This is a genomic window from Micromonospora eburnea (genome assembly GCF_900090225.1).
Lineage (GTDB): Bacteria > Actinomycetota > Actinomycetes > Mycobacteriales > Micromonosporaceae > Micromonospora > Micromonospora eburnea.
Window position 1 is genome coordinate 5374598 of record NZ_FMHY01000002.1, and the last position, 56869, is coordinate 5431466.

A 56869-nucleotide genomic window follows, 5' to 3' on the forward strand; every position below is an offset into this window, starting at 1 on the left:
ACCGCGCGGGTCCGCCGGGACGCGTCGGCGACCAGCACGTCGCGGACCGGCACCCCGTCCCGGGCGGCCAGGCTCATCAACTCGCTGCGCAGCGGGCCGGCCTCCATCGGGGTGAACCGGTTGAACACCGGCTCCACCAGCACCGGCAACACGAACGACAGCAGCACCACCAGCCCGGCCGCCCCGGCCGCGCCGAACGCCCACCACCAGCGGGGCGCGATCCGGACGACCGAGTAGAAGCCGAGCAGGACCAGCGCGCCGATGACCGCGCTGACCGCGTACGACTTGAGCAGGTCGACCCCCCAGCCGCCCCAGCCCTGGGTGCTCAGCCCGTAGCGGGTGAGCACGGTGTGCCGCCACGCGGCGAAGGGCAGGGTGAACAGGTCGGCGATGAGCATCACGGCCAGTCCGCCGAGCACCGCCTGGGCGGCCCAGTGCCCGTTGAACGGGCGGCCGGCCAGCTCCACCAGTCGACTGCCGACCGGGGTGAGCCCGAACGCCAGGGCCACCACCAGCCCGACGGCGAGCGCCGCCCACCCGGCGGGGCGCAGCGCGGCGTGGAACGCCCGGCCCCGGGCCACCTGGTCGACCGGGAGGGACCGCAGCGCGGCGAGCTGGTCGGCGCGCGGGGCGGGCGGGCGGTGCCAGGGCACCAGCAGGGCAGCGGCGACGACCAGCGCGACGACGAGCCCGGCGAGCGTGAGTAGCGCCCACCCGCGCGGCGTCACCGCGCCGCCCCGGCGCGCGGCGCGCGGGTCGCGCCGCACGCGCCGCCGTCGCGTCGTACCCGCGTCATGACGTCGCTCCTCCCGTCGAGAGCGCCCATCCTATGAGGCGGACACCGCCCGGTGGCGACGTGGCGGTGTCACCCCCCTTTCGGCCCACCGGGGCCGGGCGCGCCCGCAGCCGCTTTCCGACGCGGTCCGGTTGTCACCGGGGCGTAGCACGACGGGACCGGGTGGTGCCGATCCGTCCCCGGGACGCCGACGACGGCCGGCACCCCCATGGGTGCCGGCCGCCCGGTCGCCGCGTCAGCCCGCGTTGCTGAACTCGATCGCGATCGACTCGACCGCCGTCTTGCGGTTCATCGACCGCGGCATGCCCATCGCCTCCAGCGCGTCGTTGACGCTGTCCACGTACGCCGTCAGGCTCGGCGTGGCGCCGTTGTAGGTGGCGGTCGTGGTCTGGGTGGACGCGCACGACGTGTCGGTGATCCCGCACGCCATCGTGTAGTGCGTGGCGCTGGTCCACTGGGTCGACTTGCCCCGCACGAACAGGTGGGTGTTCACCCGGCACGCCGCGAACAGGTACGGGCTGGTGACCCTGGTGGTGAACGACGCGGTGTCGGTGCCCGGCCAGTAGTACACGGTCGCCTGCGCCTCACAGCCGCCGTTGAAGGTGTTCGAGTACTTCGTGACGGTGTACATGTCCTGCGTCCCGGCCGCCGCCGGCGTGGCTCCGACGGCCACCACACCGAGGGAGGCGGCCAGCATGGTGAAGGCGGTCGCGGCCGCCCGGATGGTGCGGGCTGGTGCTGCGTTCATGGGAGCCCCTTTCGTGCCGGCCCGGTGGTCACGGCCGGTCGTCGTTCGTCGCCGATGTGACAGGCGGCGGTGACCCGGGTGAGGTTCCGGGTACCGCCGCCGTTGATTCTTCGGCCGCCCGCGAGGGCTGTCCAAGACGCGACACCGATGGGCCATAGGACGCGCCTATGAGTGGTGGTAGATCTTCTGACTGTCGATGCCCGGGGGGCCGGGCAGGGGGGATCGTCATGGTGGAACTTCGTCAACTCCGATACTTCCTCGCCGTCGCCGAGGAGCGTTCCTTCTCCCGCGCCGCCGCGCTGCTGCATGTCAGTCAGCCGACGCTGAGCCAGCAGATCCGCGCCGTGGAGCGGTCGGTGGGCGCGCCCCTGTTCCACCGGGAGCCGACCGGCGTCCGGCTCACCGAGGCCGGATTCGCGCTGCTCGAACCGGCCCAGCGGGCCATGGTCGAGGTCGCCGACGGCGTACGGGCGGCCCAGGAGACGATCGGCGTCGGCGGCACGCTCCGCGTCGGCTTCAGCGCCGGCGGGTTCGGCGACCTCATCCCGTCGATCCTGCCCGCCTGGCAGCGGGCCGCCCCCGAGGTACGGCTGATCCTGCGCGACCTGACCGTGGGCGGGCTGTACACCGCCCTGATCGAGGACCGGATCGACGTGGCGCTCACCCGGCTGCCACTGGATCCCGAACGGCACGACTGGACGGTGTTGTTCGCCGAGCCCCGCGTCCTCGGGCTGAACGTGCGGCATCCCCTGGCCGACGCCGGGGAGGCGGTGTCGCTGGCGGACGTGCTCACGCTGCCCATGCCCCGGATCGAGGACGTGCCGACGATCCGCGACTACTGGCTGCTCAACGAGCACCGCGACGGCTGCCCTCCGCAGCAGCGCGGGGTGGCCGTCACCTCGCCGGCGGAGATCGCGTACCTGATCCTCCAGGACCCGTCGCTGGTGGCCGTGGGTCCCCGCACGGTACGCGGGCTCTCGCCCCTGGCGGAGCTGCGGTTCATCGAACTGTCGGGGGTCACCCCGGTGCCCTTTGTCGCGGCGGCCCGGCGACACGACCGGCGTGCCGCCGTACTCGCCTTCCGTCAGGTCGCGGCGACGGTCGCCCGGCGCCTGCACGGGGTGTCCGCGGCAGCCGGTGGCCGGGCGGACCGGGCGACCGGCGCAGCTCGGCCACCCCGTTCAGCACCCGGGCCAGCGGGACGACGGGGGTGTAAACCCCGGTAGTCGGTGACGTCCAGGCCACCGGCCGGTCCGTCCCTGGCGCCACAGCCGACGCCATGGAGACACCACGTGACGCCAATAGAACTTGCCATGACGCCATGATGATGCCACGATGGCGTCATGGATTTGACGTCGTATGTCGACAGCCTCCGCCGGGAACTGGCCGGCGTCGCCGAACTCGGCGGCGACGAGGTCCGCGCGTTGGCCGAACGGCTCAGCGGGTCGATGGAGTCGGCCTTCCGCCTGGCACTGCTGGAGGCGCTGTCCGCGGCGGCCGGCGAGATCACCCGGGATCTCGCCCCGGGCTCGGTCGAGCTGCGGCTACGCGGCCGGGAGGCCAGCTTCGTGGTGACGCCGCCGCCGGTCGAGCCGCAGTTCCAGGCCGGCCCGGTCAGCTCCGGCGCTGAGGCCCCGACCGTCCCCGACGCCGAGGACGGCCCGGTGTCGCGGATCAGTTTCCGGCTGCCAGACCAGCTCAAGAGCCGGATCGAGGAGGCCGCGAGCCGGGAGGGGCTCTCGGTCAACGCCTGGCTCGTCCGGGCCGCCACGGCCGCCGTGCACTCCGTGCCCCCGGGCCATCCGGCGGCGCGAGCCCCGCGCGGCGGCCAGCGCTACACCGGCTGGGTCCGCTGACCGCCCGGCACCGTCGTCCCCCATCGCCCGAACCCCGGAGGAATCCCGCCATGCCCACCTTCAACACCCCGGAACAGATCCAGGCCGTCGTGGAGATCGCCGTCGGCGACATCCGCATCGCGGCCGGCGACCGTGACACCACGGTCGTCGAGATACGCCCGACCGACGCCAGCAGGGAGGCCGACGTCCAGGCCGCACAACAGACCCGTGTCGAGTACGCCGACGGCAGGCTGGTGGTCAAGGGGCCGCGGCAACGGACGCTGATGCACAAGCTGGTCGGCGACGGCGGCGTGTTCGGCAAGGTCGGGTCGATCGACGTGACGATCGACCTGCCGACCGGCTCGCGGGTCCAGGGCAACGCCTCGGTCGGCGCGTTCCGCTGCACCGGCCGCCTCGGCGAGTGCCGGCTGAAGACCTCCGCCGGCGACATCCAAGCCGACCACACCGGCCCGCTGGACCTCTCCACCGCCGCGGGCGCGGTGGAGGTGGCCTCCGTCGCCGGTCACGCCGAGGTGAGCACCGGAACCGGCCGGATCCGGTTGGGCGAGGTCGACGGCGGCGCGGTGATCAAGAACTCCAACGGCGACAGCTGGGTCGGCACGGTCGGCGGCGACCTGCGGGTGAACGCGGCCAACGGCGACATCTCCGTCGACCGTGCCAAGGCCGGCGTCACCGCCGCCACCGCCAACGGCGACATCCGGATCGGAGAGGTCCGCCAGGGGCCGGTCTCGGTGAAGACCGCGATGGGCCAGCTCGAGATCGGCATCTACGGCGGCACCGCGGCCTTCCTGGACCTGCACACCTCCTTCGGCAACGTACGCAACCAGATCGAGCCCTCCGACACCCCGTCACAGGAGGAACGGACCGTCGAGGTCCGGGCCCGCACCTCGTACGGCGACATTGTCATCCGGCGCAGCTGACCCCGCCCCGCCCAGAGGAGACACGATGACCACCTCACCCCCGCCCGCGATCGCGGCCACCGGGCTCCGCAAGTCCTACGGCGACCACGTGGTGCTCGACGGCATCGACCTGGCCGTGGCACCGGGAACGATCTTCGCCCTGCTGGGCCCGAACGGCGCCGGCAAGACCACCACCGTGCAGATCCTGTCCACGCTCATCCCGGCCGACGACGGTGTGGCCCGGGTCGCCGGGCACGACCTGACCCGGGAGCCCGACGCGGTACGCGCGGCGATCGGCGTGACCGGCCAGTTCGCCGCCGTCGACGGACTGCTCACCGGCACGGAGAACCTGCTCCTGATGGCCGACCTGCACCACCTCGACCGGGCCGAGGGCCGGCGACGCACCCGCGAGCTGCTGACGCGCTTCGACCTCGTCGAGGCGGCCGGCAGGACCGCCGCCACCTACTCGGGCGGCATGCGCCGCCGGCTCGACCTGGCGATGGGGTTGATCGGCACGCCGCGCGTGCTCTTCCTCGACGAGCCGACCACCGGCCTCGATCCGCGCAGCCGACGCGAGGTGTGGCAGATCGTCCGCGACCTCGTCGCCGACGGGATGACCGTCTTCCTCACCACCCAGTACCTGGAGGAGGCGGACCAGCTCGCGGACCGGGTGGCCGTGCTCGACCACGGCCGGCTGATCGCCGAGGGCACCCCGGACGAACTCAAGCGCCTGGTCCCGGGCGGGCACATCGCCCTGCGGTTCACCGACCCGGCGAACCGCGCCGCGGCCGAGTCCCTGCTCGGCGGCGTCCCCGGCACCGACCAGCTCACCCTGCAGGTCCCCGGCGACGGCGGGGTCGCGTCGCTGCGGGTGTTGCTCGACCGGCTCGACGACGCCTCGATCGGCGTCGAGTCGCTCGCCGTGCACACGCCCGACCTCGACGACGTCTTCCTGGCGCTGACCAACCAGCCCACCAAGGAAAAGGTTCCGCTGCGATGACCACACTCTCGTACGCCGTCCGCGACTCGGGCACGATGCTGCGCCGCAACCTGCGACACATGCTGCGCTACCCCTCGCTGACCCTGATGCTCGCCGGCATGCCCGTGCTGTTCCTGCTGCTCTTCGTCTACGTCTTCGGCGGCACGCTGGGCAACGGCCTCGGCGGGCCGTCCGGCGGGCGGGCCGCGTACCTCACCTACGTCGTGCCCGGCATCCTGCTGATGGGCGTGGCCGGCGCGGCCAACGGCACCGCGATATCGATAGCCACCGACATGACCGAGGGGATCATCGCCCGGTTCCGCACCATGGCGATCGCCCGTGGCTCGGTGCTGACCGGTCATGTGGTCGGCAGCATGATCCAGACGATGCTCAGCCTGGTCCTGGTGGTCGGTGTCGCGCTGCTGGTCGGTTTCCGGTCCGATGCCGGCCCACTCGCCTGGCTCGCCACCGCCGGGGTGCTGGCCATGGCGACCTTCGCCCTCACCTGGCTGGCCGTGGCTCTCGGCCTGGTCAGCGAGAGCGTCGAGACGGCCAGCAACCTGCCGATGCCGCTGACGATCCTGCCGTTCCTCGGCAGCGCTTTCGTGCCCACCGAGTCGATGCCGGCCGGGCTACGCCAGTTCGCCGAGTATCAGCCGTTCACCCCGATCATCGAGACCCTGCGTGGTCTGCTGACCGGCGGCCCGGTCGGGTCGAACGCCGTGGTCGCCACCGCCTGGTGCGCCGCCATCGCGCTGGTGAGCTACCTCTGGGCGAAGCGGCTCTACGCCCGCCGGACCGTGCGCTGACCGGCGCCGCCCGAACCGCGGTGGTTCACGCCGCCCGCCCCCGCCGGGTCCGGCGGGGGCGGGCGGCCGGAGCCGGCGCCAGCACCTCCACCGCGAAGCCGGCCCGGGCGAACACCTCGATCGCCCGGTGCTCGGCCGCGTCCAGCCGGGCCACCGGCGAGTCCACGTCGAGCAACGCGGTCACCAGGCAGCCGGAGCAGCCGGCGCCACGGATCCCACAGGTGTCACAGTCGATGAGCATCGTGCCTCCTGACGGAGTCTGGCGGCGGGCGCGACCTCGTCGTCACCACCCGGCCACCGTCGGTCAGGTCGGACACTAGTCACCGGGTACGACAGAAACGGACAACCGGTGATCAACAGTCAGGAGCGGGACAGCCGACGCAGCAGCGAGTCGGCGCCGAGCGGGTACGCGCCGTGTCGGCGTACCCCGTCGGCGACCTCGCGGTCGGAGGAGACCACCACCACCGGCCGGCCCGGCGGCTCGGCGCGGACCAGCCGGCGGATCAACTCGTCCGCGGTCTCCCCCTTGCGGGAGAAGAGCACCCGCACCCCGCGCGGCGAGGGCGGCAACCCGTGGATCCGCTCCGCGCCGTCGAAGACCACGGTGACCTCGTCGCCGGTCTGCGCGGCGATCCCACCCAACCCGCCGATCAGCCGTTTACGCTGCTGCTCCAGCGACATCTCACCGAAGCCGCGCTTGGTGACGTTGTAGCCGTCGACCACCAGGTGCGCCTTGGGCAGCGCGAGCAGCTGGTCCAGCCGGGCCGGATCGTCGGTGTCCCGGGCACGGGCGGCGGCACCGGCCGGGGTGGCCGCCGACTGGTCGGCGAAGGCGTCCGCGACGAAGTCCGCCGGCAGCTTCTCCACCGGATCGAGCGCCAGCTCACGGCGCAACCCCACCGCTGCCTGCCCGATGGTCTCCAGCAGCAGCCACAGTTTCGCGTCGTCGACCGAACGGGCCTCCTTGGCGACCGCCCGGGCCACCCCCGCCGCGGACTCCGCCTCGGCCAGCCGGGCCCGTACGCGGCGCAGCTCGGCGTCCGCGTCCGCCGCCGCCCGCGCGGCCCGGCCCCGCTCGGTGGCCAGCATCTCGGTGGCCTTGCGCTCCCGGCCCTGGGTCTCCCGCAGGGCCCGGGCGAGCTGGCGCGCCTCCTCGCGGAGCTGGCCCAACTCCTCCCGCACCCGGGCCAGCTCGTCGCGGAGCTTCTCCGCCTCGACCCGGGCCACGGCCCGGTCGTGCTCGGCGCGGGTGGCCCGCTGCTCGGCCTCCCGGACCAGCTCGGCCACCACCGCACTGTCCGCCTCCGCGCGCACCGCGGCGCCGCTCGCCTCGATCAGTTCGCGCCAGCCCTCGGGCCGGGCCAGATAGGCCAGGGCGGCCACCTCGACCGGGTCGGCGGCGGCCGGAGCGGTCCCCTCCACGACGGCCGCGCCCAGGTCGCCGGCATCGGCCAGCACCCGTGCGGCGATCCGCTGCCGGAACAGCGGGTCGGCGGTGAGCTGGGCGGCGATGACCGGGGCGCCCAGCCGGGCACGCCGGTTCGGGGCGAACTTGGCGACCCGGCGCAACGGGACGGGCACCTCGTCGGCGGGCAATCCGGGCAGCACGGCCGCGGTGAGCGCCACGATCCGCTGCCGGACCGGCTCGGGCAGGACCGGCTCGGGCTCGGGGTCGGCCGGCCCGCCGGGATCGGTCGACCCGCTGGCGGCGTCCGTACTCGAAGCCCGCGGGCTCTCACCGGCGTCGTGCACGGCGGCCACGGGCCCCTCCTCGGGGAGGTGGTCGTCGTACGGCTCGGTGAGGGGCATGTGGCAAGTCTCCCACCGCGGACGGGCTCACCGCCCGGTGAGTGAGCCGATCTCTCATCCTAATCCTGTGGCAACGGCTGGGACCGGTGGGACGGGAGTGTCGCACCCGGCCGCTAGCGTGCCGCCCGTGACGCGAGCCGAGTACGTCCAGGAGACGCTGGCCGGCCTGGACCGGGCGGCGGGCACCGGGGTCGACCCCGCGCTGCCGCTCTACGCGACCACCTTCGTGGTGGTCGACCTGGAGACCACCGGCGGCGCGCCGGACGGCGGCGGGATCACCGAGATCGGCGCGGTCAAGGTGCGCGGCGGCGAGGAGCTGGGGGTGCTGGCCACCCTGGTCAACCCCGGCGAGCCGATCCCGCCGTTCATCACCGTGCTGACCGGCATCACCCAGGCCATGCTGCTCCCCGCCCCGCCGATCGAGCAGGTGCTGCCGAGCTTCCTGGAGTTCATCGCCGACGCCGTGCTGGTCGCCCACAACGCCCCGTACGACGTGGGCTTCCTGAAGGCCGCCTGCGCGAAGCACGGCTACCGCTGGCCCAACCCGCGGGTGCTGGACACCGCGGCGCTGGCCCGCCGGGTGCTCACCCGCGACGAGGTGCCCAACCGCAAGCTGGGCACCCTGGCCGCCTACTTCCGCACCGCCACCCAGCCGACCCACCGGGCGTTGGACGACGCGAAGGCCACCGTCGACGTGCTGCACGGGCTGATCGGCCGGCTCGGCGGGCACCGGGTGGACACCATCGGCGAGGCGATCGAGTTCGCCAAGGCGGTCACCCCCACCCAGCGCCGCAAACGCCACCTCGCCGACGGGCTGCCGAAGGTGCCCGGGGTCTACATCTTCCGGGCCGCCGACGACCGGCCGCTCTACGTCGGCACCTCCGGCGACATCGCCACCCGGGTCCGCAGCTACTTCACCGCGGCGGAGAAACGGGCCCGGATCTCGGAGATGCTGGCCGCCGCCGAGCGGGTCGAGGCCGTCGAGTGCGCGCACTCGCTGGAGGCGGAGGTCCGCGAGCTGCGGTTGATCGCCGCGCACGCGCCGCCGTACAACCGGCGCTCGAAGTACCCGGAACGCCAGGTCTGGCTGAAGCTGACCGACGAGGCGTACCCGAGGCTGTCGATCGTGCGCGACCTCGCCCCCACCGACACCGCCTACCTCGGCCCGTTCCGCTCCAAGCAGGCCGCCGAGCTGGCCGCCGCCGGCTTCCACGACGCGGTGCCGTTGCGCCAGTGCACCCACCGGCTCTCCCGGCGTACCACCATTCCGGCCTGCGCGCTGGCCGAGCTGGGTCGCTGCCCGGCACCCTGCGAGCACCGGATCACCCCGGAGGAATACGACCACCGCGCCGCCACCCCGTTCCGTACCGCGACCACCGACGACCCGCAGGTGGTGGTGGACGCCCTGCTCGCCCGGATCGAGGTGCTCTCCCAGGCACAGCGGTACGAGGAGGCCGCGGTGGCGCGCGCCCGGCTGGCCGCGGTGCTGCGCGCGGCGGTCCGGATGCAGCGCCTGGTCGCGCTGACCCGCATCGCCGAGCTGGCGGCCGCCCGCCCGCACGCCCGGGGCGGCTGGGAGCTGGCCCTGGTCCGGCACGGCCGGCTGGCCGGCGCGGGCGTCTCCCCGCCGGGCGTCCATCCGAGACCGACGCTGAACGCGATCCGGGCGACCGCCGAGACCGTCCTGCCCGGTCACGGTCCGGTTCCGGCGGCCTCCGCCGAGGAGACCGAACGCATCCTGTCCTGGTTGGAGCGACCGGAGACCCGGCTGGTGGAGGCCTCCTCCGGCTGGGCGTCGCCGACCGTCGGCGCAGGCCGGTTCCGCGCCCTACTGGCGAAGGCCGAAAACGGAGGGTCCCACCAACTCTCGACCGAACGCTCATGACCAAGTGTCCGATCGGACTACGTCAACTCCCTTAGTCTGTTAAGAGAGTGCAGTCCTGCCCGTTTCGCGGGCCTGCTCCCGGTCGCGGCACGGCGGCCCGGGGCCGGGGTGAGGAGGTGTCCCAGGTGGACGTCGACGCCGGACACGGCGCCGCCCTGGGCGGCGCCCTCCCGACCCAGCCGGGCGAACTGCCGCTGACCCGCCGGCTGCGCTCCCTGCTCACCTGGCCCACCAACGACACCGAACCGGTCAGCGCGCTGGTCCGCGCCCACCGGGGCATCCACGCCAACGCCGAAGCGTCGGTGCTGCGGCGGGCGTACACGATCGCCGAGAACATGCACCGCGGCCAGTTCCGCAAGAGCGGCGAGCCGTACATCACCCATCCCCTCGCCGTCGCCCAGATCTGCGCCGACCTCGGCATGGACACCATCACCCTGGTCGCCGCGCTGCTGCACGACACCGTGGAGGACACCCGCTACACCCTCCAGGCCCTCCAGGAGGACTTCGGCCGCGAGGTCGCCCACCTGGTCGACGGGGTGACCAAGTTCGACAAGGCGTTCTACGGCAAGGCCGCCGAGGCGGAGACCGTCCGCAAGATGATCGTCGCGGCCGGCAAGGACGTCCGGGTGCTGATCATCAAGCTGGCCGACCGGCTGCACAACATGCGCACCCTCGGCGTACGCTCCGCCGCCTCGCGGGAGCGGATCGCGCGCAAGACCGAGGAGGTACTCGTCCCGCTCTGCGACCGGCTGGGCATCCAGAGCCTGAAACGCGAGCTGGACGACGTGGTGCTGCTGCACCTGCACCCCGAGGAGCACGCCCGGATCGCCCGGCACGTGCACGACCGGCCCGGGTGGGACGCATACCTCGCCGAGGTGGTGGCGAAGACCAGGGTGGCGCTGCGCCGCAGCCGGGTCGACGCCGAGGTCTCCCCCCGCCCCCGGCACCTCTACTCGATCTGGAAGGACACCGTGGCGGGCGGGTACGCGGTCCCGTACGACCTGCCCCGCATCGCGATCGTGGTGGACGGTCCGGCCACCGACTGCTACGCCGCCCTCGGCGCGGTGCACGGGCTGTGGCGGCCGGTGCCGGGCCGCTTCAAGGACTTCATCGCCTCCCCCAAGAACAACCTCTACCGCTCGCTGCACACCAGCGTCCGCGGCCCGCAGGACCGTACGGTGGAGGTGCTCATCCGCACCGAGGAGATGCACCGTTCCGCCGAGTACGGCATCGCCGCCCACTACCGTTTCCCGGGCGCCGCCGGGCGGGCCGCCGACCGGGCCGACGAGCTGGCCTGGCTGCGCCGGGTGCTCGACTGGGAGCAGGAGACCGTCGACCCGACCCAGTTCATGGAGTCGCTGCGCTGCGACCTGGCGGAGGCGCAGATCCAGGTGGTCGCCGACGGGCGGCAGGTCGTCCTCCCGGCCGGCGCGACCCCGGTCGACCTGGCGTACGAGCTGGGCACCGAGCGGGGCGACCACTGCCTCGCCGCCCGGATCAACGGGCGGCTGGCCCCGCTCTCCTCCGAGCTGGAGGAGGGCGACGTGGTGGAGATCTTCACCGAGAGCGACGCGGAGACCGGCTTCGAGGCCGACGCCGCGCCGCGCGGGCCGCGCCGGGAGTGGCTGCGCTTCGTCAAGTCGCCGCACGCCCAGATGCAGATCAACCGCTGGTTCGCCGAGCACACCGAGCCGGGCATCACGATCGCCGACAAGGTACGCCTCGGCCGGGCCACCATCGGCCTCGCGCTGCGCAAGCACAACCGGGGCCTGGCCAGCGACCTGCCGCTGCTACGGCTGTCCGAGGAACTGGGCTATCCGGACCTGGAAACCCTGCTGGTGGCGGTCTTCGACCGGGCGGTCGAGCCGGACACGGTGGTCCAGCAGCTGATCGACCTCGTCGACCACCGGCACTAGCCGAAAGCCGTTCATCCGGCGGAGCCCCATGGCCACTAGCCTTACAGGCATGATCCCCCGCGCGCGTGCCACCGGACGGGCCCTCGGCTATCAACTCTTCTACCGCCTTCCCGTCCCGCTGCGGCGTCGGCTGGTCCGCCTGGCCGTGCCGAAGTACGTCGTCGGCGCGGTCACCCTGGTCCGGGACGCCGAGGCCGGTGGCGCGGGGCGGCTCCTGCTGCTGCGCCAGCCGCCCGGCTACAGCTGGACCCTGCCGGCCGGGCTGCTGCAACGCGGTGAGGCGCCGGTGGTCGGCGCGGCCCGCGAGCTGCACGAGGAGTCGGGCATCCGGCTCTCCCCCGACCGGCTGCGTCCGGCCGTGCCCAATGCCGTGGTGCACGCCAAGGGTTGGGTCGACGTGGTCTTCGAGACCGAGGTGCCGGCCTCGACCGCCGAGCTGAAGGTGGACGGCGCCGAGGTGCTGGAGGCGGCCTGGCACCCGCTGGACGATCTGCCCCGGCTGAGCCGGGCCACCGCCAACCTGCTCGCCTACTACGACATCGGCCCGCGCGCCGGCGAGGTTCCGCCGGCGGCGCCTCCCACCGCGTGACCGGCCCCGCCGGCCCGCCCCGATCGGGTGGCACGGACCGCCCCGACCGGGCCGGCGGCCAGCGTACGCCGACCGGCCGGGCCGGCGCGGCGGGTCCCGGCTGGCGGGCGGCGGTGGACGTCTGCGCGGTGGTGCTCGCGGCCGGCGAGGGCACCCGGCTGCGCCCGCTGACCGAGCGGGTGCCCAAGGCGCTCTGCCCGGTCGGCAACGTGCCGCTGCTGGACCGGGCCCTCGACCGGCTGGCCGGGCTCGGCCTGACCGGCCCGGAACACGTCGCGGTGAACGCCTGTTACCTGGGCGACCTCGTGGTGGCGCACGTCGGCTCCCGGGCCCACCTGTCGGTCGAGCCGGGCGATCCGCTCGGCACCGCCGGCGGGCTGGGCAACCTGCGGGACTGGGTCGCCGGGCGGGGGGTGCTGGTCGGCAACGCCGACGCGTACCTGGCCGATCCGGTCGCCCCGCCGGGGCCGGACGTCGCCGCGCTGCTGGACGGCTGGGACGGGCGGAGCGTACGCCTGCTCGGCCAGCCGGCCGACGACCCGGCGGCTCCGGGCACCTTCGGCGGCCACCGGTTCGTCGGGTTCTCGCTGCTGCCCTGGCGGCTGGTGCGGGACCTGCCGGCGACCTTCGGCGACCTGGTACGGGCGGTGTGGCGACCGGCGGAGGCGGCCGGCGCGCTGGCGGTGGTGCCCTACCGGGGCACCTTCTACGACACCGGCACCCCGGCCGACTACCTGGCGGCCAACCTGCACGCGGCCGGCGACGGCAGCCTCGTGCACCCGAGCGCGACGGTCACCGGGTGGGTACGCCGGGCGGTGATCGGCGCGGGGGCGACCGTCCGGGGCGAGGTCGCCCGCGCCGTGGTCTGGCCCGGCGCGACGGTCGGGCCGGACGAACGGCTCACCGACGCGGTCCGCGCCCCGGGCGGACTGACCGTCCCGGCGGCCCAGATCGCCGAGCCGGGGACGGGCTGACCAGGCGAACCTCTAGCATGGGCCACGACGTCGACGAACGGAGAAATGTCCCGTGATCACCGCGATCGTGCTGATCGACTGCGCCACCGACTCCATCCCCGAGGTGGCCGAAACCCTGGCCAACCTGCCCGGCGTCAGCGAGGTCTACTCGGTGGCCGGTCACGTCGACCTGATCGCCATGGTCCGGGTCCGCGAGTTCGAGCAGATCGCCCAGGTCATCGCCGGCAGCATCTCCAAGGTGCCCGGGGTGATCAACACCGAGTCGCACATCGCGTTCCGGGCGTACTCGCAGCACGACCTGGAGGAGGCGTTCGCGATCGGGCTGGCCAACGCCGACTGACCCCAGGTACACGTGGTGGCCGGCCCATCCCCCAGGGACGGACCGGCCACCATCGGTCGTACGGGTCAGCTCTGGCTCGGCGCCGGGGTCTCCGTGGTGCCCGGAGCCGGCGTCTCGGTCGTGCCCGGAGCCGGGGACTCGGTGCCGCCCGGAGCCGGCGTGGTGGTGCCGCCCGGGCTGGGCGTGCCGCTGGGGCTGGTCTGCGGCACCGGGATGCCCAGGGTCTCAGCCAGCGACGTCAGGGCGTCGAGGTGCGCCTGGAGCACCGGCAGCGCGTCCTGGGCCAGCGTGATCACCGACTGCTCGGAACCCTGCGAGATCTGGGTCTGAGTGGCCTGGATGGCTTGGACGTGACCGTTCAGCTCGGCGGTCACCCACGCCTTGTCGAACTCAGCCCCGCTGAGGCCGTTCAGCTGGTTGAGGATGTTCTGCTGGTCCGCGGTCGGGCTGTTCGGCAACTGGACGTTCAACTGCTGCGCGGTGGACTTCACCGAGTCGTCCAGCTGGGTGTGGTCCGTAACGAACTGCTTGCCCAGATCCTTCACCTGCTCGTTCTGCCCCTTCTGCTGGGCCAGGTTGCCCGAGGCGATCTCGAAGAGGTTGACCTGGTGCAGCGCCTGCAGGTACTGGGTGTCCTGCGTCGACGGCTGTGCCGCGGCCTGCGCCGCCGCGGCGGGCGCCAACCCGACCACCACCATGGCAGCCAGGAGTCCGAGGCGTTTGATACCCAACATCTTTCCCCCCCTTTTTCGTTGGACCGCACGGATACCCGGCTGACCGGGGTTATTCCTGCGAATCCACCCGTCCGGGTCGGGGGGTGGCGGGGCAGCGGAGCGGAAGCATGGGGCACGCGGCGGGCGGGACGGGACGGACGGCGCGGAAACGGCCGTGGCGCCCGCCGGAGAGCCGGCGGGCGCCACGATCAGTGGTACTCGGTCAGAGGATCAGCGACGGCTCTCGCCGCTGCCGATCTCCTCGCGCTCCGGTCGGGGCTCGACCGGCGGGTGCCCCGGCGAAACCGGCGCCTCGACCGGCTTCTCGATCGGGTAGAAGAAGCCCCGGACCGCCGGGCCGAGGGCACCGAGCCGGTTCATCTTCTTCGGGACGACCCAGCCGACGTAGTCCAGCGCCTCGTGGCCCTCGGCCGAGCTGAGCGGCTGGTGGACCTCGACGAACCGGCCGTCCGGCATCCGCTTGATGATGCCGGTCTCCACGCCGTGGGCCAGCACCTCCCGGTCGTGCTGCTGCAGACCGAGGCAGATGCGGTGGGTGACGTAGTACGCCAGCGGCGGGAGGATCAGCAGGCCGACCCGGCCCGCCCAGGTCATCGCGTTCAGGCTGATGTGGAACTTGTCGGCGATGACGTCGTTGGCGCCGGAGAGGGTCAGCACGATGAAGAACGTCACCGCCATCGCACCCAGTCCGGTCCGGGCCGGGACGTCCCGGGGCCGCTGGAGCAGGTTGTGGTGGCGGTAGTCCTTGAGGCGGCGGGCCTCCAGGAACGGGTACATCGTCGACAGGCCCACCAGGATGCCGGGGAGCACGACCGTCGGCCAGAACAGCGGCGGGATGACGTACCCGTCGCCGATCGGGATGCTGATCTCCCAGCCCGGCATGAGGCGGGTCGAGCCGTCGAGGAACATGACGTACCAGTCGGGCTGGCTGGCCGCGGAGACCACCCACGCCTCGTACGGACCGAAGAACCAGATCGGGTTGATCTGGAACAGGCCACCCATCAGCGCGATCACGCCGAAGACGACCAGGAAGAAGCCGGCCTGCTTGATCGCGTAGCGCGGGAACATCCGCTCGCCGACCACGTTGTCGTTGGTCCGGCCGGGGCCGGGCCACTGGGTGTGCTTCTGCTTGAAGACCAGGCCCAGGTGGACGCTGATCAGCGCCACCAGCAGACCCGGGACGAGCAGCACGTGGGCGATGAAGAACCGGCTGATGATGATGGTGCCCGGGAACTCCCCGCCGAAGATCGACGAGCTGACCCAGGAGCCGATCACCGGAATCGACAGGATGATGCCGGAGGCGATCCGCAGACCGGTGCCCGACAGGCCGTCGTCCGGCAGCGAGTAGCCGGTGAAGCCCGCCAGGAAGCCCACCCAGAACAGCAGCGAGCCGATGATCCAGTTCGTCTCACGCGGCTTGCGGAACGCGCCGGTGAAGAACACCCGGAGCATGTGCACCACGATGGCGGCCATGAACAGCAGGGCCGACCAGTGGTGCATCTGCCGCATGATCAGACCACCGCGGACATCGAACGAGATGTCCAGGCTGGAGGCGTACGCGGCCGACATCGGAGTGCCCCGCAGCGGGGCGTAGCTGCCGTTGTAGACCACCTCGGCCATCGACGGCTCGAAGAAGAAGGTCAGGAACACACCGGTCAGCAGCAGCACGACGAACGAGAAGAGCGCGATCTCGCCGAGCAGGAAGGACCAGTGGTCGGGGAAGACCTTGTTCAGCAGCTTGCGCAGTGGGGTGGCCGCCGAGAACCGGTCGTCCAGCGCGCCGGCGGTCCGGGCCGGCACCGCGGCTACGTCAAACTTTCGGCGCTTCATGGCCGCTCCCAGAAGTCGGGGCCGATGGTTTCGGTGTAGTCGGACTTCGCCACGAAGAAGCCCTCCTCGTCCACCTCGAGCGGCAGCTGCGGCAGCCGTCGGTTGGCCGGGCCGAAGACCGGCTCGGCGTTGTCGGTGATGAGGAACTGCGACTGGTGGCAGGGGCAGAGCAGCCGGTTGGTCTGCTGCTCGTAGAGGCTCGCCGGGCAGCCGGCGTGCGTGCAGATCTTGGAGAACGCCGCGAAGTTGCCCCACATGTAGTCGCCGTGCCCGACCCGGGCGTTGGCGGTGCGGGACTTCTCCGCGTCGCCGTCACGCAGGTGGATCAGCAGGGTCGGCGAGTCGGCGTACTTGTTGCTGACGCCGCCGTCGACGCCCGGGAACACGGTGAGCTGACCACCGACGCTGACGTCCGCCGGGCGGATCGGCCGGCCGTCCTCGCGGATCAGGCGGATCTTCTTCCCGTCCATCGGCTTGAACCCGGTGGTGAACATCTGGTTGTTCTTGTGCGGGTTCTCGATCAGACCGCCCACCAGCGGCGCCGCGGCCACCAGGCCGACCGGCGCGAGACCGGCCATCAGCGAGGCGCCGAGCAGCGGCCGACGCCGGACGCCCAGCTCGTCGGCCATGTAGAGCATGGTCTCGCCGGTGATCCGGCGGTCCTCCGAGGAGCTCGGCTGGTCGTGCCGGTCCTGGATCGAGACCTCCTTCGGCAGCAGCTTCTTGCCCCAGGTGAGGATGCCGAAGCCGATGCCGAGCAGCGCGATGCCGAGGGTCACGCCGAGCAGCGGGGTGTACCAGTTGTCACCGCCGCGGCCCGGCTCCCACTCCCACGGCCACCAGATGTAGACGACCAGGAACGCGGTGGCGGCCAGGCCGGTCAGCAGGAAGAACGTGGCGACGGTACGGGTCAGCCGGCGCTCCGCCCGGCTGCCCGGGACCACCTGCGGCTCGTAGTGGACGATCTCGATGTCGTCCCGCCGCGCGCCCTCCTGGACGATGTCGAACCGGGACAGCCGCGGGTCGTCCAGGTCGAGCGGCTCCCGCCCCTGCGGTGCCTGGCGCTCGATATGCGTGCTCATGCCGCCACCTCGCTACGGGCGGCGCCGGGGGTCGACGCCGCAGCACTGAAACGAATGGTTCGCTCGGTCACGACTTGCCCGCAATCCACAGGCTCGCGAAGACCAGCGCGACGATGCCGACCAGGAAGGCCGCCAGGCCCTCGGTCGACGGGCCGTACCGGCCCAGGTTGAGACCGCCCTGGTCCTGGTCGGTCTTCAGGGTGTCCTGGATGTAGGCGATGATGTCCGCCTTCTCCTGCGGAGAGATCTGGTTGTCCCCGAACACCGGCATGTTCTGCGGGCCGCTCAGCATGGCGGCGTAGATCTGCCGGTCGCTGGCCGGCTTGAGGCTCGGCGCGTACTTGCCGGAGGAAAGCGCACCGCCGCCACCGCCGAAGGCGTGGCACTGCGAGCAGTTGATCCGGAAGAGCTCGCCACCGGTGGCCAGGTTGGCGTTCTGGCGCAGGTTGTTGCCCGCCGGGACCTCCGGGCCGCCGCCGAGCTCCTGGATGTACTGGCCGAGCTGGCGCACCTGCTCGTCGGTGAACGACGGCGGCTTGCGCATGGCCTGGGCTTCCTGGCGGGCCATCGGCATCCGACCGCTGCTGACCTGGAACTCGACCGACGCCGAACCCACACCGATCAGGCTCGGACCGCGGCCTTCGATGCCCTGGGCGTTGCGACCGTGGCAGCTCACACAGCTCACGTCGAACAGCGCCTTGCCCTCGTTGGCGGCGGCGCTCAGGGGCGGCGTGTCCTGCGCCTGCACGCCGGGGGCGAAGACGGTGTAGGCGCCGCCGGCCAGCATCAGCGCGGCGGCCAGCCGGACCGCGGCACCCAGCCGGCGGCGGCCCCTGCTGCGCGCTACGGGCCGCCCGCGCAACCGCGCGAGCAGACCGCGTCGGCGGTCGTTGTCAGAAGTCATGACCTGTGTCCTTAACCGGTTGGACCTTGTCTCAGGGGACGGAGCAGCGGCGCGGTTCGTGACGCGCCAAGATCACTGGAGCCAGTAGATCATGGCGTAGAGCCCGATCCACACGACGTCGACGAAGTGCCAGTAGTAGGACACGACGATGGCCGACGTGGCCTGCGCCGGGGTGAACCGGCCCATGGTGGTGCGGATCATGAAGATGATGAAGGCGATCAGACCGCCGGTCACGTGCAGACCGTGGAAGCCGGTGGTCAGGTAGAACATCGACCCGTACCCGTCCGCGTTGATCTTGACGCCCTCGTGCACCAGGTTGCGGTACTCGTTCGCCTGGCCGAGCACGAAGATCAGACCCATCACGAAGGTGATCGTGAACCACCGGCGGAGGGCGTGGACGTCACCCTTCTCGGCCGCGAAGACACCGAGCTGGCAGGTCACCGAGGAGAGCACCAGGATCACCGTGAAGGTGGTCGCGTAGGGCACATTCAGGATCTCGGTGTGCTTCTCCCACTGCTCCGGCGCCGCCGCGCGGATCGAGAAGTACATCGCGAACAGCGCCGCGAAGAACATGAGTTCGCTGGAGAGCCACACGATCGTCCCGACGCTGACCATGTTGGGACGCGTCAGGGAGTGGATCCGGCTCTTGTCAATGGCTGGGGCCGCAGTCACGCGGTCATTATTGCCCCTGACCGGGACCGACGATCAGCGGGGTGGCAAACCTGTGCCGGTCGTGGCCCGATCGGGGTCGTCCGCTTCGCCTGACCTACCCTGAAAAGCGTGCTGCACGTCGATCCGATCATCACCGTCACCTCGGTGGCTCCGCCACCCGCCGCCCCGGCGATCCTGGCGGCGGGCGGTGCGGCCGTCCCGCCGCCCTTCACCGTCGCGCGGATCCTCACCGAGACCCAGCTCAACAGCTGGCTCACCCTCGGGCTGCTCCTCGCCGCCGGCCTCTACCTGTACGGCGTGTACCGGCTGCGGCTGCGCGGCGACCGCTGGCCGGTCATCCGGACGGTGTGCTTCCTCGTCCCCGGCCTGGGCGGCATCGCGTCGGTCACGCTCAGCGGGCTGGGCGCGTACGACACCGCGCTGCTGTCGGTCCACATGGTGCAGCACATGGTGCTGTCCATGATCTCGCCGATCTTCCTGGCGCTGGGCGCCCCGGTGACGCTCGCCCTGCGCACCCTCCCGGTGCGGCCCCGCAAGCGGCTGCTGGCGATCGTGCACAGCCGGATCGTCCGGATCTACAGCTTCCCGCTGGTCGCGTTCGCCATCTTCGTGGTGAACCCGTTCGCGCTCTACTTCACCGACCTGTACAGCTACACGCTGCAGCACGAGTGGGCGCACGAGCTGGTCCACGCCCACTTCATCGCCACCGGCTGCGTCTTCTTCTGGCCGCTGCTCGGCCTGGACCCGCTGCCCGGCCGCTGGCCGTACCCGGCCCGGGCGCTGCTGATGGTGCTCTCGGTGCCGTTCCACACCGTGCTCGGGCTCACGATCATGCAGAGCACCACCCTGTTCGGCGGCGACTGGTACCCGTCGCTGGGGCTGACCTGGTCGGACCCGTGGAACGACCAGGTGGTGGCCGGCGGCGTGCTCTGGGCCGGCGGAGAGTTCGTCAGCGTCACCATGCTGGCCGTGCTCGTCGTCCAGTGGATCAAACAGTCGGAGCGCGAGGCCCGCCGGTTGGACCGCGAACTGGACCGCCAGGAGGCCCGCGAGCGGGCCGCGGAAGCCGCTGGTTGAGCTCCCCGAGGGGGTACGCCAGGGCGGGCCGTCCGCCCGCTGTGACGCCCGCTACGATCAGCGGGCAGCTACGAAGTGGGAGTGCCGGTATGAGTGAGCGTCTTTACACCGTCCTGCTCTACAGCGACGATCCGAAGGTCCGTGACCGGATGCGGCTCGCGGTCGGCACCCGGCCCGCGCCGGGCCTCGAGATCGAGTTCGCCGAGGCCTCCGACTACGCCGAGTGCGTCCGGCTCGTCGACGACTACGAGATCGACCTGCTCCTGCTCGACGGCGAGGCGACCCCGGGCGGCGGCATCGGCATCGCCCGCCAGATCAAGGACGACCGGGACGACGCCCCGCCGACCTGTGTGGTGCTCGCCCGCGCCGCCGACCGCTGGCTGGCCGCGTACGCCGAGGTGGACGCCACGCTGACCCACCCGCTCGACCCGGTGACCACCGGCACCACCGTCGCCGAACTGCTGCGGCGTACGCACGCCGTGGCCTGAGCCGGCCCACTCGGCGCCACGGCAGCGTGGCCGTGGCGCCGGCGTTCCGGCCATGATCCGGGCCACCGCGCCGCGCGGCGGCGTTCCGGTCCGCACGAAGGCCGCCACCCCGCATTCCACGCCCCGCTCAGGAGGCCCACCATGGGCGAACGGACCTGGCCACTGCTGCTCAACGCGCTGCTGCGCGGTGAGGAACTCGCCACCGCCGACACCGCCTGGGCGATGGACGAGATCATGACCGGTTCGGCCAGCCCGGCGCAGGTGGCCGGCTTCGCGGTGGCGCTGCGCGCCAAGGGTGAGACGCCGGCCGAGCTGGCCGGCCTGGTGGAGGCGATGCTCGGCCGCTCCGTCGAGGTCGAGCTCCCCGAGGAGGTACGCGCCACCGCGCTCGACGTGGTCGGCACCGGCGGTGACCTCGCCCACACGGTCAACATCTCCACGATGACCGCGCTCGTGGTGGCCGGGGCGGGCGTACGGGTGGTCAAGCACGGCAACCGGGCCGCCTCCTCCTCGTGCGGCACCGCCGACCTGCTGGAGCACCTCGGCGTACCGCTGGACCTGACGCCCGAGCAGGTGGCCCGGTGTGTGGCGGAGGCCGGCATCGGCTTCTGCTTCGCGGCCCGGTTCCACCCTGGGATGCGCCACGCCGGGCCGGTCCGGCGGGAGGTCGGCGTGCCCACCTTCTTCAACTTTCTCGGCCCCCTGACCAACCCGGCCCGCCCCCGGGCCGGCGCGGTCGGCTGCTTCGACCTGCGGATGGCGCCGGTGATGGCGGCCGTCTTCGCGGCCCGTGGGGACTCGGTGGTCGTGATGCGTGGCGAGGACGGGCTGGACGAGTTCACCACCGCCGCGCCGACCCGGGTCTGGGTGGCCCAGCAGGGCACCGTCAGGGAGGCGCTGCTGGACGCGACGGAGCTGGGGGTACCCCGGTCCACCCTGGCCGATCTGCGGGGCGGGGACGCCGCGTACAACGCCGGCGTGGCCCGTCGGCTGCTGGCCGGCGAGACCGGCCCGGTCCGGGACGCCGTGCTGGTCAACGCCGCGGCGGCGCTGGCCACCCAGGGCCCGCTCGACGGCGACCTGCACGAGGCGCTGCGGGCCGGCCTGGCCCGGGCGGCCGAGTCGATCGACTCCGGGGCCGCGGCCGGTGTCCTGGACCGGTGGCTCGAGGTCGGCCGCTCCCTCTGACCGCGGGCCGGCCGGTGATCCGCCGGACCGCGTCGCACCCCGGTACGCCGGGCCCGCGCGGAGGTGTCATACCGGCGTGCCAAACTACACGGGAGTAATTTTCCGTTTTCCGCCGATGCCGGCACCAGTCCTCGGCGGACACCGGAGGCGAGAGGAGACGCCCGTGTCGGACCGAGAGCTCTACTGCGACATCTGCCGGGGCGTCATGCTGTTCGAGACGCCACCCCAGGCCGACGGCCACGCCGGATGGTCAGAGCTGGCCTGCACCGGCTGCGGCGCGGGCCTGCTGGTCGCCGACGCCGCCGTCCGCGCCCCGCGCCCCGGCCGCCGCCCGGCCCCCCGCCGCGCCGCCTGACCCTCCGGCCGACCTGCCCCGGGTGGCGGCGGCACCGGCCGGGACGCATCCGACGCACACGTGAGGCCCGCCTCCCCGACGGGAGGCGGGCCTCACGGTGTGGCCGTCAGCTCAGTGCTCGGCGGTCCGGCGGGTGCCGGAGTAGTACTCGAAGAGCAGGCCGCAGGCGGTGAAGATGACCGCCACCAGGCCCGCGCCCAGCAGCCACATCTGCCAGAAGACCAGCCCCATACCGGCGATCGCGGCGGCCAGGGCCAGGCCGAACGGCCAGTAGCTGCCCGGGCTGAAGAAGCCGACCTCGCCCGCGCCGTCGGCGATCTCGCCGTCCGCCCGGTCCTCCGGACGCAGGTCGATGCGCCGGGAGATGAACCAGAAGAAGCCGCCGCACATCGAGCAGAGCAGGAACGACAGCAGCAGGGCCACCGTGCCGACCCACTCGATCCGGCCGGACTCGCCGTGCGTCCAGGCGCCGTAGAGGATGGTGACGCCGAAGAGGAACGCCGCGACGGTCAGGAAGATTCGCCACTCGGTCTTCATGCCGGATACCTCAGCTTCCCGCGCCGGCCGACGCGTCGGACGGGTTGAAGTTGTTCTTGGTACGCCGGGTGTCGAACGGCACGGTCGTCTCGGCGTACGGCTTCTCGCCGATCGCCGTGAGCGCCTCCTGCGTCGACTTGCCGGCCTTCTTCTCCGCCAGGAACTGGTCGTACTGCTGCGGCGAGACGACCCGCAGCTCGAAGTTCATGAAGGCGTGGTAGGTGCCGCACAGCTCGGCGCAGCGGCCGACGTACGCGCCCTCCTGGTCGAGGCTGGTGACCTCGAAGACGTTGCGGACGTTGCCCGGGAAGACATCGCGCTTGAACAGCAGCTCCGGCACCCAGAAGGAGTGGATGACGTCGCGGCTGGTCTCCTCGAACCGGATGGACTTGCCGGTGGGCAGGACCAGCACCGGGATGACGTCACTGGTGCCGAGGACCGAGGCGACGGTGTTGGCGTCCGGGCCCTGGCCGTCGCGGTAGTTGAACTGCCAGTTCCACTTGAATCCGACAACCTCGACGGTCACGTCGGGGTTCTTCGTGGTCTTGTCCACGTTGGTCTGCACGACGGCCGTGTAGTAGAAGAGCACGGAGACCACGAGGATCGGCGCGATGGTGTAGAGGAACTCCATCGGCAGGTTGTAGCGGGTCTGCACCGGCAGCTTGTTGCCGCGCTTCCGGTAGCGGATCACGCACCAGAAGATCAGGCCCCAGACGAACACGCCGACCGCGAGCGCCGCGATGCAGGACGCGATCCACAGGTCGTACATCCGGTGCGACTGCGGAGTGATGCCACCCTGCGGCCACCCGAAGCCGTCGAACGTCTTGCCGACGTCGCAGCCGGTGAGCAGAACCAGCAGCGCGGCTCCGCCGAGACCGAGCCCGGCGAGCCGACCAGCACCACGCCGCCGGCGTCCACCGGCTCCTGGGGAAGCGCTGTGCCGTACGGCTGACGACCGTACCTCCGAACTCCTTGCGACCACCTGGTCCTGCCTCCCTAGCGCGCCGCGGTGGCTGTTTCCTCCAGCACCCACGGCAAAGGCGTCACCGACGGTCGCAGATTACTCGACCATGACGGGCCAGACCGTCTTGGGGTCACTCTCCGCCCCCATCGAGTCCTCCGCCGGGGGCCGGCGCGATAGCGTCGGCCTTCGTGAGCGATCGAACCATCAGGCTCGGTAGCGCGGCGTCTCGCGCCGGCGCGGAGCGAAGCGAGGCGGCGGCGTGAGCGCCTCCCCGGTCTACCTCGACGCGGCCACCGCCGCCCCGCTGCATCCGGTCGCGCGGCAGGCGCTGCTGGCCGCGCTCGACGACGGCTGGGCGGACCCGGGCAAGCTCTACACCCAGGCCCGCCGGGCCCGCCAACTGCTCGACGCCGCCCGTGAGGCCGCCGCGCAGACCCTCGGCGTCCGCGCCGACGAACTCTCCTTCACCCCCAGCGGTACGGCCGCGGCGCACGCCGCCGTGCTGGGTGGCCTGATCGGGCGGCGCCGGGTCGGGGCGACCCTGGTGCACTCCGCGATCGAGCACTCCGCGGTGCTGCACGCCGCGGAGCAGCACGTGGCCGGTGGCGGCGACACGGTCCGCGTACCGGTGGACCGGCTCGGCCGGCTGGACCTGGACTCCTGGGCGGCGGCGGTGGCCGCCCCGGGGGTGGCCCTGGCGGCCCTGATCGGGGCCAGTCACGAGGTGGGCACGGTGCAGCCGGTGCCGGCGGCGGCCGAGGCGTGCGCCGAGTCGGGGGTGCCGCTGTACGTCGACGCGGCGCAACTGGTCGGCCGGGCGCCACTGCCGGCCGGCTGGTCGGTGCTGACCGCGAGCGCGCACAAGTGGGGCGGGTCGCCCGGCGTCGGGCTGCTGGTGGTCCGCAAGGGCACCCGCTGGGAGTCGCCGTTCCCCGCCGACGAGCGGGAGTCGGGGCGTACCCCGGGGGTGCTCAACCTGCCCGCGGTGGTGGCCGCGGCGGCGAGCCTGCGCGCGGCGGCGGCCGACGCGGCGGCCGAGACGGCCCGGCTGGCGCCGCTGGTGGACCGGATCCGGGCCCGGGTGGCGGCCGAGGTGCCGGACGTGGAGGTGGTCGGCGACCCCGTGGACCGCCTTCCGCACCTGGTCACCTTCTCCTGTCTCTACCTGGACGGCGAGGCGCTGCTGCAGGCGCTGGACCGGCGGGGCTTCGCGGTCTCCTCCGGCTCCTCCTGCACCTCGTCCACGTTGCGGCCGTCGCACGTGCTGGAGGCGATGGGGGTGCTTTCGCACGGCAACGTCCGGGTGTCGCTGCACCGGGACACCACCGAGGCCGACGTGGACCGCTTCCTCGCCGAGCTGCCCGGGATCGTCGCCGACCTGCGCGCCGAGGCGGGGGTGACGGGGCTGTGAGCGAGCCGGACGAGGTGCTGGACTGCCGGGGCCAGCGCTGCCCGCTACCGGTGATCAACCTGGCCCGCCGGCTGCCCGAGCTGCCGGTCGGCGGGGTGGTCCGGGTGCTCGCCGACGACCCGGCCGCCGCCGTGGACATTCCCGCCTGGTGCCGCATGCGCGGCCACGACTTCCTCGCCGCCCACCCCACCCACCCCGCCTACGACGTCCGCCGCGCCCACTGAGGCCCACACTCCGTTGATCAAGAGGTTTGCGTCACGTACCGGCGGGCGGTATGACGCAAACCTCTTGATCGACGCTGTTGGTCAGTACGGGAGCGGTCAGCCGCAGTGCTCGAAGGCGGAGGTGTAGGTCGAGCCGCCGGCGCTGCCGCCCCACCTCACGCAATCCGGCGAGGAACGGATCACCGGCCCCGCGTAGTACGAGAAGTTGCCGGAGTCCGTCGATCTCGTCGAGCCCTGCGGTTCGAGGAAGGCGCTCGTGGCGGTGGCCGTACCGACGCTTGCCATCTTCAGGGTGACCACGCAGTTCTGGCTGGTCGAGCCCTTCCACAGCAGGTTGGTGGTGCCCGCCGAGCCGAGCTTCGCCGAGTCGATGACCTCGAATCCGCTGCCGCACACCTCGGCCGGGTCGTACGAGGTGCCACAGTTCGCGCTGCTCACCGATGCGTTCGGGTAGGAGAAGGTGGAGGCGTTGAAGACCGCCTTGATGATGTGCGACTGGGAACGGTCCGGGTAGCGCACCTCGTAGTGCAGGTGCGGGGAGATGTTGTTGCCCGACCTGCTGGTGTTGCCGACCGCCCCGATGGCCTGGCCCCGCAGCACCGACTCGCCGGCGACCACCGCCCGCTTGTCCAGGTGCGCGTAGTACGTGTAGTACCCGCCACCGTGATTGATCACGATCAGGTTGCCGTAGCCGTTGGTCTCGCCCTGGTGCGCGGAGACCTCGACCGTTCCGGCGGCCGCGGCCAGCACCGTGTCACCAAGATCCGCGGTTGCGGTGGAGCCCCGGTTGAAGTCGATCTCCCAGGACACGTGCGCGCTGCTGTTGCTGCTGTTGCCCTGCCAGGTCTGCCCGCACGGGAAGGGGAGTTGGAACGCCGGCGCGGCCTGCGCCGGGTTCGCGACCAGCAGGGTCCCCGCGACGCCGATGACGAAGGCGCTCACGACCCGCAGCAGGTGACGTAGTCGCATCTAGCCGTCCTCTCCCTAAGCACTCTGGATCACCAGCCTGGCCCGGCCCCCTTCAGCCCGACTCCACATTCCCTACAATCGATCAACGCCCGGCCGGCTGCCACCACTGGCCCCGCCCGGTCACCCCCGCGTAGCATCGTCAAAGACGATCATCGATCGCGGATGGTGTGGCGATGTCAGACGGACTTGAGCTGCGCATACTCGGCCCACTGCAATTGCTGCGCGACGGCGTGCCCATCCGGTTGCCCGGGGTCAAGCCCCGCCAACTGCTCGCCACGCTCGCCCTCCACAACCAGCGCACGGTCGCGGTGGAGCAGCTGATCGAGGTGCTCTGGCCGCGCGACCCACCCCGCTCGGCGGTGGCCAACGTGCACACCTACGTCCACGCCCTGCGTAGCCACCTCGGCACGGCCCGGCTCTGCCGGCAGCCGCCCGGCTACCGGCTACTACTGGGTCCCGCCGAACTCGACGTGGTCCGCTTCGACGAGTACGACCGGGCCACCGACCCGGCTCGGCTGGACACCGCGCTGGCGCTGTGGCGGGGCGGACCCGTCGAGAACCTGCCGCACCCGCCGCTGTGGCGGCCCGAGGTGGAACGCCTGATCGAACGCTGGCGGTTGCTGCGGGAGCAGCGGGCCCGGGTACGTATCGAGGCCGGCGATCCCGCCGGGGCGATCGCCGACCTGCGGGCGCTGGTGACCGAGGACCCGTTGCGGGAGGAGGCCTGGCGGCTGCTCGTCACCGCGCTCGAGGCGACCGGCCGCCGGGCGGAGGCACTGTCGACGTACTCCAGCGCCCGCCGGTTCCTGGTGGAAGGGTTGGGTATCGAACCAGGCGAACCGCTACGCCGGTTGCATCGCAGCCTGCTGCACCAGGACGAGCCGACAGCCCCGGCCGGATCGGCCCGGCCGGACGGCTCCGGCGCCACCGTGCTGCGCGGGTTCGCCCTGCTCAACCTCGATCCGGCACCCGGCTGGGTGGCGGCGGCCCTGCTGGACCGGGACGACGCCCGGAACGTGCTGGACGACTTGGCGCAGGCCCGGCTGGTACGCCAGGTCGGCCGCGACGAGCTGGGGCAGCCGCGGTTCCGGCTGTCGACCGCGGCCGGTCCACTGGCACCGGAACTGCCCGACCCGGCCGACGAGGCGATGCTGTGCCGGGTCCTCGGTGGCTACCTCGACCTGGCCGAGCGGGCCGCGCGGAGTCTGCCGGCCCAGATCTTCGGCCCCGGGCTGAGCATCGCGGCCCGCTGGCCGGTACCGGCCGCCGCCGAGCTGACCAAGGACCCGGTCGCCTGGTTCACCGTCGAACGGCAGGCGCTGCTCACCGCCGTCGACCTCGCCGCCCGGCTGGGCCGCTCGGAACTTGCCTGGGAGTTCGCGCATGCCATGCTGCCCTGGTGCGACCTCGGCGGCCACACCGCCGAGTGGGAGCAGACCCACCGCACCGCGCTCGACGTCTGCCGGCGCAGTGGTGACCTGCTCGGCGAGGCGGTGAGCCTGCGCGGTCTCGGGCAACTGCACCTGTACCGCGATCATTACGGCTCCGCCGCCGAGGCGTTCAGCCGGGCCCGGCTGGCGTACGCCCGGCTGGGCAACACCCACGGCGAGGCGGGCGCCCTGGCCGGGCTGGGATCGGTTCACCGGATGCGCGGCGACCACCACACCGCGTACGACTGCTACCGGCAGGCGCTGGCGTCCTACCAGGCGGTCGGCGATCGGCACGGCCAGGCGTACGTGCACGGCGCGCTCGCCCTGGTGTGGCTGGCCCGCCGGAACCCGGCCGAAGCGCTCCGCTCACTGAACGCCGGCCTGCCGCTCGCGGTCGAGGTGGACGACCAGCACCGGGTCGCGCACCTGTTGCACCGGCTCGGGTTGATCCGGGTGTGGCTCGACGAGGCAGCGGAGGCCCGCGACTGCTTCACCGCCGCGCTCGACCGGTTCACCGCCATCGGCGACGCGCACGGCCAGGCGTACTGCCTCAGCGACCTGGCCGAACTGGAGCACGGTGACGCGGCGATCAGCCGGCTCAGCCGGGCGTTGGAGATCTTCGAGCAGATCGGTGACCGCCGCGGCCAGGGGCAGGCCGCCCGGCGCCTCGGTGAGCTGCACCGGGACGCCGGGCGGGGACGGCTCGGCGACGCGTATCTGGCCGAGGCCCGGCGGCTGCACTCCACCGTCGAGGACGAGATGACCCGCCTCCGCTGAGCGGTAAGCAGGGGCCCCTTCTTAACGTCTAGCGCAGAGCAGGGGCCCCCTGTTAACCGGTCGGCCTGGGGCGGTTCACCGGGGTCGGTATCCCGGTAGGGCACCCGGTCAGGTCAGGTAGGCGAGGAGGGCGGGGAGGGGGTCCACGGCCACGGCGGTGTCCACGACGAGGCGGGGGCCGATGATCGGTTCGTACTCGGCGCGGCGGACGAGGGTCTGCTCCCAGGTGGGAAACCGCTCGTCGGGTAGGCGGGCCTCGACCCGGCGGCGGTGTTCCGCCTCGTCCCCGCAGTGCACCTCGATCACCCGCAGCGGCACCCCGGCCCGTACGGCCAGGTCGTGCCAGAGGCCGCGGGCGCCGGCCACCGGGTTGACCGCGTCCACCACCACGCTCAGCCCGAGCCCGAGCTGCACCTCGGCGAGCCCGGCGACCGCGCCGTACGCGGCCATCTCGGGCACGTCGCCGGTCAGGCCGTACCGGCCGAGGGCCCGCTCCACCGGGGTGACCGGCAGGACCGGGGCGTGCAGCGCGGCACCGACCCGGGCGGCGAGGGTGCTCTTGCCCACCCCGGGCAGCCCGGCGAAGGCGACCAGCAGCGGACCGCCGGCGCCGGGGCGGACCGCGCCCGGGTCCACCGTGCCGCCCGGTCCGGGTACGACCGAGGTCACGGCAGCAGGTGCGGCCGGACGTCCTCGGCGGCCGCGTCCCCGTACGACTCGGCCAGCCGCTTGACGAACAGGTCCCGGCGGACCTGGTACTCCTGGGTGCCGACGGTCTCCAGCACCAGGGTGGCCAGCAGCGAGCCGACCTGGGCGGCACGCTCCAGCCCCAGGCCCCAGGACAGGGCGGCGAAGAAACCGGCCCGGAAGCCGTCGCCGACGCCGGTCGGGTCGACCGCCTGGATCTCCCGGGCGATCGGCACGTGGATGGGGTCGATGCCCCGCCCGGCGATCTCCACGCCGTCCTTGCCCAGCGTGGTGACCCGGACCTTGACCCGGTCGAGGAGCTGCGCGTCGGTCAGACCCGCCTTGCTCAGCAGCAGCGACTTCTCGTAGTCGTTGGTCATCAGGAACTCGGCGCCGTCGATCAGGCCGAGGACCTGCTCGCCGTCCATCCGGGCGAGCTGCTGGGACGGGTCGGCGACGAACGGGTATCCGCGCTCCCGGCACTCCTCCGAGTGCCGGATCATCGCCTCCGGGTCGTTGGCGCCGACCAGCACCAGGTCGAGGCCGTCCAGCCGCTCCGCGACCGGGGCCAGCTCGATGTTGCGGGCCTCACTCATCGCGCCCGCGTAGAACGAGGCGATCTGGCACATGTCGGTGTCGGTGGTGCAGACGAAGCGCGCGGTGTGCGCCACCTCGCTGACGTGCACCGAGTCGCAGTCCACGCCGTGCCGCTCCAGCCAGGACCGGTAGTCGGCGAAGTCGGCGCCGACCGCGCCGAGCAGCACCGGGCGCAGCCCGAGCTGGGCCATACCGAAGGCGATGTTCGCCGCCACCCCGCCCCGGCGCAGCACCAGGTCGTCCACGAGGAACGACAGCGACACCTTGTGCAGCTGGTCGGCGAGGAGCTGGTCGGCGAAGCGGCCGGGGAAGCTCATCAGGTGGTCGGTGGCGATCGAGCCGGTCACGGCGATCTTCATGTCAGCCCTCGAGGGTCGGGAGCACGGCGCGGTCAGCCTACCGGTCGCCGCGGGCCGCGGCACGGCCTCGGTCGGCAACCGGCTGCCCGCCGCACACCCCGGCGTCACCGTGGGTACATCCGCCGGAAGAACGCAACGGCGGGACCGCCCCGGTGAGGGAGGGTCCCGCCGTTGTCGGGTATGTCAGGGCGTCGCCCCGGCGTCGGCTCAGCTGAACGAGTCGCCGCAGGCGCAGGAGTTGCCCGCGTTCGGGTTGTCGATGGTGAAGCCCTGCGCGTCGATCCGGTCGGCGAAGTCGATGGTCGCGCCGGCCAGGTAGGGCGCGCTCATCCGGTCGACGACGACCTCGACACCGTCGTAGTCGGTGACGATGTCACCGTCGAGCGAACGCTCGTCGAAAAAGAGTTGGTACCGCAGGCCGGAGCAGCCGCCCGGCTGCACAGCGACCCGGAGCCGCAGGTCGTCGCGGCCCTCCTGCTCGATCAGGGCCTTGACCTTCTGCGCCGCGACGTCGGTGAGGACGACGGTGCTGGGGGCCTTGGCCTCGGTCGACTCGGTCTGCGCTGGCGTGGTCACGTGGAAATCTCCCTGCGCGTGTGGGTCCGGACGCACTGGCCAACATTCCCCGTCGCCCAGTCATTCCCGGTGTGGTCCGGATCCGATCGTACGCCGCCCGGGCGGAAGTCACCCCAGGTGCCGCGACTCATGGTGGAAAGCAGCGCTGCCGGTCAGCGGCTCCACTGCCGGGCCAGCCGGGCGCCGAGCGCGCGCAGCCCCTCGGCGGGCCGGCCGAGCGCCGCCGCCAACCCACCGTGCTCCTCGCCGCCGAAGTGCTCCACCAGGCTGTACGTCTCGGTCACGCCGGCCGCGGCCGCCTCCCGCCGCCCGGTGCTCACCCGCCCCGCCAGCACCACGCAGGGCACGCCCCGGTCCCGGGCGGCACCGGCCACCCCAGCCACCACCTTGCCGCGCAGCGACTGGTGGTCGAAGGACCCCTCCCCCGTGATCACCAGATCGGCGCCGTCCAGCGCGGCGTCCAGCCCGATGGCCCGGGTGACCAGCCCGATGCCGGACTCGGTCCGGCCGCCGAGGGCGAGGACGGCCCCGCCGAGCCCGCCCGCCGCACCGCCGCCGGGCAGCGTGCCGAGCCCCGGCGGGCAGCCGGGCAGCTCGCGTTCCAGCACTCCGGCCCAGCGCTCCAGCGCCGCGTCGAGCAGCAGGACGTCGGACCGGCTGGCGCCCTTCTGCGGGCCGTACACGTTGCTGGCGCCGTGCAGCCCGAGCAGCGGGTTGTCGACGTCGGTGGCGGCGACCAGGGCGACCCCGCGCAGCCGGGGCGCACCGTCCAGCGCGGCCACCGCGGCCAGCGCCGCCCCGCCGTACGGCAGGGCCTGCCCGGCCTCGTCCAGCGCGGTGACGCCCAGCGGGGTGAGCATGCCGGCGCCCCCGTCGTTGGTGGCGGAGCCGCCCAGCCCGATCACCACGGTCCGCGCCCCCGCCTCGACCGCCGCGGCCACCAGCAGCCCCAGCCCGTACGAGGTGGTGGCCTTCGGGTCGCACTCGGCGGCCGACAGCAGGTGCAGCCCGCACGCCTGGGCGCTCTCCAGGTACGCGGTGCCGTCGTCGGTGAGCAGGATCTCACCGGTGGCGGGCCGGCCGAGCGGGTCGACGGTCGGCACCGGCAGCCGCCGCCCGCCGAGCGCGTCGGCGAGCACCGCGACGAACCCGGGGCCCCCGTCGGCGAGCGGCCGGATCAGCAGCTCGTCGCCGGGGGCCACCTGCCGCCAGCCCTCGGCCACCGCGGCGGCGACCTCCTGGGCGGGCAGCGTGCCGGCGAACTTGTCCGGGCAGAGCAGCACACGCATGCCGAGCAGTGTGGCAGGCCACATCAGCGGCGGCTGTGGGCCGGTCCGGCTGTGGGACGATGGGGGGCGTGACTTCCACCTGGGTTGAGCCCTCCAACACCGCCACTGCGCTGCTGCTCCTCGGCCGCGGCAGCGATCCCGCCACGGAACGTGGCGTGGAGTGTCCGGGTGATCTCCCCGCGCCGAGCGACCCGGACCTGGTGGCCCGGGCGGCGGCGGCCAAGGCCGCGCTCGGCACGAAGGTCTTCGTGCTGGGCCACCACTACCAGCGCGACGAGGTGATCCAGTTCGCCGACGTGACCGGCGACTCGTTCAAGCTGGCCCGCGAGGCGGCGGCCCGCCCCGACGCGGAGTACATCGTCTTCTGCGGCGTGCACTTCATGGCCGAGAGCGCAGACATCCTCACCTCGGACCGCCAGCGGGTGATCCTGCCCGACCTCGCCGCCGGCTGCTCGATGGCCGACATGGCGGTGCTGTCGCAGGTCGAGACCGCCTGGGACGTGCTGACCGAGCTGGGTGTCGCGGCGGACACCGTCCCGGTGACGTACATGAACTCCTCGGCCGACATCAAGGGCTTCGTCGGCCGGCACGGCGGCGTGGTCTGCACCTCCTCGAACGCGAAGCGGGCGCTGGACTGGGCGTTCGAGCAGGGGCGGAAGGTGCTCTTCCTGCCCGACCAGCACCTGGGCCGCAACACGGCGGTGCTGGAGATGGGCTTCTCGCTGGACGACTGCGTCCTCTACGACCCGCACAAGCCGAACGGCGGGCTCACCCCCGAGCAGCTCCGCGACGCGAAGATGATCCTCTGGCGCGGGCACTGCTCGGTGCACGGCCGGTTCACCCTGGACAGCGTCAACGACGTCCGGGAGCGGGTGCCGGGGGTCAACGTGCTGGTCCACCCGGAGTGCCGGCACGAGGTGGTCACCGCCGCCGACCTCGTCGGCTCCACCGAGTACATCATCAAGACCATCGAGGCGGCCCCGGCCGGCTCGGCGTGGGCGATCGGCACCGAGCTGAACCTGGTCCGCCGGCTGGCGCTGGCCCACCCCGACAAGCAGATCATGTTCCTGGACCGGGCGGTCTGCTACTGCTCGACGATGAACCGGATCGACCTGCCGCACCTGGTGTGGGCCCTGGAGGAGCTGGTCGCCGGCCGCGTGGTCAACCAGATCACCGTCGACCCGGACACCGCCCGCCACGCCCGGGCCGCGCTGGACCAGATGCTCGCCCTCCCCGGGGCCTGATCACCCTCGGTCACATCACTAGCACGGAAACGCACGGGACACCCCGGTTCGTGCCCTGGCTGGTGATGTGACCGATTACATTTTCGTCACGGAGGGCTATGCTGCCGGGGCGACGACACACGCGGGCCGTTTACCCGTGGCCGCATTCCGGGTAGCGATGCAGATCGTGGGCCCCTCCATCTACACGGCAGCACCAACGCGCTGGAGGTTGCGTTGACCGACGACGTCCTGGTCGTACACGGAGGCACTCCGCTTCAAGGGCGGATCCGCGTGCGCGGCGCGAAGAACCTCGTGTCCAAGGCGATGGTCGCCGCCCTGTTGGGCGACACTCCCAGCCGACTGTTCGACGTGCCGCGGATACGGGATGTCGAGGTGGTCCGCGGGCTGCTCCACCTGCACGGGGTCAAGGTGAGCGACGGCGAGGAGGACGGCGAGCTCATCCTCGACCCGTCCAACGTCGAAAGCGCCAGCACCGACCAGATCAACGTGCACGCGGGGTCCAGCCGGATCCCGATCCTGTTCTGCGGGCCGCTGCTGCACCGGCTCGGCCACGCCTTCATCCCGGACCTGGGCGGCTGCCACATCGGCCCGCGCCCGATCGACTTCCACCTCCAGGCGCTGCGGGAGTTCGGCGCGACGGTCGACAAGCGGCCGGAGGGGCTGCACCTGTCCGCCCCGAACGGGCTGCACGGCACCAAGTTCGCCCTCCCGTACCCGAGCGTGGGCGCCACCGAGCAGGTGCTGCTGACCGCGGTGATGGCCGAGGGCGTCACCGAGCTGCGCAACGCGGCGGTCGAGCCGGAGATCATCGACCTGATCTGTGTCCTGCAGAAGATGGGCGCGATCATCAAGGTGCACACCGACCGGGTGATCGAGATCCAGGGCGTGAAGCGGCTCAGCGGCTACACCCACCGGCCGATCCCGGACCGGATCGAGGCGGCGAGCTGGGCGGCGGCCGCGCTGGCCACCCGGGGTCACGTCGAGGTGCTGGGCGCCCAGCAGGCCGACATGATGACCTTCCTGAACATCTTCCGCTCAGTCGGCGGCGAGTACGAGGTGACCGACCTCCGGCCGCCGCGGGGCGGCAAGCCGGGCCAGGAGGGCGGCATCCGCTTCTGGCACCCGGGCGGCGAGCTGAACGCGGTGGCGCTGGAGACCGATGTCCACCCCGGGTTCATGACCGACTGGCAGCAGCCGCTCGTGGTGGCGCTGACCCAGGCCCGGGGCCTGTCGATCGTGCACGAGACGGTCTACGAGCAGCGGCTGGGCTACACCGAGGCGCTGAACACGATGGGCGCCAACATCCAGGTCTACCGGGACTGCCTGGGCGGCACCCCGTGCCGCTTCGGCCGGCGCAACTTCAAGCACTCCGCGGTGATCGCCGGCCCGAGCAAGCTGCACGCGGCCGACCTGGTCATCCCGGACCTGCGCGCCGGTTTCAGCCACCTGATCGCGGCCCTCGCCGCCGAGGGCACCTCCCGGGTGTACGGCGTCGACCTGATCAACCGCGGCTACGAGGACTTCGAGGCCAAGCTGGCAGACCTGGGCGCACACGTAGAGCGTCCGTAACATCACACTGAGTTCTTCGCGCCCGGTGCACCCGCGATGTGCGCCGGGCGCGGCTGTTTGGCTACCCTTCACGAGTGCCGTCGCTGTTTCGTCGTAAGCCCGCCGACCTCGTCGAGGAGTCCGTCACCACGGTGACGACCGACGAGGCGTCCGTTGCCGCCCGTTCCCGGGGCTACACCCCGAGCAAGAAGGAGTTGGGCGTGGTGACGCCGAAGCGGCCCACCGCGGGCCGCCGGGCGGGTACGCCGAGCAAGCCGCTGACCAAGGAGGAGGTCCGGGAGCAGCGCCGGGCGGCGCGCGCCGAGGCGGCGGCGGAGTTCCGGCGCGAGGGTGGCGCGCGCGACCGGGGCCCCGAGCGGCTGCTGGCCCGCAACGTGGTCGACTCCCGGCGTACGGTCGGCACCTGGTTCTTCGGTGGTGCGCTGATCGTGCTGCTCGGCTCCAACCAGGCCATGCCGATGATCGTCCGGCTGATCTCCAACGCCCTGTGGGGCGCACTGGCGCTCGGCGTGGTGATCGACTCGATCCTGATCTCCCGCAAGATCAAGAAGCTGGTGCGCGAGCGCTTCCCCAAGAGCACCGAGCGGCTCGGCTCCCTCTACTTCTACGCGATCATGCGTTCGATCACGTTCCGCAGGATGCGGGCCCCGCAGCCCCGGGTCAACATCGGCGACAAGATCTGACCGGGCGCGCCCCGGATCCGGCCCCTTCCCGCCGTCGCGGGGAGGGGCCTCGTCATGCCACCCCGAGCAGGCGCAGCAGCGCGGTGGTGCCGGCCGCCGCGACCACGACCAGCACGAAGGGCGCCCGCCGCCAGGCCAGCAGCAGCCCGACCAGCACCCCGGCCGGCCGGGCGTAGCCGGCGAACGCGCCGGCCTCGGTCAGCGCGGCGGTCGCGGCGAGCGCGGCCAGCAGGGCGGCGGCGGCGACCGGCAGCAACTGCCGGGACCACTCGGGCAGTTCCAGCCGGTCACGCAGGAGCACCCCGGCGACCCGGAAGCCGTACGTGCCGGCGGCCAGGGCGATGATCACGGCAATCAGCACGACGCCTCCTCGGTGCGGACGACGGCCGGCTCGGCCGCGCGGGTCTCGCCCCGGCCCGGGTCCGGCACGGTGGCCGGGGACGCGTCGGCGGGGTCGAGTTGTCCGGCCGGGCCGGCCCCGTCCGCAACAGCCGCACGGGCGACGCCGGCCGGGGCATCCCCGTCCGCGACAGCCGCACGGGCGACGCCGGCCGGTCCCCGGCGGCGCAGCGCGGGCCCGGCCACGGCGGCGAGGGCGAGCAGGACCGGCAGCCCGGCGGGCAGGAACGGGGTGGCCAGCACGGCCAGCACGGCACCGGCCAGCGCCACCCGGCGGGTCTGCGCGTCCCGCAGGCTCGGCAGCAGCAGCGCGGCGAGCCCGGCCGGGAAGGCGGCGTCGAGCCCGAGCACGCCCGGGTCGCCCACCGCGCCCCCGGCCAGCACGCCGAGCAGGGTGCCCGCGTTCCAGGCCAGGAAGAGCAGTGCCCCGGCGAGCCAGAACGCGCGTCGGCGGGTCGGCCCGGCCGGCCGGGCCAGGGCGAACGCGGTCGCCTCGTCGGTCATCAGGTGGCTGCCGAGCAACCGCCGCCAGCGGGCCGGCCCGAGGCTGCCGCCGAGGGCCAGACCGAACGGCAGGTGCCGGGCGTTGAGCAGCAGGCCGGCGAGGACCGCCGCGAGCGGGCTGCCGGCGGCCACCAGACCCACCGCCATGAACTGCGCGCCGCCGGCGTAGACGAACACCGACATGGCGAGGGTGGCCCACCCGGGCAGGCCGGCGGCGACCGCCACCGCGCCGAACGACGCGCCGACGGCGACCATCGCCGCGCCGATGGCGGCGACGTCGCGCAGCACAGCCGCGTCTCCCGTTCGATATGCCGTACGCATGGTCCATTATCCTGAACGCAAAGGCACGCGTTCGTCAAACCGAACAAACCGACCTATGGAGCGAACAATGGCGGTCGATCCCGCTCCCCCGCTGGCCACCATCGCCGCCGCCCTGCGCCGCGAACGCGACCGGGCGGGCATCTCCCTGACCGAGCTGGCCCGCCGGGCGGGCATCGCCAAGTCCACCCTCTCCCAGTTGGAGTCGGGCGTCGGCAACCCGAGCGTCGAGACGCTCTGGGCGCTGGGGGTGGCGTTGGGCGTACCGTTCAGCCGGCTGGTCGAGCCGCCGACGGCCGCCGTCCGGGTCGTCCGGGCCGGCGAGGGCCCGCGAATCCGCTCCGAGCACGCCGACTTCAGCGCCACCCTACTCGCCGCCGGCGCGCCGCACGCCCGCCGCGACGTCTACCTGATGGAGCTGGAGCCCGGCGCGGTCCGGGTGGCCGAGGCGCACACCCCGCGCAGCATCGAACACGTCGTGGTCGCGGCCGGGCGGATGCGCCTCGGCCCCGAATCCGACCTGGTCGAGCTGGGACCGGGAGACTACGCCACCTTCCCCGGCGACACACCGCACCGGTACGAGGCGCTGGCCCCGGGCACCTTCGCGGTGCTGGTCATGGAACACCCCTGAGCCCGGCCGACCGCCGGGTTCAGCCGCCGATCTCGGCCGGCGTGCGGTAGAGCCGGGCGACGACCTCCTCGATGTCCGGCTCGACGATCGAGATGTCCCGCAGGGCGGCCAGGCCGGCGAGCCCGGCGACCACCTCGGCGACGCTCGCCGACTCCAGCGCGAAAACCAGCCGGTGCCCGTCCGCCTCCACCCGCACCAGCGGGGCGCCAGGCAGCGCCGGTGGCGCGGGCAACGCGGCGTCCAGCTCGGCCACGACCATCCGACGGGAGCCGTACCGGCTGTGCAGGGCGGCGATCGAGCCGTCGTGCACCACCCGGCCGTGGTCGATCACCACGAGCCGCCGGCAGAGTCGCTCGATGTCGGCCAGGTCGTGGGTGGTGAGCACCAGGGTGGTGTCGCCGGCCCGGCCCAGCTCGGCCAGGAAGCCCCGAACTGCCTGCTTGCTCACCACGTCCAGCCCGATGGTCGGCTCGTCGAGGAAGAGCACCTCCGGGCCGTGCAGCAGCGCGGCGGTCAGCTCGCCACGCATCCGCTGCCCGAGGGAGAGCTGCCGGACCGGGGTGTCCAGGAACTCGTCGAGATCGAGCAGGCCCCGGCAGCGGGCCAGCCGGGCCGCGTGCTCCCCCGCCGGCACCCGGTAGACGTGCCGCAGCAGGTCGAACGATTCGCGCAGCGGCAGGTCCCACCAGAGCTGCGAACGCTGCCCGAAGACCACGCCGATGCGCAGCGCCAGCCGGGTCCGCTCGGCCACCGGGCGCAGCCCGCAGACCCGGGCCTCCCCCGCCGAGGGCATGAGCACGCCGGTGAGCATCTTCAGGGTGGTCGACTTGCCGGCCCCGTTCGGGCCGATGTAGCCGACCATCTCGCCGCGCTCCACCCGCAGGTCGATCCCGTCGACCGCGGTGACCGTACGCTTCTCCCGACGCAGCCGGCCCGCCTTCACCCGGACCGTGAACTCCTTGCGCAGACCGCGCATCTCGATGACGCTCAAGATCCCGTACTCCGGTAGTGGCGGATGCCCACCCGCCAGGCCAGGGCGGCGACCGCGGCGGCGAGCGCCGCGACGCCCGGCGCGGCCCAGCCGACCCAGGCCGGCAGGCCGAGCGGGTCGGGCCGGCCGAGCAGCGCCAGCGCCGGGTGGTAGCTGACGAAGGCGAACCCCATCCCGTACGCGAAGACCGTGCGGAACCAGCCGCCGTAGACGGTGACCGGGTACGAGGTGAAGTCGCGCCCGCCGTAGGTGACCGAGTTGGCCAGCTCGCCCGATTCGATCCAGTAGAACGACACGGTGGCCGTGGTGACGAAGACCGCGCCGAAGAAGACCACGCCGGCCAGCGGGGCGACCACGACCAGGGCGACCCGACCGATCGTCCAGTCGATCCCGGCCGAGCCGACCGCGACGACGAGCACGGCGAGCCCGAAGACCGCCCGGGACACCTTGCGCAACGGCAGGTCCATCAGCAGCAGCTGCGGCAGCGCGGCCAACGGGCGGACCAGCACCGCGTCGAAGAGGCCGGTGCGGACGTACCGGGGCAGCCGCTCGACGTTGCCGACCAGCAGGTCCGCGGTGGCGAACGCGAACGACGACAGGCCGACGATCACCAGCGTCTCGCGCAGCGAGAAGCCACCCAGCTCACGGGTGACCCCGAAGAGCACCAGCACGGTGACCACGTCGAACACCGTCGCACCGACGTTGCCGACCAGGTCCACCACGAACGACGTCCGGTACGCGGCCTGCGACCGGGCCTGCGCGCCGAGCAGCGCCCGATACGCCGCCAGGTGTTCAGCCACCCTGCACCACCAGGCGCTGTTCGGCGCGGCGCTGGACCAGCCGGCAGAGCACGAGCAGCGCGACGGCCCAGCCGACCTGCACCCCGACCAGGCCGAGCTGCGCCGGCGCCGGATCCCGCTCGACCAGCACGTCGAGCGGGATCTGGAGCAGGCTCGGGAACGGGGTCCCGTACCGCAGCAGGGCCTCCAGCCAGCCGGGCAGGAAGCCCAACGGGAAGTAGAGCCCGGCGAGCACGCCGGAGCAGAGCGTCCAGAGGATCAGCGGGCCCCGGACGTCCTGCAACCAGTACGCGGTGGTGTTGACCAGGTAGCGGCAGCCGAAGCAGACCACCACGGCGAGCAGCACGGAGAGCGCGAACAACGGCAGGGTGCCCGGCCGGCGGGGCAGGTACACGTCGAAGAAGAACAGGCCGATCAGCACCGGCGGCAGCAGCCGGGCCAGCGAGGCGAACCCGGCCCGGCCCAGGTCGGTGGCGAGGTAGCTGGTCACCGGGTGGACGGGGCGGAGCAGGTCGGCGGCGACGTCGCCGGTGCGGATCCGATCGGCCAGCTCGGTCCAGCCCCAGATCAGGACCACCGCCAGCAGTCCCTGCCCGACCCAGACGAAGGTGGCGAGCTGGGCCCGGTCGTATCCGGCGACCCGGCCCGTCGCGCCGGCCGCCGCGAGAAAGACGTAGTAGCGCAACAGCCCGAAAACACTGTTGGTGACCGCTCCCGCCACTGTGGCCTGGCGGTAGGTGGCATAACGCCGAAAACCGGATGCCACTATCGCGCTGAATGTCCGAAACCATCGGGTAACGTTTGGGTCCGTGGGTGACGCCACAGTGGCGGTGACAGAGCCCACGCCGTTACCCTCCTTCCGCAGCCACGACGTGCCGGATCGGGCGACTCTACCGGCACGTCGGGTGCCCCGGCGCGACAATTTCCAACGAGGTGACATCGCCGTGAGCGAGCGACGCGAGCCGGCCCGGGGCCGCGCCGCGCGGGCGGCGACAGGGTCCCCCCGATGAGCGGCTGGGACCGCTGGCACGAGCCCGCCGAGGCGTCCTGGGCTCTCGAACCCACCCACGAGTGGCGCCCGCAGTTCCCGGGGCAGCGCTACCCGGGCGACATCGGCATCGAGCACCTCACCCCATCCGCGCCGCGCGGTCGGGCCACCGTGGTCGGCCGGGCCGAGGTGCGCCCGGTCAGCCCGGCGCCCGGCCACGGGGACGCGTACCCGGTCAGCCCGGCGGGACCCGACGTACGACGCGGCATCCACCCCGTCAGCCCGGCCGGCCCGGATGAGCGGCGCGGCACCTACCCCGTCAGCCCGGCGGGACCCGACGCACGACGTGGCATCCACCCTGTCAGCCCGGCCGGCCCGGATGAGCGGCGCGGCACCTACCCGGTCAGCCCGGCTGCGGGTGACCGGAGCGGTGGGCACCCGGCGCACTCCGGGCCGGGCGAGCGGCGCGCGTACCCGGACGGGCGCGGCTGGGACGAGCCACGCGTGGACGAGCGGCGGCCCCGGGCGGAGCGGCACACACCCGGTGACGGGCGTGATGGCGTACCCCGTCACGGCCCCGCTCCCCAGTTTGGCGACCGGTACGACCCGCGCGGCCCGGACCGGGCGCGGACCGCCGGCTGGCCAGACGACCGGTCCGACCAGCGCTGGGTACGCCCCGAGCCCGGCCGGCGGATGCCACCGCCGGATACGGATTCCCGCCGACCGGTCTCCCCCGTGGCCGAGCCCGGTTGGCTCCCGGAGCCCGACGAGTTCCCGCACCGCCCCCAGCCGCGACCTGGCCGGTCTGAGCAGCGTCGGGGTACGCCCGACGGACCGCCCACCGCGGTCCCGCGCGGCCCGATGGACCGGCGCGACCCCGGCGCCGACCACCTGGCGGATCGGCGCGGCCACGGCTTCGACGGACGAGGCGAGCGACGCGAACCCGGCTTCGACCGCCCAGCCGAGCGACGCGAACCCGGCTTCGACCGCCCAGCCGAGCGACGCGAACCGGGGTTCGACGGTCCAGCCGAGCGACGCGAACCGGGGTTCGACGGTCCGCCCCGCCGCGAGCCAGACCCGCGCCGGGAGGCAGCGGCCCGGGCCGACCTGCGCCCTACGGCACCCACCACCCCGGACGACCACGGCCGTCCCCTGGACCCGCAGCGGGGGGAGCCCGGCCGGCACGGCGGACCACGCCCCGGCAGGTACGGTCCCGACGAACGGTGGGACGGCCGCCGCCCACCGTCCGATGGCGCCCGCCCGGGTGCTGGGGAATGGCCGGTGGTCGAGCGGCGACCCCGCACCGAGCCGGCCGCGTACCAGCCGGACGAGTGGCAGCGCCCGGTCGGACCGGGCCGGCCCGGTCCCGACGGGCGCCCGGCGCGCCCGGCCGACGAGGCGGTCCCCCGATACGACGGCCGCCGGCCCGAGCCGGTCGGTCGGCACGAGCCCGTCGGCCGGCCCGAGCCGGTCCGTCCCCGACCCCCCGAGGACCGGTACCGGCCCGAGGACCGCTCAATCGGTCGCCCCCAGCCGCAGGAACGGCAGGGCCGCCCGGAGGAGTGGCGGGGTCGCCCGGCCGAGGTCGGGCCGGACCGCCGCGACGACGTACGCGAGCGCCCGCCCACCCCGGCCCGTCCGGACGGCATGCGCGACCGTCCGGCGACGCCCCCCGCGCCACGACCGGAGGACGTACGCGAACGCTCTGTCGCGCCTGCTCCGGCGGGTCCCGACGAGGTTCGACGCCCGCCGGTGGAGCCGGTCGGTCGACCGCAACCGCGGCCGGTGCCGCCGGCCCAGGGCGCACCCACCTCGGGCGTGCCGGCCTTCCACCCGCCGGTCTCGCGCGGCCCCGGCGCACCCGTCTCGGGCGTGCCCGTCTCAGGCACGCCCGCGTCGGCCGGCCCTGCCCCAAGCGCACCCGTCTCCGGCGTGCCCGCCTCAGGTGTGCCCGCCTCAGGCGCACCCGCCTCGGGCGCGCGTCCCCACTCCGCAGCGCCCGCCGCGCGCGATCGGTCCGAACGGCCGGACACGCCGAACTCCGCGCCCCCGGCGGCCGACCCACGGATGGATTCCCGGACCGCCCCCGCCGGTGGGAACCCGGGCCCCGGCGGGGCGGCCCGGCCGCCGGCGCCGGCAGCCGAGCGCCCGGCCCCGGTCGTCGGGGACGAGCGTTCGGTGCGGGTCGACGCAGCACGGGTCGACGCAGCACGGGTCGACGCAGCACGGGTCGACGCAGCACGGGTCGACGCAGCACGGGTCGACCCGCCACGCCCGGCCGCCGTGCCGCCGGGCGTGGCGTCACCGACGCGGCCGGTCTCCGGTCCGCCCGCGCCGGAATCCGCCCCACCCCGGCCACCGGTTCCGCAGTCGGCGCAGGCTCCCGCGCCGCCGGCTCGGCCGGTCGACGCCCCCGCCTCGGACGGCCCCCGCCACCCCGCGCCGGCGGCCGCCCGCCGGCCCTCCGAGCCGGCCGGGCTGGACCTGTTCACCCCGGCGAAATCCCGCCCCACCGACGTGCCGGTCTCCGGTGTGCCGGCGGCGTCCGGGAACGCCCCGGTGCCAGCCCCGCCGGCCGTACCCGGGGCAGTGCCGGCCCCGCCGGCCGTATCCGAGGCAGTGCCGGCCGTACCCGGGGCAGTGCCGGCCGCCGCCCCGATGCCCACGGCCGCCCGACCGGAGGCCGCCACGGCCCCCAGCGACGGGCGGGCGACGGCGCCGGCCGAGGCACCTCGGCAGCCGGCCGTTGACCCCTGGCCGGGCACGCCGGACACCCCGACCTCCCCGCAGGCGGTCGACGGGGTGGCCGGACCGGCATCGACCCCGTCCCTCCTTGAGAGCGCGGACCGTGCCGGGGAGGCTGTGCGCGCCCCCGGGGCGCACGACGGCCCGGCGGCGGAGCCCTCCGCGGCTCGCGGGACCGATCAGGATGCGGACGCCTGGTTCCGGCCGGCTCGTCCCGCGCCGAGGCCGGCCAACGAGGCCGGGACCAGCCCGACGCCGCATACCGAGCCGAAACCCGCGCCGCCCGACGGGCATGCCGAGTCGGGGCGACCGACCAGCCCACCGCCAGCCGGGCAGGACCCGGCCGGCCGACTGACCGGCGTACCGCCGGCCGGGCCGACAGCCACGGCGTTCGAGCCCGCCGCAGCCGGTTCGGGAGTACCGACCGGCAGGCGGTACGAGGAGCCCCAGCCACCGGAGCGTGTCCCGGCCGACGCCGAGCCCACCGTCGGCCCGATCCCGCCGGCCGGCCGGGGCGACGCCCGGGAAGCCGTCCGGCCCACCTCGGACCCGGGCGTGCCCTCCGCCCCGCCCGGGTCCGGGCCACCCGCTCCGGACGCCGTGCCAGCCGGCCAGGTGTCCCCGGCCGCCGTGCCCGCCGAACCACCGGTATCGGCCCCACCGGCCCAGATGTCTGCGCCGCCGACTCATTCGGCACCGGCCCCGGCCGCCCAGCCGGCGTCGGCACCACCCGCACAGATCTCTGTGCCTTCGGCACCCGCCGAGGCGGCGGCAGACGCGCCGGTGTCGGCACCCCCCGCACAGGTCTCCGCACCGCCGGCACCCCCCGAGCCGGTGTCCGCGCCACCGGCGCAGGTCACCGGACCCCCGGCACCGGACGAGGCCGTGCCCACACCCCCCGCACAGGTCTCCGCACCACCGGCACCCCCCGAACCGGTGTCCGCGCCACCGACGCAGGTCACCGGGCCCCCGGCACCGGACGAACCGGCAACGGACGAAGCCGTGCCCGCACCACCCGTGTCCGGGCCGCCGGAACCGCGCGAGCCGGTGCCTGCGGCACCACCCGCACAGATCACCGGGCCCCCGGCACCGGACGAGCCGACAGCGGACGAACCGGTGTCGGCACCCCCCGCACAGGTCTCCGCACCACCGGCACCCCCCGAACCGGTGTCCGCGCCACCCGTACAGGTCTCCGGGCCCCCAGCGTCGGAGGGCACGGCCGAGGTCGAGCCGCGGAAGGACCGCCCGGCGGACCCGGAGCAGGCGCTGGCCGCGATCCGGTGGCGGCTGCATCCGGAGAAGCTGCGCGAGGAGGCCCCCGATCCGGAGGCGCTGCGCGAGATCCGGGACGGGCTCACCACGAAGCTCGACAGCGCGTTGGACAACCGCACCCGTGCCCGGCTGCTGAGCCTGCGGTCGGTGGCCGCCCGGATCCTCAACGACCTGGACGACGCCCTCGACGACGCGCGGCTCGCCCTGACGTACGCGGAGGCCACCGGCGAGTTGCGGCGGACCACGCTGGCCCGCGCGCGGCTGGCCGAGGTGCTGCGTTGGCGGGGCGATCACGCGGAGGCCGACCGGCTCTTCGCCGAGGCCAATTCGCCGGAGTTGCCGGACCGGCTGCGCGCGGCGCTACACGAGCACGCCGGCCGGTCCTGCTTCGACCAGGGCCGGCTGACCGAGGCGTGCCTGCACTTCGAGCGGGCGCTGGACCTGCGCCAGGGTGAGGACGCCGAGTTGAACGCGCGTACGGCGGTCGCGCTGGACGCGGTCGCGGTGCGGGCGGCGGCCGACGGCTTCGGTCCGAAGCCACGGACCCGGGAAGCGATCCTCGGCGAGGAGCGGTACCCGGTGCCCACCTTCGACGAGGAGCGGGAACTCTGGGGGTACGCGGACGCCGAGGGTGAGCTGGTGATCGACCACCGGTACGCCGAGGTGCAGCCCTTCCACGAGGGTGTGGCCTGGGTACGCCGCCCGGAGGCGTCCCGCTGGGCGCTGATCAACACCACCGGCGCGGCGCTGATCGAGGCGAACAACGGCTACCGGGGGGTGGCCGCGTTCTCCGAGGGGCTGGCCTGGGTGTCGATGGACGGCAAGAGCCGATGGATGGCGATCGACCCGACCAACATCGTGCGGATCCCGCCCGGGTACGAGGACGCCCGGCCGTTCCGGGGCGGCCTGGCGGCGGTCCGCCAGAACGGCGGCTGGGGCGCGGTCGACCAGGACGGTCAGCTCGTCGTGCCGACCCGGTTCCACGGTATGGCCACCGCCCTGGCCGACGGCCGGTACGTGGACGGCTTCACCGAGGAGGGCCTGGCCGTGGTGGAGATGGCCGGCCACCGGGGCGTGGTGGACCGGACCGGCCGAATCCTGGTCGATCCGGCGTACCCGGTGCTGGTCGTACACCCGGTCGCCTTCCTGGTCCGGGACGGCTCGGGCCGCTGGGGCGCGCTGGACCGGCGGGGTGAGCCACTGATCGACCCGGTGCACCCGAGCCGCGCCGCGGTGGTCGCGGAGATCGAGAAACTGCTCGCCGACACCAGCCCGGTGCTCTGACCCGTGGCGATGGGCCGGACGGGCCGGCTCGGGCGCGAAACGCCGTGTGGCGGCCACCACGCCGCCAAACCGGAGATCATGATCGGTCCGGACTAGGGTCTGGGCATGGAATTCCGACACCTAGGCCGCTCGGGCCTGATGGTCAGCGAGATCTCGTACGGCAACTGGATCACCCACGGTTCGCAGGTCGAAGAGGAAGCGGCGATCGCCTGCGTGCGGGCCGCCCTGGAGACCGGCATCACCACGTTCGACACCGCCGACGTGTACGCCGGCACGAGGGCCGAGGAGGTGCTCGGCCGCGCGCTGAAGGGCGAGCGGCGCGCGGGGCTGGAGATCTTCACCAAGGTCTACTGGCCGACCGGTCCCGGTCGCAACGACCGCGGGCTGTCCCGCAAGCACATCATGGAGTCGATCAACGGCTCGCTGCGCCGCCTGCAGACCGACTACGTGGACCTCTACCAGGCCCACCGGTACGACTACAGCACGCCGCTGGAAGAGACGATGGAGGCGTTCGCCGACGTCGTGCACTCCGGCAAGGCGCACTACATCGGCGTCTCGGAGTGGAAGGCGTCGCAGATCCGCGAGGCCCACCAGCTCGCCCGCGAGCTGCGTATCCCGCTGGTCTCCAGCCAGCCGCAGTACTCGATGCTGTGGCGGGTCATCGAGGCCGAGGTGATCCCCACCTCCGAGGAGCTGGGCATCGGCCAGATCGTCTGGTCGCCGATGGCCCAGGGCGTCCTGTCCGGCAAGTACCTGCCGGGCCAGCCGCCGCCGGCCGGTTCCCGGGCCACCGACGAGAAGTCGGGTGCCGGGTTCATCGCCAAGTGGCTCGGCGACGAGGTGCTCACCCGGGTGCAGCGGCTCAAGCCCCTCGCGGAGCAGGCCGGGCTGACCATGCCGCAGCTCGCCATCGCCTGGGTGCTGCAGAACCCGAACGTCTCCTCGGCGATCGTCGGGGCGTCCCGGCCCGAGCAGGTGTACGACAACGTGAAGGCGGCGGGTGTCAAGCTCGACGCCGACCTGCTCAAGGCGATCGACGAGATCGTCGAGCCGGTCACCGAGCGGGACCCGGCGAAGACCGAGTCCCCCGCCCAGCGCCCGTGACGGGTGCCCGGTCCGGTCGGCGCGGCACGCCGGCCGGACCGGGTCCGGCGTATCCCACCGGACCTGGGCTCGGCTCACCGTAGTGGATCAGCCCTGCCAGAAGCGGATCAGCTCAAGGCCGAGCAGGTAGAGGCCGGGCGACAGGCCGAGCAGGTCAGCGAGCCAGAAGACCGCGTCGAAGAAGCGGCCGCCGATCGCCGGGTTCCAGAGCAGCGCGAAGAGCAGGATGAAGCCGAACGGGGCGAACAGGTCGTACATCCGGCGGTACTGCGGGCTGAGCCACGGCTGGATCATGTTGCCGCCGTCCAGCCCCGGCACCGGCAGCAGGTTGAGCACACTGGCGGTGAGCTGGAGGAACGCCAGCAGGCCCAGCCCGGCCCAGAACTCCGTCGGGCCGGCCACGCCGGGGCCGATCAGCAGCGCCGCCACCAGCAGCAGGGTGAACAGCACGTTGGTGGCCGGGCCGGCCAGGCTGACCAGGGTGTGCCGGAGCCGGCCGGGGATGGCGTGCCGGTCCACCCAGACCGCGCCACCGGGCAGGCCGATGCCGCCGAGCAGCACCACGATCACCGGCAGCACGATCGACAGCAGCGGGTTGGTGTACTTGAACGGATTGAGCGTCAGGTAGCCCCGGTGGGCGATGTCCCGGTCCCCGGACCGGTACGCGACCACCGCGTGGGCGTACTCGTGCAGGCAGAGCGAGACCAGCCAGCCCGAGACCACGAACAGGAAGACGTCGAACCGGACGTTGCCGAACCGCTGCCAGGTCAGCGCGCCGCTGGTCACGAAGAGCGCGACCAGCGCGAGGAAGACCGGGCTGGGCCGGAAGGCCGCCCGGGGCACCCCGAGCACCAGCGGCTCGCCCGGGCGGTCGTGGCCCGTCATCCGGCCGGGGGCAGCAGGCTCATCCGGTATTCCACCCGGTCGTCCTCGACGAGCGCGACGGAGGTGACGCCGGACGCCGCGAGTTCCCGCCAGGTCTGGCCGACCCACGATTCGGCGTCCGCCTGGCTGCCGAACGACTCGCTCGGCCCGTCGACCGACTCGCCGTTCGCGCCCTCGTACCGCCAGCTCCACGCCATGCCGCGTCTCCCCTCGCCGCCGTCGCCCCCTGGGGGCCGGACCCCGCAAGCGTAGTCGGCCGAACCGCGATCGGCCCGCCCACCACGGGCCGGAGGGCACCCCGGTGGATCATGCCCCGGGTCGACGGCCGGTACGGTGACCCGGTGCTGACTCGAGGAGTGGTACTCAGCGATCGCTATCTGCTGAGCGAACGCATCGCGACCGGTGGCATGGGGGCCGTCTGGAAGTGCACCGACACACTGCTCGGCCGCGAGGTCGCGGTGAAGGTGCTGCTGCCGTCGCTGGTCGCCGATCCGGAGTTCACCACCCGCTTCCATGCCGAGGCCCGGATGATGGCCGCGCTGCGCCACCCGGGCATCGTGCAGGTGCACGATTTCGGCTCCGCCACGCTGGCCGACGGCAGCCAGGTCAGCTACCTGGTCATGGAGTACGTCGACGGCGAGCCGCTGGTGACGTGGATCCGGCGCGCCGGCCGGCTCGACCCGGCGTCCACCATGTCGGTGGTGGCACAGGCCGGGCACGCGCTGCACGCCGCCCACCTCGCCGGGATCGTGCACCGTGACGTCAAGCCCGGCAACCTGATGGTCAAGCGGGACGGCACGGTGGTGCTGGTCGACTTCGGCATCGCCCGGGCCAGCACCATGGCGGGGATCACCGCCGCCCACATGGTGCTCGGCACCGCCTCGTACATGTCTCCGGAGCAGGCCACCGGCCAGCGCGTCGCGCCGGCCACCGACGTCTACGCGCTCGGCGCGGTCGCGTACTTCTGCCTCGCCGGCCGGCCGCCCTTCGAGGGGGAGAACCCGCTCCAGGTGGCGATGCGGCACGCCCAGGACGCGCCGCCGCCGCTGCCGGCGGACACTCCCCCGGCGGTGGTCGAGTTGGTCCACCGGGCGCTGGCGAAGAGCCCCGGCGACCGGTACCCGAGCGCGGTCGCCATGGCCGAGGCCGCCCAGGACGCCCGGGACGCCACCCTGGCCAGCATCCCCGTCCCGCCCCGGCCGCCGTGGGCGGTGGCCGGCCCGGCCGTACCGGGGCCCGCCGCGCTGCCGACGCCCGCTCCCGGTCCGACCGACCCCGACCACTCCGGGGGTACGCCGTCCGACGCCGCCGCCCCCGCGGGGTCGCCGGCCGGTCCGGGCCGAGCCGAGCCCGCCGATCCGCCATCCGCCCGCACCGGCGCGCAGACTCCCGCCGGCGCTACCCCCGCGGCTCAGCCACCCGTCGGCCCCCCGCCGGTCGGTTACGGCGCTCAGCCACCCACCGGACCCCCGCCGGTCGGTTCGGGCGCGCAGCCACCCGCCGGACCCCCGCCGGCCGGCTTGGGCGCTCAGCCACCCGCCGGACCCCCGCCGGTCGGTTTGGGCGCTCAGCCAGCCGCCGGGCCACCGCCGGCCCTTCCCGCCTGGTCGGTCGGCGTGGCGCATCCCGGCCAGCCCGGTACGCGCCCCGGCGGGTACGGCCCGGAGCAGGACCAACACCCCGGCTCCGGCGTACCGCAGACGTTGGAGGAGCGGGCAAGCCGACCCGGGCGGGGACGGATCCTCGCCCTGGTCGGGGCGGCCGGCGTCGTTCTGGCGCTCGCGGTGACGGGGGCCGTGATTGCGCTGCGTTCCCCCGACGACGTACCGCCGGACCGCCCGGCCGCGCTGACCGGCGAGTCCGCGACCGCCGACCCGGAGCAGTCGGAACAGCCGGAACAGCCGGAGCTGACCGCGTCGCCGGGCACGGAGGGCTCACCCGAGCCGACGCCGAGCGGTTCCGCCGGGCCGGTCAGCCGGTCGCCGTCGGCTCCCCCGAGCCGCCCCTCGAAGCCGGGTGACCCCACCCCGTCGGCGGGCACGTCGGCGCCACCGACCACCGCCGCCACCGGCTCGCCGAAGCCGGCGGGCACGACCAGCGCCCCGCAGAAGCCCAATCCCTACACTGCGGCGCAGGCGTGCGGCAGCGGCTACCAGGTGATCGACTCGGCGACGCTGACCGCGAACGGAACCCGCAAGGGCCGGGTCTACCTGCTCTACAACTCGGCCAACGGATACAACTGCGTGGTCACCCTCAAGGACTACGACGTCGGCCGGGCCACTTCCGTGTCGGCGTACCTGGAGGTGCAGGGGAGCACCCGTAAGGCGGACAGCGGGTCGTTCTCGTACTACGCCGGACCGGTCCGGGTCGCCGCGGCCAAGAAGTGCGTGAAGTGGGGCGGGTCGACCGGCGGGGCCAGCTACAACAGCGCGTTCGAGCACTGCGGCTGACCCGCCGCCGGCGTCGCGCCCCTCCGGGTACGGGGCGGGAGGCGGCGAACCGCCGGACGGCTTTAAGGTACGGGCATGTCCGTTGACGGGTGGAACAGCCTCCTGGTGCTCGGTGGTATCCGGTCCGGCAAGTCCGAGTACGCGGAATCGCTGGTCGCCGACGCGCCCACGGTCCGGTACGTGGCCACCGCCGCGGAGGGGGACCCGGCGGACACCGAGTGGGCGACCCGCCTGGCGGCGCACCGCGCCCGCCGGCCGGGCAGTTGGACCACCGAGGAGACCGCGACGGACCCGGGCCGGCTCGCCGAGGTGATCGCGGCGGCCGGGCCGAACGAGACCCTGCTCGTCGACGACCTGGGCGGCTGGGTGGCCGTGCTGCTCGACCCGGCCCACCAGCCGGCCGACGACAGCGCCACCATCGCCGAGCTGGCGGCGGCCGTCCGGGCCAGCGCCGCCCGGCTGGTGCTGGTCAGCCCGGAGGTGGGGCTCACCCTGGTGCCGACCACGCCGCTGGGCCGGGCCTTCACCGACGCGCTGGGCGAGACCAACCGGGCGATCGCCGACGCCTGTGACGCCGCGGTGCTGGTCGTCGCCGGGCAGCCCGCCTGGCTCAAGCCGGCCGCCCCGCCCCGTCCCGCCGTGCCGGCGCAGGCCGGCCCCGACCAGGCCGCCGCGGCGGGTCGCGCCACCGGGCGGCCGGCGGTCGTCCCCGGCCCGGCCGAGCAGGCGCTGCCCGAGGTGCTGACCCCGGCCCCGCCGCCCGCGCCGGCCCCGGCGCCGGTGACGGAGGCCGACTGGGCCACCCCCACCATGGCGCTGCCGATGGTCGCCACCGGCCTGGTGATTCAGCCCGGCATGGAACTGCCCATGCCCGACGACTACGCCGGCCCGCAGGCGGTCGACCGGCTCGCCAGCCTGGACATCCCCGGCGCCGGGCTCGGCGTACTGGACCGGGTGGTCAGCTTCGCCGCCGCCACCCAGGGCACCCCGACCCCCACGCCGTGGAGTTCGGTGCGGGTGCTGCTGCTGCACGGCGACCACGACGGCGGGGCGTCGGCCGGCGTCACGCCCGGCGAGTCGGCCCGCCGCGCCCAGCAGGCCCGCGCCGGCAGGGGGGCGCTCGCCCGGCTCGCGGCCGAGAACGGGGCCGGCCTCCAGGTGGTCGAGGCGCCCGCCTCCGCCGCCATGGAGGACGGGCCGGCGCTCGCCGCCGACCAGGTCGAGTCGGCCCTGCGGTACGGCTGGCGGCTGGCCGAGCAGGCCGCCGACGCGGGCGTACAGCTGCTGGTGCTGGCGGCGTGCGGGGCCGGCACCGAGGCGGCCGCCGCGGCGGTGCTGGCGGCGACGGCCGGCGCGGAACCACCGGCGGTGCTGGGCCGGGTGCTGACCGAGCAGGGTGAGTTCGACGACGTGGCCTGGATGGCCCGTTGCGCGGCTGTCCGGGACGCGTTGCACCGCACCCGGCGGGCCCCGCGCGGTGCCAAGGACGTGCTGGCCGAGCTGGGCGGCGGCGACATCGCGGTGGCCACCGGCGTGCTGCTCGGCGCGACCGCCCGGCGGGTCCCGGTGCTGCTGGACGGGCCGGTCGGCGTCGCCGCCGGCCTGGTCAGCCGCGACCTGGCCGGGCAGGCCCGGCACTGGTGCCTGCTGCCCGACCACGGCGGCCAGCCCGCGGTACGGCTCGCCGCCGACGTGCTCGGCCTGGACCCGCTGGTGGACCTGCGCCTCGACCTCGGCGAGGGAGCGAGCGCGCTGGCCGCCCTGCCGTTGCTGCGCTCCGCGCTGGCGCTCGCCGCCAGCCTGCCGGTGCACCCGTCGCTGCGCGACGGCGCCGGGGACGAGGAGGAGTTCGTCGAGCCCCGGCCGGCCGGCCCCGGGCCGACCACCACCGAACCGGAGCCCGGCCCGCCCCCGGCCGAGCCGGAGTTCGCCGAGCCGGAGCCGGCCGGCCCGGGGCCGACGACGGTCGAGCCGGACGAGCCGGTCGCGGTGCCGGAGTCCCCCGGCCGGCGTGCCGACTGAGAGCCGGCGCGGGCTCGCCGACGGGGTCCGGCTGGCACTCACCACCTTCACCACGCTCCCGGTACGCGCCGGTCGGGTGGACCGGGCGGCGGCGGGCACCGCGATGGCGCTCGCCCCGGCGGTCGGGGCGGTGCTCGGCGTGTTCCTCGCGGCGGTGCTGCTACTGGCCGCCGCGGTCGCGCCCCCGCTCGTCGCGGCCGGGGTCACCGTCGGTGTCGGCGCGCTGCTCACCCGGGGCCTGCATCTGGACGGGCTGGCCGACACCGTCGACGCGCTGGGCTCGTACCGGCGCGGCGCGGCAGCGCTGGAGATCATGAAGAAGCCGGACGTCGGCCCGTTCGGGGTCGTCGCGCTGGTGGTCGTACTCCTGCTCCAGGCCGCGATGCTCGCCGAGCTGGCCGGGCGGTCGTGGCCGGCGGCGCTCGCGGCGGTGGCCGCCGCGACGGCGGCCGGGCGGCTCGGCGTCGGCCTGGCCTGCCGGCGCGGGGTGCCGGCGGCCCGGCCGGAGGGGCTGGGCGCGCTGGTGGCCGGCACGGTGGGGCCGGTCGCGTTGGTCGTCGGCGTGGCCGCCGTCGCGCTGCTGGCGGTGCCGGCGGTGCCGGGCCGCCCCTGGCAGGGGCCGGTCGCCGTCGTCGCCGCGCTCGCCGTCGCGGCAGGGCTGCTGCGGCACGTGGTACGCCGGCTCGGCGGGATCACCGGGGACGTGCTCGGCGCCACCGTGGAGATCGTCACCACGCTGGCCTACCTGGGACTGGTGCTGTCCGGCTGAGCGTCACCCGTCCGGGCAGGTAGCGTTCGTGAACGACGGCAGCGGTGCGGTCGAGGGAGGACGGCATGCTCATCACGGACGACTTCCTGCCCGTACCGGTCCCGGAGTCGCTGGACGCGACCTACCTGGTGCCGATCACCGGGCTGCCGAGGGTCAGCCCGAAGACGGCGGTGGAGGCCCTGGCCGGGCGGCTCGCCGAGCCGGTGCACGGGCTGGCGAAGCAGATGCTGGCCAGCCCGCTGATGAGCGTCGACACCCGGCAGATCAGCGAGTTCCCCGAGCTGCCGCCGGACCTGCTCACCGCGTTCGGCGCCACCGAGGCCCAGCTGGCCCGGCTGGCCGCCGCGACGCATCTGGTGGTGGTGCAGGCCGAGTACCGGCCCGGTTGGCCGCCGGCGCACGAGTGGGCGGCCCGGGCGGTGGCCGCGGCGATCGCCGAGACGGTCGACGGGGACGTGGTGGACGTCTTCGGCCTCCAGTTCCTGGATCCGGCGGCCGCGCTGCGCTCGCTGCCGGACGCCGAGGGCCGGATCCGGCTGGTCGACTGGGTGCTGGTGCCGTACTCGTCGGACGCCGACGGGCTCTGGTTCACCACCAAGGGGCTGCGCCGCTTCGGGCTGCTGGAACTCCAGGCCCAGGGCGTGCCGGACCATCTCACCCGGGCCTGGGGCGCGGTGATGACCGGTGCCGCGCGGCGGCTGCTGCGGGACTGGACCGAGGGGCTGGCCGGCGATGAGGTGCCGGCATTCGTGCAGCTCCCGGTGCTGGCCACGGTGACCGGGCACGACATCGCGGTGGCGTACGGGAATCCGGAGCAGCACGGCGCGACGGCACCGGTGCTGCTGCGGCTGGAGCTGGACCCGGCGACCGATCCGGACGCCGACTCGTTCCTCACCCTCAGCCCACCGCCGGGGCACCCCGGGCCGGCCGGCCGCTACTTCGCCACGGCCTGCGCCACCCTGTTCAACGGCATCCAGCCCGACGTCCGGTACGCCCGGCGGGGCGACGCGATGAGCAAGGCGATCGCGGCGGCCCGGACCGGGTTGGGCGACATCCGGGCCCGCTTCCTCGCCGGCCGGCTGCCCACTGAGTCGCAGCTGGTGGTCAAGTACGGCCTGCCCGGCGACGACGGCCCCGAGTACGTCTGGGCCGGGGTGACCTCCTGGGAGACCCCGGAACGGATCGTCGGCGCCAGCGCCAGCGACGCCAACAGCGACCCGAGCGTCCGCATCGGCTCCCCGGTCGTGGTGGCGGCCACGGACGTCGTCGACTGGGCCGTCCTCGACGGGACCGGCGTCATCGAGGGCGGCTGGACCCAGGCGGTCCTCGACGCCGGCGAGCCGCCCACCGCCGGCTGAGCCGCGCTCAGGGCTCGATCGGGGTTCCGGTCCGGGCGGCCCGGGCCAGCCCCCAGGCGTACAGCGCGTCGAGCACCGGGACGAGGGTGCGCCCCTCGTCGGTGAGGTGGTACTCGACGTGCGGGGCCTTCGGGGTGCCCAGATCGTGCCGGGCGACCAGGCCCTCCCGCTCCAGCTCGCGCAGCCGCTGGACGAGCATCTTCTCGCTGATCTCCGGCATCCGGCGGCGCAGCTCGCCGTAGCGGTGCACGCCCTCCTTGAGGTGGGCGAGGATCACCGGCCGCCACCGGCCGCCGACCACGGCGACGGCCACCTCCACCGCGCAGTGGTAGCGCCTTGGCACGCGATCCCCCTCCTTACCGGAAAGTGCGTACTTGATCACGCACCGGTCCCGGTGTGGGCTGGTGGGCATGATCGTCGAGTACATCAGGTACCGCGTGCCGGCCGAGCGGCAGGCCGAGTTCGTCCCGGCGTACGCCCGGGCGGCGCGGGCGCTGGACGCCGCGCCCGAGTGCGAGGGGTACGAGCTGAGCCGCTGCGTCGAGGACCCGGCCGCCTACGTCCTGCGGATCCGCTGGACCTCGGCGGAGGGCCATCTGCGCGGCTTCCGCACCGGCCCGCACTTCCCCGCCTTCTTCCGCGAGATCCGCCCATACGTCAACGACATCGAGGAGATGCGCCACTACACCCCCACCGAGGTCACCGCCACCCCCTGACCCCAGCCCGGGTTGATCAAGGAGTTCGCGTCTCCGGGGAGCCGGATCCCGACGCAAACTCCTTGATCACCACGAGCGGGCGGGGGGGCGGGGGTCAGGGGGGTCAGCGGACGGAGGGGTGGATGAAGGGGGGGCGGTGCAGGCGCATCTGGGCGCGGCGACCGCGGATGTCCACCTCGACCACGTCGCCGTCGGGGAGCTTGGGGGCGGTGTCGATCAGCGCCAGGGCGATGCCCTGCTTCTTGGTCGGGCTGAAGGTGCCGCTGGTGATGGTGCCGACCTGCTGGTCGCCGACGTACACGGCCATGCCGGGGCGCGGGATCGCCCGGTCGACCGCCGCCAGGCCGCGCAGCGTACGCCGGGGGCCGGCGGCCTTCTCGGCGAGCAGCACGTCCCGGCCCCAGAAGGCCGGCTTGTCCCAGCCCACCGCCCAGCCGGAGCGGCCCTGCACCGGGGTGATCTCGGGCGAGAGGTCCTGCCCGTGCAGCGGGTACCCCATCTCGGTGCGCAGCGTGTCCCGCGCGGCCAGCCCACAGGCCCGCAGCTCGTACGCCTCCCCGGCGGCGACCAGCGCGTCCCAGACGGCGACCCCGTGCTCGGCCGGTACGACCAGCTCGTAACCCAGCTCGCCGGTGTAGCCGGTGCGGCACACGGTCAGCCCGGTGCCGGCCAGTTCGCCGGCCGAGAAGCTCATGTAGTCGTGGTCGGTGGGCAGGCCCAGCGCGCCGAGCAGCTCCGGCGAGCGCGGCCCCTGCACGGCGAGGACGGCGTACGCCTCGTGCTCGTCGGTGACGACCACCCCGGCCGGCGCGGCGGCGCGCAACCGGCGAACCACCTCGGCGGTGTTGGCCGCGTTCGGGATGAGGAAGACATGGTCGTCGGCGTGCAGGTAGGCGATGATGTCGTCCACCACCCCGCCGGTGGCGTCGTCGCAGCAGAGCGTGTACTGCGCCTGGCCGGGGCCGATCCGGCCGAGGTCGTTGGTGAGGCAGGCGTTGACGAAGTCGGCGGCGCCCGGCCCGGTGATCCGGGCCTTGCCGAGGTGCGAGACGTCGAAGACGCCCACCCCGGTACGCACAGCCGTGTGCTCCTTGAGCACGCCGCCGCCGGCGTACTCGAGCGGCATCTCCCAGCCCCCGAAGGGGGCGAACTTGGCGCCGAGAGCGGTGTGCCGCTCGTGCAGCGGGGAACGGCGCAGCCGGGTCGCGGCGGCGGAGGTCACCTCGGTCATGGGTGGCAACTTACCGCCAGCTGGAACGCTCGTTAGCATCGGCGGGACCCCGCTGGAACGCATCGGCGGGACAGCCACGCCTCCGGCGGGTAGGTTGCCGCCGGAGACCTTCATCGCCGGTACGCGACGACGCGGCCGGCCCGGCCCGCCCGGAGTAGCTTCAGTGACATCGCCCCGTACCACCCTCAGCCTGGTCGACACCGACCCCGCCGAACTCGCCGTCGACGCGATCGTGATCGGCGTGCACAGCCAGACCGCAGAGCAGGAGTCCGGCGCACCCGCCGGCACCCTGCTGTTGGCCAGCGGCGCGGAGAGCATCGCGGCCGCGTTCGACGGCAAGCTGACCGAGACCTTGGCGCTGCTCGGCGCGACCGGCGGCGCCGGCGAGGTGATCAAGCTGGCCACGCTGGGCACGGTCACCGCCCCGGTCGTCGTCGCGGTCGGGCTCGGTGCCGAGCCGTCCGGTGCCGCCCCGGCCCCGGAGACCCTGCGCCGGGCCGCCGGCGCCGCGGTACGCGCCCTGGCCGGCGCGCCGCGTGTCGCGCTCGCCCTGCCGCTGCCGGACGACGCGGACGCCCCGGCCGCGCTGCGCGCGGTCGCGGAGGGCGCGCTGCTCGGCGGCTACCGGTTCGCCGGCTACAAGACCAAGCCGCAGCCGGCCCGGCGTGAGCCGGTGGCCGAGGTGCTGGTCGCCGTGCCGGACGCCGCCGACGGGACCGCCCAGGCGGAGATCGCCCGGGCCCAGGCGGTGGCCGGCGCGGTGCTGACCAGCCGCGACTGGGTCAACACCGCCCCGAACGAGCTGCGCCCGCCGGCGTTCGCCGACGTCGTTGCCGCCGCCGCCCGCGAGGCCGGGCTCGGCGTCGAGGTGCTCGACGAGGCGGCGCTGAAGGCCGGCGGATACGGCGGCATCCTCGCCGTCGGGCAGGGCTCGGAGGCCCCGCCGCGGCTGGTCAAGCTGACCTACACCCCCTCCGGCGGCGGCACCGGCAAGCGGGTGGCGCTGGTCGGCAAGGGCATCACCTTCGACACCGGCGGCATCTCCATCAAGCCGGCCCAGGGCATGTGGGAGATGAAGTCCGACATGGCGGGCGCGGCGGCGGTCGGCGCGGCCATGCTGGCGATCGCGGCGCTCAAGCCGTCCGTGGCGGTCACC

The 56869-nt window shown here is 73.8% G+C and carries 54 protein-coding genes (2 of these 54 cut by a window edge); 29 read left to right on the top strand and 25 right to left on the bottom strand.

What is annotated here, in order from left to right; all coding sequences use genetic code 11:
- Window positions 1-728, bottom strand: the 5' portion of a protein-coding gene (locus GA0070604_RS23125; RefSeq protein ID WP_091127351.1) for a M48 family metallopeptidase. It extends 532 nt beyond the left edge of the window; only the first 728 of its 1260 coding nucleotides appear in the window; it begins with the start codon at window positions 726-728; its stop codon lies beyond the left edge, outside the window.
- Between the two features lie 303 nt (window positions 729-1031).
- Window positions 1032-1544 carry a hypothetical protein gene (locus GA0070604_RS23130; protein ID WP_091122454.1) on the bottom strand — a complete coding sequence of 171 codons (513 nt, stop codon included), beginning with the start codon at window positions 1542-1544 and terminating at the stop codon, window positions 1032-1034.
- Window positions 1545-1771: 227 nt separating this feature from the next.
- On the opposite strand from GA0070604_RS23130, the gene GA0070604_RS23135 reads away from it, so the two are divergent.
- From GA0070604_RS23135 to GA0070604_RS23155, 5 genes are all read left to right on the top strand, one after another.
- Window positions 1772-2770 (top strand): LysR family transcriptional regulator, encoded by a 999-nt coding sequence (locus GA0070604_RS23135; RefSeq protein WP_167363562.1) that lies wholly within the window; start codon window positions 1772-1774, stop codon window positions 2768-2770.
- A gap of 117 nt (window positions 2771-2887) precedes the next feature.
- On the top strand, window positions 2888-3400 hold the full coding sequence (locus GA0070604_RS23140) for a hypothetical protein (RefSeq protein WP_091122463.1): 513 nt from the start codon (window positions 2888-2890) through the stop codon (window positions 3398-3400).
- A gap of 50 nt (window positions 3401-3450) precedes the next feature.
- Window positions 3451-4320 carry a DUF4097 family beta strand repeat-containing protein gene (locus GA0070604_RS23145; protein WP_091122467.1) on the top strand — a complete coding sequence of 290 codons (870 nt, stop codon included), beginning with the start codon at window positions 3451-3453 and terminating at the stop codon, window positions 4318-4320.
- 25 nt (window positions 4321-4345) lie between these two features.
- Window positions 4346-5299 carry an ATP-binding cassette domain-containing protein gene (locus GA0070604_RS23150; protein WP_091122471.1) on the top strand — a complete coding sequence of 318 codons (954 nt, stop codon included), beginning with the start codon at window positions 4346-4348 and terminating at the stop codon, window positions 5297-5299.
- Window positions 5296-6087 (top strand): ABC transporter permease, encoded by a 792-nt coding sequence (locus GA0070604_RS23155; protein WP_091122475.1) that lies wholly within the window; start codon window positions 5296-5298, stop codon window positions 6085-6087. Before GA0070604_RS23150 ends, GA0070604_RS23155 begins: the two co-directional genes overlap by 4 nt.
- Window positions 6088-6112: 25 nt before the next feature.
- Here GA0070604_RS23155 and GA0070604_RS23160 read toward each other — a convergent pair whose 3' ends face one another.
- Together GA0070604_RS23160 and GA0070604_RS23165 are read right to left on the bottom strand one after the other, a co-directional pair.
- Window positions 6113-6328, bottom strand: coding sequence for a hypothetical protein (locus GA0070604_RS23160; RefSeq protein WP_091122479.1), 216 nt, complete (start codon window positions 6326-6328; stop codon window positions 6113-6115).
- Between the two features lie 119 nt (window positions 6329-6447).
- On the bottom strand, window positions 6448-7896 hold the full coding sequence (locus tag GA0070604_RS23165) for an NYN domain-containing protein (RefSeq protein ID WP_091122483.1): 1449 nt from the start codon (window positions 7894-7896) through the stop codon (window positions 6448-6450).
- Window positions 7897-8023: 127 nt separating this feature from the next.
- On the opposite strand from GA0070604_RS23165, the gene GA0070604_RS23170 reads away from it, so the two are divergent.
- The 5 genes from GA0070604_RS23170 to GA0070604_RS23190 all read left to right on the top strand — a co-directional run bounded on the left by GA0070604_RS23170 (window position 8024) and on the right by GA0070604_RS23190 (window position 13600).
- Window positions 8024-9781, top strand: coding sequence for a DEDD exonuclease domain-containing protein (locus GA0070604_RS23170; RefSeq protein ID WP_091122487.1), 1758 nt, complete (start codon window positions 8024-8026; stop codon window positions 9779-9781).
- A gap of 125 nt (window positions 9782-9906) precedes the next feature.
- The gene (locus GA0070604_RS23175) at window positions 9907-11697 is read left to right on the top strand and encodes a RelA/SpoT family protein (RefSeq protein ID WP_091122490.1); all 1791 of its coding nucleotides are present in this window, start codon (window positions 9907-9909) and stop codon (window positions 11695-11697) included.
- A 49-nt stretch (window positions 11698-11746) separates the two neighbouring features.
- Entirely contained in the window at window positions 11747-12286 is a 540-nt protein-coding gene (locus tag GA0070604_RS23180; protein ID WP_091122494.1) for an NUDIX hydrolase, read from the top strand.
- Window positions 12287-12399: 113 nt separating this feature from the next.
- Window positions 12400-13260 carry a nucleotidyltransferase family protein gene (locus GA0070604_RS23185; protein WP_244162233.1) on the top strand — a complete coding sequence of 287 codons (861 nt, stop codon included), beginning with the start codon at window positions 12400-12402 and terminating at the stop codon, window positions 13258-13260.
- Window positions 13261-13312: 52 nt separating this feature from the next.
- Window positions 13313-13600, top strand: coding sequence for an Lrp/AsnC family transcriptional regulator (locus GA0070604_RS23190; protein WP_091122500.1), 288 nt, complete (start codon window positions 13313-13315; stop codon window positions 13598-13600).
- A 65-nt stretch (window positions 13601-13665) separates the two neighbouring features.
- On the opposite strand, the gene GA0070604_RS23195 is transcribed toward GA0070604_RS23190, so the two are convergent.
- The 5 genes from GA0070604_RS23195 to ctaE all read right to left on the bottom strand — a co-directional run bounded on the left by GA0070604_RS23195 (window position 13666) and on the right by ctaE (window position 18822).
- Window positions 13666-14334 carry a DUF4142 domain-containing protein gene (locus GA0070604_RS23195; RefSeq protein WP_091122503.1) on the bottom strand — a complete coding sequence of 223 codons (669 nt, stop codon included), beginning with the start codon at window positions 14332-14334 and terminating at the stop codon, window positions 13666-13668.
- A 210-nt stretch (window positions 14335-14544) separates the two neighbouring features.
- Complete coding sequence (gene qcrB / locus GA0070604_RS23200) at window positions 14545-16164, bottom strand: cytochrome bc1 complex cytochrome b subunit (RefSeq protein ID WP_091122507.1); 1620 nt, start codon at window positions 16162-16164, stop codon at window positions 14545-14547.
- Window positions 16161-17246 (bottom strand): cytochrome bc1 complex Rieske iron-sulfur subunit, encoded by a 1086-nt coding sequence (gene qcrA / locus GA0070604_RS23205; RefSeq protein ID WP_091122510.1) that lies wholly within the window; start codon window positions 17244-17246, stop codon window positions 16161-16163. The genes qcrB and qcrA overlap by 4 nt, the downstream gene beginning before the upstream one ends.
- Before the next feature lie 67 nt (window positions 17247-17313).
- Window positions 17314-18150: a cytochrome bc1 complex diheme cytochrome c subunit gene (gene qcrC, locus GA0070604_RS23210; protein WP_091122513.1), complete on the bottom strand. Its 837-nt coding sequence runs from the start codon at window positions 18148-18150 to the stop codon at window positions 17314-17316.
- Between the two features lie 72 nt (window positions 18151-18222).
- Window positions 18223-18822, bottom strand: coding sequence for an aa3-type cytochrome oxidase subunit III (gene ctaE, locus GA0070604_RS23215; protein ID WP_091122517.1), 600 nt, complete (start codon window positions 18820-18822; stop codon window positions 18223-18225).
- 108 nt (window positions 18823-18930) lie between these two features.
- Here ctaE and GA0070604_RS23220 point away from each other — a divergent pair, with 108 nt between their 5' ends.
- The 4 genes from GA0070604_RS23220 to GA0070604_RS23235 all read left to right on the top strand — a co-directional run bounded on the left by GA0070604_RS23220 (window position 18931) and on the right by GA0070604_RS23235 (window position 21930).
- The gene (locus GA0070604_RS23220) at window positions 18931-19899 is read left to right on the top strand and encodes a cytochrome c oxidase assembly protein (protein WP_091122521.1); all 969 of its coding nucleotides are present in this window, start codon (window positions 18931-18933) and stop codon (window positions 19897-19899) included.
- A gap of 89 nt (window positions 19900-19988) precedes the next feature.
- Window positions 19989-20387: a helix-turn-helix domain-containing protein gene (locus tag GA0070604_RS23225; RefSeq protein WP_091122524.1), complete on the top strand. Its 399-nt coding sequence runs from the start codon at window positions 19989-19991 to the stop codon at window positions 20385-20387.
- A 141-nt stretch (window positions 20388-20528) separates the two neighbouring features.
- Window positions 20529-21575, top strand: a complete 1047-nt coding sequence (gene trpD, locus GA0070604_RS23230; protein WP_091122527.1) for an anthranilate phosphoribosyltransferase — start codon at window positions 20529-20531, stop codon at window positions 21573-21575.
- A 163-nt stretch (window positions 21576-21738) separates the two neighbouring features.
- Window positions 21739-21930, top strand: a complete 192-nt coding sequence (locus GA0070604_RS23235) for a hypothetical protein (RefSeq protein WP_091122531.1) — start codon at window positions 21739-21741, stop codon at window positions 21928-21930.
- Between the two features lie 111 nt (window positions 21931-22041).
- Here GA0070604_RS23235 and GA0070604_RS23240 read toward each other — a convergent pair whose 3' ends face one another.
- Together GA0070604_RS23240 and ctaC are read right to left on the bottom strand one after the other, a co-directional pair.
- Complete coding sequence (locus tag GA0070604_RS23240; protein WP_091122534.1) at window positions 22042-22467, bottom strand: cytochrome c oxidase subunit 4; 426 nt, start codon at window positions 22465-22467, stop codon at window positions 22042-22044.
- A gap of 10 nt (window positions 22468-22477) precedes the next feature.
- On the bottom strand, window positions 22478-23449 hold the full coding sequence (ctaC, locus tag GA0070604_RS23245) for an aa3-type cytochrome oxidase subunit II (RefSeq protein WP_091122538.1): 972 nt from the start codon (window positions 23447-23449) through the stop codon (window positions 22478-22480).
- A gap of 241 nt (window positions 23450-23690) precedes the next feature.
- On the opposite strand from ctaC, the gene GA0070604_RS23250 reads away from it, so the two are divergent.
- Both GA0070604_RS23250 and GA0070604_RS23255 read left to right on the top strand, forming a co-directional pair.
- A complete protein-coding gene (locus GA0070604_RS23250) occupies window positions 23691-24842 on the top strand; it encodes a cysteine desulfurase family protein (RefSeq protein WP_091122541.1) in 1152 nt (383 codons plus the stop codon).
- A complete protein-coding gene (locus GA0070604_RS23255; RefSeq protein ID WP_091122544.1) occupies window positions 24839-25066 on the top strand; it encodes a sulfurtransferase TusA family protein in 228 nt (75 codons plus the stop codon). Before GA0070604_RS23250 ends, GA0070604_RS23255 begins: the two co-directional genes overlap by 4 nt.
- A gap of 96 nt (window positions 25067-25162) precedes the next feature.
- Here GA0070604_RS23255 and GA0070604_RS23260 read toward each other — a convergent pair whose 3' ends face one another.
- Entirely contained in the window at window positions 25163-26035 is an 873-nt protein-coding gene (locus GA0070604_RS23260; RefSeq protein WP_091122548.1) for a M23 family metallopeptidase, read from the bottom strand.
- A 173-nt stretch (window positions 26036-26208) separates the two neighbouring features.
- On the opposite strand from GA0070604_RS23260, the gene GA0070604_RS23265 reads away from it, so the two are divergent.
- Window positions 26209-28242 (top strand): AfsR/SARP family transcriptional regulator, encoded by a 2034-nt coding sequence (locus GA0070604_RS23265; RefSeq protein WP_091122552.1) that lies wholly within the window; start codon window positions 26209-26211, stop codon window positions 28240-28242.
- 108 nt (window positions 28243-28350) lie between these two features.
- Here GA0070604_RS23265 and GA0070604_RS23270 read toward each other — a convergent pair whose 3' ends face one another.
- From GA0070604_RS23270 to GA0070604_RS23285, 4 genes are all read right to left on the bottom strand, one after another.
- The gene (locus tag GA0070604_RS23270; RefSeq protein WP_244162053.1) at window positions 28351-28911 is read right to left on the bottom strand and encodes a P-loop nucleotide/nucleoside kinase family protein; all 561 of its coding nucleotides are present in this window, start codon (window positions 28909-28911) and stop codon (window positions 28351-28353) included.
- Window positions 28908-29885 (bottom strand): carbohydrate kinase family protein, encoded by a 978-nt coding sequence (locus GA0070604_RS23275; protein ID WP_091122555.1) that lies wholly within the window; start codon window positions 29883-29885, stop codon window positions 28908-28910. The genes GA0070604_RS23270 and GA0070604_RS23275 overlap by 4 nt, the downstream gene beginning before the upstream one ends.
- Before the next feature lie 207 nt (window positions 29886-30092).
- Window positions 30093-30461 carry an iron-sulfur cluster insertion protein ErpA gene (gene erpA, locus GA0070604_RS23280; protein WP_089005934.1) on the bottom strand — a complete coding sequence of 123 codons (369 nt, stop codon included), beginning with the start codon at window positions 30459-30461 and terminating at the stop codon, window positions 30093-30095.
- A 152-nt stretch (window positions 30462-30613) separates the two neighbouring features.
- On the bottom strand, window positions 30614-31774 hold the full coding sequence (locus tag GA0070604_RS23285; protein ID WP_208602154.1) for a glycerate kinase family protein: 1161 nt from the start codon (window positions 31772-31774) through the stop codon (window positions 30614-30616).
- Window positions 31775-31818: 44 nt separating this feature from the next.
- On the opposite strand from GA0070604_RS23285, the gene nadA reads away from it, so the two are divergent.
- From nadA to GA0070604_RS23300, 3 genes are all read left to right on the top strand, one after another.
- Window positions 31819-32994: a quinolinate synthase NadA gene (gene nadA, locus GA0070604_RS23290; RefSeq protein ID WP_091122562.1), complete on the top strand. Its 1176-nt coding sequence runs from the start codon at window positions 31819-31821 to the stop codon at window positions 32992-32994.
- 213 nt (window positions 32995-33207) lie between these two features.
- On the top strand, window positions 33208-34563 hold the full coding sequence (gene murA, locus GA0070604_RS23295; RefSeq protein ID WP_091122566.1) for a UDP-N-acetylglucosamine 1-carboxyvinyltransferase: 1356 nt from the start codon (window positions 33208-33210) through the stop codon (window positions 34561-34563).
- Between the two features lie 74 nt (window positions 34564-34637).
- The gene (locus GA0070604_RS23300; protein ID WP_091122570.1) at window positions 34638-35246 is read left to right on the top strand and encodes a DUF3043 domain-containing protein; all 609 of its coding nucleotides are present in this window, start codon (window positions 34638-34640) and stop codon (window positions 35244-35246) included.
- A 52-nt stretch (window positions 35247-35298) separates the two neighbouring features.
- Here GA0070604_RS23300 and GA0070604_RS23305 read toward each other — a convergent pair whose 3' ends face one another.
- Both GA0070604_RS23305 and GA0070604_RS23310 read right to left on the bottom strand, forming a co-directional pair.
- Window positions 35299-35607: an AzlD domain-containing protein gene (locus GA0070604_RS23305; protein ID WP_091122574.1), complete on the bottom strand. Its 309-nt coding sequence runs from the start codon at window positions 35605-35607 to the stop codon at window positions 35299-35301.
- On the bottom strand, window positions 35601-36470 hold the full coding sequence (locus GA0070604_RS23310; RefSeq protein ID WP_244162054.1) for an AzlC family ABC transporter permease: 870 nt from the start codon (window positions 36468-36470) through the stop codon (window positions 35601-35603). Before GA0070604_RS23310 ends, GA0070604_RS23305 begins: the two co-directional genes overlap by 7 nt.
- Before the next feature lie 67 nt (window positions 36471-36537).
- Between GA0070604_RS23310 and GA0070604_RS23315 the strand changes: the two genes are divergently transcribed.
- A complete protein-coding gene (locus GA0070604_RS23315; protein WP_091122577.1) occupies window positions 36538-37098 on the top strand; it encodes a helix-turn-helix domain-containing protein in 561 nt (186 codons plus the stop codon).
- A gap of 19 nt (window positions 37099-37117) precedes the next feature.
- Here the strand turns inward: GA0070604_RS23315 and GA0070604_RS23320 are convergent, their stop codons facing one another.
- From GA0070604_RS23320 to GA0070604_RS23330, 3 genes are read right to left on the bottom strand one after another with little or no spacing between them, the layout of a single operon-like run.
- Window positions 37118-38089: an ABC transporter ATP-binding protein gene (locus tag GA0070604_RS23320; RefSeq protein ID WP_091122581.1), complete on the bottom strand. Its 972-nt coding sequence runs from the start codon at window positions 38087-38089 to the stop codon at window positions 37118-37120.
- Window positions 38086-38889 carry an ABC transporter permease gene (locus tag GA0070604_RS23325; RefSeq protein ID WP_091122585.1) on the bottom strand — a complete coding sequence of 268 codons (804 nt, stop codon included), beginning with the start codon at window positions 38887-38889 and terminating at the stop codon, window positions 38086-38088. Before GA0070604_RS23325 ends, GA0070604_RS23320 begins: the two co-directional genes overlap by 4 nt.
- A complete protein-coding gene (locus GA0070604_RS23330; protein WP_091127354.1) occupies window positions 38882-39733 on the bottom strand; it encodes an ABC transporter permease in 852 nt (283 codons plus the stop codon). The genes GA0070604_RS23325 and GA0070604_RS23330 overlap by 8 nt, the downstream gene beginning before the upstream one ends.
- Before the next feature lie 3558 nt (window positions 39734-43291).
- On the opposite strand from GA0070604_RS23330, the gene GA0070604_RS23340 reads away from it, so the two are divergent.
- Window positions 43292-45178, top strand: a complete 1887-nt coding sequence (locus GA0070604_RS23340; RefSeq protein WP_091127355.1) for a WG repeat-containing protein — start codon at window positions 43292-43294, stop codon at window positions 45176-45178.
- A gap of 105 nt (window positions 45179-45283) precedes the next feature.
- Window positions 45284-46282 carry an aldo/keto reductase family protein gene (locus tag GA0070604_RS23345; RefSeq protein WP_091122593.1) on the top strand — a complete coding sequence of 333 codons (999 nt, stop codon included), beginning with the start codon at window positions 45284-45286 and terminating at the stop codon, window positions 46280-46282.
- Between the two features lie 87 nt (window positions 46283-46369).
- On the opposite strand, the gene GA0070604_RS23350 is transcribed toward GA0070604_RS23345, so the two are convergent.
- On the bottom strand, window positions 46370-47167 hold the full coding sequence (locus GA0070604_RS23350) for a site-2 protease family protein (RefSeq protein WP_091122596.1): 798 nt from the start codon (window positions 47165-47167) through the stop codon (window positions 46370-46372).
- Window positions 47164-47364 (bottom strand): hypothetical protein, encoded by a 201-nt coding sequence (locus GA0070604_RS23355; RefSeq protein WP_091122600.1) that lies wholly within the window; start codon window positions 47362-47364, stop codon window positions 47164-47166. The genes GA0070604_RS23350 and GA0070604_RS23355 overlap by 4 nt, the downstream gene beginning before the upstream one ends.
- Before the next feature lie 144 nt (window positions 47365-47508).
- Between GA0070604_RS23355 and GA0070604_RS34400 the strand changes: the two genes are divergently transcribed.
- The 4 genes from GA0070604_RS34400 (at window position 47509) to GA0070604_RS23375 (ending at window position 53766) form a co-directional block, all read left to right on the top strand.
- Entirely contained in the window at window positions 47509-49617 is a 2109-nt protein-coding gene (locus GA0070604_RS34400) for a serine/threonine-protein kinase (RefSeq protein ID WP_377592177.1), read from the top strand.
- Window positions 49618-49692: 75 nt separating this feature from the next.
- On the top strand, window positions 49693-51639 hold the full coding sequence (locus tag GA0070604_RS23365; protein WP_091122604.1) for a bifunctional adenosylcobinamide kinase/adenosylcobinamide-phosphate guanylyltransferase: 1947 nt from the start codon (window positions 49693-49695) through the stop codon (window positions 51637-51639).
- Window positions 51629-52408, top strand: coding sequence for an adenosylcobinamide-GDP ribazoletransferase (cobS, locus tag GA0070604_RS23370; RefSeq protein WP_091122608.1), 780 nt, complete (start codon window positions 51629-51631; stop codon window positions 52406-52408). The genes GA0070604_RS23365 and cobS overlap by 11 nt, the downstream gene beginning before the upstream one ends.
- A 65-nt stretch (window positions 52409-52473) precedes the next feature.
- Window positions 52474-53766, top strand: coding sequence for a DUF2314 domain-containing protein (locus GA0070604_RS23375; protein WP_091122612.1), 1293 nt, complete (start codon window positions 52474-52476; stop codon window positions 53764-53766).
- A gap of 7 nt (window positions 53767-53773) precedes the next feature.
- Here GA0070604_RS23375 and GA0070604_RS23380 read toward each other — a convergent pair whose 3' ends face one another.
- The gene (locus GA0070604_RS23380) at window positions 53774-54109 is read right to left on the bottom strand and encodes a winged helix-turn-helix transcriptional regulator (RefSeq protein ID WP_208602155.1); all 336 of its coding nucleotides are present in this window, start codon (window positions 54107-54109) and stop codon (window positions 53774-53776) included.
- Window positions 54110-54140: 31 nt separating this feature from the next.
- Here GA0070604_RS23380 and GA0070604_RS23385 point away from each other — a divergent pair, with 31 nt between their 5' ends.
- Entirely contained in the window at window positions 54141-54482 is a 342-nt protein-coding gene (locus tag GA0070604_RS23385; RefSeq protein WP_244162057.1) for a putative quinol monooxygenase, read from the top strand.
- A gap of 103 nt (window positions 54483-54585) precedes the next feature.
- Here GA0070604_RS23385 and gcvT read toward each other — a convergent pair whose 3' ends face one another.
- Complete coding sequence (gcvT, locus tag GA0070604_RS23390) at window positions 54586-55713, bottom strand: glycine cleavage system aminomethyltransferase GcvT (protein WP_167363563.1); 1128 nt, start codon at window positions 55711-55713, stop codon at window positions 54586-54588.
- A 163-nt stretch (window positions 55714-55876) separates the two neighbouring features.
- Here gcvT and GA0070604_RS23395 point away from each other — a divergent pair, with 163 nt between their 5' ends.
- Window positions 55877-56869: the 5' portion of a leucyl aminopeptidase gene (locus GA0070604_RS23395; protein WP_091122619.1), read on the top strand. Its footprint extends 576 nt past the window's final position; the window shows 993 of its 1569 coding nt (coding positions 1-993); the start codon lies at window positions 55877-55879; its stop codon lies off the right edge, out of view.

Coding starts and splice junctions, on each gene's coding strand:
- GA0070604_RS23130 (WP_091122454.1), bottom strand. CDS start 1,544: ATGAACGCAGCACCAGCCCGCACCATCCGGGCGGCCGCGACCGCCTTC.
- GA0070604_RS23135 (WP_167363562.1), top strand. CDS start 1,772: ATGGTGGAACTTCGTCAACTCCGATACTTCCTCGCCGTCGCCGAGGAG.
- GA0070604_RS23140 (WP_091122463.1), top strand. CDS start 2,888: ATGGATTTGACGTCGTATGTCGACAGCCTCCGCCGGGAACTGGCCGGC.
- GA0070604_RS23145 (WP_091122467.1), top strand. CDS start 3,451: ATGCCCACCTTCAACACCCCGGAACAGATCCAGGCCGTCGTGGAGATC.
- GA0070604_RS23150 (WP_091122471.1), top strand. CDS start 4,346: ATGACCACCTCACCCCCGCCCGCGATCGCGGCCACCGGGCTCCGCAAG.
- GA0070604_RS23155 (WP_091122475.1), top strand. CDS start 5,296: ATGACCACACTCTCGTACGCCGTCCGCGACTCGGGCACGATGCTGCGC.
- GA0070604_RS23160 (WP_091122479.1), bottom strand. CDS start 6,328: ATGCTCATCGACTGTGACACCTGTGGGATCCGTGGCGCCGGCTGCTCC.
- GA0070604_RS23165 (WP_091122483.1), bottom strand. CDS start 7,896: ATGCCCCTCACCGAGCCGTACGACGACCACCTCCCCGAGGAGGGGCCC.
- GA0070604_RS23180 (WP_091122494.1), top strand. CDS start 11,747: ATGATCCCCCGCGCGCGTGCCACCGGACGGGCCCTCGGCTATCAACTC.
- GA0070604_RS23195 (WP_091122503.1), bottom strand. CDS start 14,334: ATGTTGGGTATCAAACGCCTCGGACTCCTGGCTGCCATGGTGGTGGTC.
- qcrB (WP_091122507.1), bottom strand. CDS start 16,164: ATGAAGCGCCGAAAGTTTGACGTAGCCGCGGTGCCGGCCCGGACCGCC.
- qcrA (WP_091122510.1), bottom strand. CDS start 17,246: ATGAGCACGCATATCGAGCGCCAGGCACCGCAGGGGCGGGAGCCGCTC.
- qcrC (WP_091122513.1), bottom strand. CDS start 18,150: ATGACTTCTGACAACGACCGCCGACGCGGTCTGCTCGCGCGGTTGCGC.
- GA0070604_RS23225 (WP_091122524.1), top strand. CDS start 19,989: ATGAGTGAGCGTCTTTACACCGTCCTGCTCTACAGCGACGATCCGAAG.
- trpD (WP_091122527.1), top strand. CDS start 20,529: ATGGGCGAACGGACCTGGCCACTGCTGCTCAACGCGCTGCTGCGCGGT.
- GA0070604_RS23240 (WP_091122534.1), bottom strand. CDS start 22,467: ATGAAGACCGAGTGGCGAATCTTCCTGACCGTCGCGGCGTTCCTCTTC.
- GA0070604_RS23260 (WP_091122548.1), bottom strand. CDS start 26,035: ATGCGACTACGTCACCTGCTGCGGGTCGTGAGCGCCTTCGTCATCGGC.
- GA0070604_RS23265 (WP_091122552.1), top strand. CDS start 26,209: ATGTCAGACGGACTTGAGCTGCGCATACTCGGCCCACTGCAATTGCTG.
- GA0070604_RS23275 (WP_091122555.1), bottom strand. CDS start 29,885: ATGAAGATCGCCGTGACCGGCTCGATCGCCACCGACCACCTGATGAGC.
- GA0070604_RS23285 (WP_208602154.1), bottom strand. CDS start 31,774: ATGTGGCCTGCCACACTGCTCGGCATGCGTGTGCTGCTCTGCCCGGAC.
- GA0070604_RS23310 (WP_244162054.1), bottom strand. CDS start 36,470: ATGCGTACGGCATATCGAACGGGAGACGCGGCTGTGCTGCGCGACGTC.
- GA0070604_RS23315 (WP_091122577.1), top strand. CDS start 36,538: ATGGCGGTCGATCCCGCTCCCCCGCTGGCCACCATCGCCGCCGCCCTG.
- GA0070604_RS23340 (WP_091127355.1), top strand. CDS start 43,292: ATGTCTGCGCCGCCGACTCATTCGGCACCGGCCCCGGCCGCCCAGCCG.
- GA0070604_RS23345 (WP_091122593.1), top strand. CDS start 45,284: ATGGAATTCCGACACCTAGGCCGCTCGGGCCTGATGGTCAGCGAGATC.
- GA0070604_RS23350 (WP_091122596.1), bottom strand. CDS start 47,167: ATGACGGGCCACGACCGCCCGGGCGAGCCGCTGGTGCTCGGGGTGCCC.
- GA0070604_RS23355 (WP_091122600.1), bottom strand. CDS start 47,364: ATGGCGTGGAGCTGGCGGTACGAGGGCGCGAACGGCGAGTCGGTCGAC.
- GA0070604_RS23365 (WP_091122604.1), top strand. CDS start 49,693: ATGTCCGTTGACGGGTGGAACAGCCTCCTGGTGCTCGGTGGTATCCGG.
- GA0070604_RS23375 (WP_091122612.1), top strand. CDS start 52,474: ATGCTCATCACGGACGACTTCCTGCCCGTACCGGTCCCGGAGTCGCTG.
- gcvT (WP_167363563.1), bottom strand. CDS start 55,713: ATGACCGAGGTGACCTCCGCCGCCGCGACCCGGCTGCGCCGTTCCCCG.